53 protein-coding genes, 3 tRNA genes and 4 pseudogenes are annotated in these 55,991 nt (G+C 72.3%); 23 read left to right on the top strand and 37 right to left on the bottom strand.

All coding sequences use genetic code 11. The annotated features are described in order from the left end of the window. A partial coding sequence (locus tag ABD224_RS20690; protein ID WP_344052048.1) for a CHAT domain-containing protein occupies window positions 1-1,468 on the top strand: 1,468 nt, incomplete at its 5' end. 171 nt (window positions 1,469-1,639) lie between these two features. Here the strand turns inward: ABD224_RS20690 and ABD224_RS20695 are convergent. Both ABD224_RS20695 and ABD224_RS20700 read right to left on the bottom strand, forming a co-directional pair. Further along, window positions 1,640-1,713 (bottom strand) — tRNA-Pro (locus tag ABD224_RS20695). Window positions 1,714-1,887: 174 nt separating this feature from the next. Further along, a complete protein-coding gene (locus ABD224_RS20700; RefSeq protein WP_344052051.1) occupies window positions 1,888-2,400 on the bottom strand; it encodes a hypothetical protein in 513 nt (170 codons plus the stop codon). Between the two features lie 219 nt (window positions 2,401-2,619). On the opposite strand from ABD224_RS20700, the gene ABD224_RS29490 reads away from it, so the two are divergent. Continuing rightward, window positions 2,620-3,219, top strand: a complete 600-nt coding sequence (locus ABD224_RS29490; protein WP_425581024.1) for a transposase — start codon at window positions 2,620-2,622, stop codon at window positions 3,217-3,219. Window positions 3,220-3,338: 119 nt separating this feature from the next. Here the strand turns inward: ABD224_RS29490 and ABD224_RS20705 are convergent. Then, window positions 3,339-4,370 (bottom strand): annotated as a pseudogene (locus tag ABD224_RS20705) (LacI family DNA-binding transcriptional regulator). A 123-nt stretch (window positions 4,371-4,493) separates the two neighbouring features. On the opposite strand from ABD224_RS20705, the gene ABD224_RS20710 reads away from it, so the two are divergent. The 3 genes from ABD224_RS20710 to ABD224_RS20720 all read left to right on the top strand — a co-directional run bounded on the left by ABD224_RS20710 (window position 4,494) and on the right by ABD224_RS20720 (window position 7,630). Then, on the top strand, window positions 4,494-5,660 hold the full coding sequence (locus ABD224_RS20710) for a phytanoyl-CoA dioxygenase family protein (protein ID WP_344052053.1): 1,167 nt from the start codon (window positions 4,494-4,496) through the stop codon (window positions 5,658-5,660). Between the two features lie 24 nt (window positions 5,661-5,684). Then, the gene (locus ABD224_RS20715; protein ID WP_344052055.1) at window positions 5,685-6,485 is read left to right on the top strand and encodes an SDR family oxidoreductase; all 801 of its coding nucleotides are present in this window, start codon (window positions 5,685-5,687) and stop codon (window positions 6,483-6,485) included. A 140-nt stretch (window positions 6,486-6,625) separates the two neighbouring features. Further along, window positions 6,626-7,630 carry a Gfo/Idh/MocA family protein gene (locus ABD224_RS20720; RefSeq protein ID WP_344052058.1) on the top strand — a complete coding sequence of 335 codons (1,005 nt, stop codon included), beginning with the start codon at window positions 6,626-6,628 and terminating at the stop codon, window positions 7,628-7,630. An 18-nt stretch (window positions 7,631-7,648) separates the two neighbouring features. Here the strand turns inward: ABD224_RS20720 and nhaA are convergent, their stop codons facing one another. From nhaA to ABD224_RS20740, 4 genes are all read right to left on the bottom strand, one after another. Next, complete coding sequence (nhaA, locus tag ABD224_RS20725) at window positions 7,649-9,520, bottom strand: Na+/H+ antiporter NhaA (RefSeq protein ID WP_344052163.1); 1,872 nt, start codon at window positions 9,518-9,520, stop codon at window positions 7,649-7,651. Window positions 9,521-9,586: 66 nt separating this feature from the next. After that, the gene (locus ABD224_RS20730) at window positions 9,587-10,825 is read right to left on the bottom strand and encodes a serine hydrolase domain-containing protein (protein ID WP_344052060.1); all 1,239 of its coding nucleotides are present in this window, start codon (window positions 10,823-10,825) and stop codon (window positions 9,587-9,589) included. A 1,086-nt stretch (window positions 10,826-11,911) separates the two neighbouring features. Beyond that, window positions 11,912-12,328: a hypothetical protein gene (locus tag ABD224_RS20735; protein ID WP_344052062.1), complete on the bottom strand. Its 417-nt coding sequence runs from the start codon at window positions 12,326-12,328 to the stop codon at window positions 11,912-11,914. Between the two features lie 318 nt (window positions 12,329-12,646). Further along, a complete protein-coding gene (locus ABD224_RS20740; RefSeq protein ID WP_344052064.1) occupies window positions 12,647-13,042 on the bottom strand; it encodes a hypothetical protein in 396 nt (131 codons plus the stop codon). Window positions 13,043-13,248: 206 nt separating this feature from the next. On the opposite strand from ABD224_RS20740, the gene ABD224_RS20745 reads away from it, so the two are divergent. Continuing rightward, window positions 13,249-14,349 carry an ArsR/SmtB family transcription factor gene (locus ABD224_RS20745; RefSeq protein WP_344052066.1) on the top strand — a complete coding sequence of 367 codons (1,101 nt, stop codon included), beginning with the start codon at window positions 13,249-13,251 and terminating at the stop codon, window positions 14,347-14,349. A gap of 10 nt (window positions 14,350-14,359) precedes the next feature. Here ABD224_RS20745 and ABD224_RS20750 read toward each other — a convergent pair whose 3' ends face one another. The 6 genes from ABD224_RS20750 to ABD224_RS20775 form a co-directional block, all read right to left on the bottom strand. Beyond that, window positions 14,360-14,965, bottom strand: coding sequence for a GOLPH3/VPS74 family protein (locus ABD224_RS20750; protein WP_344052068.1), 606 nt, complete (start codon window positions 14,963-14,965; stop codon window positions 14,360-14,362). A 100-nt stretch (window positions 14,966-15,065) separates the two neighbouring features. Then, entirely contained in the window at window positions 15,066-16,067 is a 1,002-nt protein-coding gene (locus ABD224_RS20755; protein WP_344052165.1) for a Gfo/Idh/MocA family protein, read from the bottom strand. A gap of 109 nt (window positions 16,068-16,176) precedes the next feature. Next, window positions 16,177-17,079, bottom strand: a complete 903-nt coding sequence (locus tag ABD224_RS20760; RefSeq protein ID WP_344052070.1) for a sugar phosphate isomerase/epimerase family protein — start codon at window positions 17,077-17,079, stop codon at window positions 16,177-16,179. A gap of 1 nt (window position 17,080) precedes the next feature. Beyond that, a complete protein-coding gene (locus ABD224_RS20765) occupies window positions 17,081-18,013 on the bottom strand; it encodes an ATP-binding cassette domain-containing protein (RefSeq protein WP_344052072.1) in 933 nt (310 codons plus the stop codon). Window positions 18,014-18,018: 5 nt separating this feature from the next. Further along, window positions 18,019-19,095 (bottom strand): ABC transporter permease, encoded by a 1,077-nt coding sequence (locus ABD224_RS20770; protein ID WP_344052167.1) that lies wholly within the window; start codon window positions 19,093-19,095, stop codon window positions 18,019-18,021. After that, entirely contained in the window at window positions 19,095-20,108 is a 1,014-nt protein-coding gene (locus ABD224_RS20775) for a sugar ABC transporter substrate-binding protein (protein WP_344052074.1), read from the bottom strand. Before ABD224_RS20775 ends, ABD224_RS20770 begins: the two co-directional genes overlap by 1 nt. Before the next feature lie 325 nt (window positions 20,109-20,433). Between ABD224_RS20775 and iolC the strand changes: the two genes are divergently transcribed. From iolC to ABD224_RS20800, 5 genes are all read left to right on the top strand, one after another. After that, the gene (gene iolC / locus ABD224_RS20780; RefSeq protein WP_344052076.1) at window positions 20,434-21,396 is read left to right on the top strand and encodes a 5-dehydro-2-deoxygluconokinase; all 963 of its coding nucleotides are present in this window, start codon (window positions 20,434-20,436) and stop codon (window positions 21,394-21,396) included. Between the two features lie 13 nt (window positions 21,397-21,409). Further along, on the top strand, window positions 21,410-22,288 hold the full coding sequence (locus ABD224_RS20785; RefSeq protein ID WP_344052078.1) for a Cgl0159 family (beta/alpha)8-fold protein: 879 nt from the start codon (window positions 21,410-21,412) through the stop codon (window positions 22,286-22,288). 122 nt (window positions 22,289-22,410) lie between these two features. After that, entirely contained in the window at window positions 22,411-23,337 is a 927-nt protein-coding gene (iolB, locus tag ABD224_RS20790) for a 5-deoxy-glucuronate isomerase (protein WP_344052080.1), read from the top strand. Window positions 23,338-23,345: 8 nt separating this feature from the next. Then, window positions 23,346-25,229 (top strand): 3D-(3,5/4)-trihydroxycyclohexane-1,2-dione acylhydrolase (decyclizing), encoded by a 1,884-nt coding sequence (gene iolD, locus ABD224_RS20795; protein WP_344052082.1) that lies wholly within the window; start codon window positions 23,346-23,348, stop codon window positions 25,227-25,229. 65 nt (window positions 25,230-25,294) lie between these two features. Then, entirely contained in the window at window positions 25,295-26,080 is a 786-nt protein-coding gene (locus tag ABD224_RS20800; RefSeq protein ID WP_344052084.1) for a GntR family transcriptional regulator, read from the top strand. Window positions 26,081-26,479: 399 nt separating this feature from the next. Here the strand turns inward: ABD224_RS20800 and ABD224_RS20805 are convergent. Further along, window positions 26,480-26,553, bottom strand: a tRNA-Pro gene (locus ABD224_RS20805). 114 nt (window positions 26,554-26,667) lie between these two features. On the opposite strand from ABD224_RS20805, the gene ABD224_RS20810 reads away from it, so the two are divergent. Both ABD224_RS20810 and cobF read left to right on the top strand, forming a co-directional pair. After that, complete coding sequence (locus ABD224_RS20810; RefSeq protein ID WP_344052086.1) at window positions 26,668-27,216, top strand: DUF309 domain-containing protein; 549 nt, start codon at window positions 26,668-26,670, stop codon at window positions 27,214-27,216. Window positions 27,217-27,270: 54 nt separating this feature from the next. Further along, the gene (cobF, locus tag ABD224_RS20815; protein ID WP_344052088.1) at window positions 27,271-28,041 is read left to right on the top strand and encodes a precorrin-6A synthase (deacetylating); all 771 of its coding nucleotides are present in this window, start codon (window positions 27,271-27,273) and stop codon (window positions 28,039-28,041) included. Window positions 28,042-28,098: 57 nt separating this feature from the next. Here the strand turns inward: cobF and ABD224_RS20820 are convergent, their stop codons facing one another. The 4 genes from ABD224_RS20820 to ABD224_RS20835 all read right to left on the bottom strand — a co-directional run bounded on the left by ABD224_RS20820 (window position 28,099) and on the right by ABD224_RS20835 (window position 31,703). Then, complete coding sequence (locus tag ABD224_RS20820) at window positions 28,099-28,845, bottom strand: cobalt-precorrin-6A reductase (RefSeq protein ID WP_344052090.1); 747 nt, start codon at window positions 28,843-28,845, stop codon at window positions 28,099-28,101. A 214-nt stretch (window positions 28,846-29,059) separates the two neighbouring features. Then, the gene (locus tag ABD224_RS20825; protein WP_344052091.1) at window positions 29,060-29,821 is read right to left on the bottom strand and encodes a polysaccharide deacetylase family protein; all 762 of its coding nucleotides are present in this window, start codon (window positions 29,819-29,821) and stop codon (window positions 29,060-29,062) included. Then, entirely contained in the window at window positions 29,818-30,837 is a 1,020-nt protein-coding gene (locus ABD224_RS20830) for a DMT family transporter (protein ID WP_344052092.1), read from the bottom strand. Before ABD224_RS20830 ends, ABD224_RS20825 begins: the two co-directional genes overlap by 4 nt. A 17-nt stretch (window positions 30,838-30,854) precedes the next feature. Continuing rightward, window positions 30,855-31,703 (bottom strand): SDR family NAD(P)-dependent oxidoreductase, encoded by an 849-nt coding sequence (locus tag ABD224_RS20835; protein WP_344052094.1) that lies wholly within the window; start codon window positions 31,701-31,703, stop codon window positions 30,855-30,857. A gap of 169 nt (window positions 31,704-31,872) precedes the next feature. Between ABD224_RS20835 and ABD224_RS20840 the strand changes: the two genes are divergently transcribed. Beyond that, window positions 31,873-33,066: an MGDG synthase family glycosyltransferase gene (locus ABD224_RS20840; protein ID WP_425581025.1), complete on the top strand. Its 1,194-nt coding sequence runs from the start codon at window positions 31,873-31,875 to the stop codon at window positions 33,064-33,066. 306 nt (window positions 33,067-33,372) lie between these two features. Here ABD224_RS20840 and ABD224_RS20845 read toward each other — a convergent pair whose 3' ends face one another. Next, entirely contained in the window at window positions 33,373-34,527 is a 1,155-nt protein-coding gene (locus ABD224_RS20845) for a serine/threonine-protein kinase (RefSeq protein ID WP_344052097.1), read from the bottom strand. Window positions 34,528-34,944: 417 nt separating this feature from the next. Between ABD224_RS20845 and ABD224_RS20850 the strand changes: the two genes are divergently transcribed. Beyond that, complete coding sequence (locus ABD224_RS20850; protein WP_344052099.1) at window positions 34,945-35,100, top strand: hypothetical protein; 156 nt, start codon at window positions 34,945-34,947, stop codon at window positions 35,098-35,100. Between the two features lie 8 nt (window positions 35,101-35,108). Here the strand turns inward: ABD224_RS20850 and ABD224_RS20855 are convergent, their stop codons facing one another. Next, window positions 35,109-35,882 carry a sulfite exporter TauE/SafE family protein gene (locus tag ABD224_RS20855; protein ID WP_344052101.1) on the bottom strand — a complete coding sequence of 258 codons (774 nt, stop codon included), beginning with the start codon at window positions 35,880-35,882 and terminating at the stop codon, window positions 35,109-35,111. 79 nt (window positions 35,883-35,961) lie between these two features. Here ABD224_RS20855 and ABD224_RS20860 point away from each other — a divergent pair, with 79 nt between their 5' ends. From ABD224_RS20860 to ABD224_RS20870, 3 genes are all read left to right on the top strand, one after another. Further along, window positions 35,962-36,768 carry an alpha/beta hydrolase gene (locus ABD224_RS20860; RefSeq protein WP_344052103.1) on the top strand — a complete coding sequence of 269 codons (807 nt, stop codon included), beginning with the start codon at window positions 35,962-35,964 and terminating at the stop codon, window positions 36,766-36,768. Between the two features lie 326 nt (window positions 36,769-37,094). After that, window positions 37,095-37,577 carry a Dps family protein gene (locus tag ABD224_RS20865; protein WP_344052105.1) on the top strand — a complete coding sequence of 161 codons (483 nt, stop codon included), beginning with the start codon at window positions 37,095-37,097 and terminating at the stop codon, window positions 37,575-37,577. A 611-nt stretch (window positions 37,578-38,188) separates the two neighbouring features. Beyond that, on the top strand, window positions 38,189-38,797 hold the full coding sequence (locus ABD224_RS20870; protein ID WP_344052108.1) for a DUF3566 domain-containing protein: 609 nt from the start codon (window positions 38,189-38,191) through the stop codon (window positions 38,795-38,797). A gap of 20 nt (window positions 38,798-38,817) precedes the next feature. On the opposite strand, the gene ABD224_RS20875 is transcribed toward ABD224_RS20870, so the two are convergent. Next, window positions 38,818-39,690 carry a Cof-type HAD-IIB family hydrolase gene (locus ABD224_RS20875; RefSeq protein WP_344052110.1) on the bottom strand — a complete coding sequence of 291 codons (873 nt, stop codon included), beginning with the start codon at window positions 39,688-39,690 and terminating at the stop codon, window positions 38,818-38,820. On the opposite strand from ABD224_RS20875, the gene ABD224_RS20880 reads away from it, so the two are divergent. The 3 genes from ABD224_RS20880 to ABD224_RS20890 all read left to right on the top strand — a co-directional run bounded on the left by ABD224_RS20880 (window position 39,689) and on the right by ABD224_RS20890 (window position 41,534). Beyond that, entirely contained in the window at window positions 39,689-39,937 is a 249-nt protein-coding gene (locus ABD224_RS20880) for a hypothetical protein (protein ID WP_344052112.1), read from the top strand. The two genes, ABD224_RS20875 and ABD224_RS20880, sit on opposite strands and share 2 nt — an antisense overlap. A 56-nt stretch (window positions 39,938-39,993) precedes the next feature. Continuing rightward, the gene (locus ABD224_RS20885; RefSeq protein ID WP_344052114.1) at window positions 39,994-40,803 is read left to right on the top strand and encodes an SAM-dependent methyltransferase; all 810 of its coding nucleotides are present in this window, start codon (window positions 39,994-39,996) and stop codon (window positions 40,801-40,803) included. Between the two features lie 203 nt (window positions 40,804-41,006). Further along, on the top strand, window positions 41,007-41,534 hold the full coding sequence (locus ABD224_RS20890; RefSeq protein WP_344052171.1) for an NUDIX hydrolase family protein: 528 nt from the start codon (window positions 41,007-41,009) through the stop codon (window positions 41,532-41,534). Window positions 41,535-41,611: 77 nt separating this feature from the next. Here ABD224_RS20890 and ABD224_RS20895 read toward each other — a convergent pair whose 3' ends face one another. The 15 genes and pseudogenes from ABD224_RS20895 to ABD224_RS20965 all read right to left on the bottom strand — a co-directional run bounded on the left by ABD224_RS20895 (window position 41,612) and on the right by ABD224_RS20965 (window position 54,134). Beyond that, on the bottom strand, window positions 41,612-42,046 hold the full coding sequence (locus ABD224_RS20895; RefSeq protein WP_344052116.1) for a PaaI family thioesterase: 435 nt from the start codon (window positions 42,044-42,046) through the stop codon (window positions 41,612-41,614). A 251-nt stretch (window positions 42,047-42,297) separates the two neighbouring features. Next, window positions 42,298-42,371 (bottom strand) — tRNA-Pro (locus tag ABD224_RS20900). A gap of 114 nt (window positions 42,372-42,485) precedes the next feature. Next, window positions 42,486-42,845: an MmcQ/YjbR family DNA-binding protein gene (locus ABD224_RS20905; RefSeq protein WP_344052119.1), complete on the bottom strand. Its 360-nt coding sequence runs from the start codon at window positions 42,843-42,845 to the stop codon at window positions 42,486-42,488. Window positions 42,846-42,891: 46 nt separating this feature from the next. Then, window positions 42,892-43,113 (bottom strand): annotated as a pseudogene (locus tag ABD224_RS29495) (N-acetyltransferase); the annotation flags it as partial. A 188-nt stretch (window positions 43,114-43,301) separates the two neighbouring features. Continuing rightward, entirely contained in the window at window positions 43,302-44,204 is a 903-nt protein-coding gene (locus tag ABD224_RS20915) for a LysR family transcriptional regulator (protein WP_344052121.1), read from the bottom strand. Between the two features lie 36 nt (window positions 44,205-44,240). Further along, window positions 44,241-45,440 carry a glycine C-acetyltransferase gene (locus ABD224_RS20920; RefSeq protein WP_344052124.1) on the bottom strand — a complete coding sequence of 400 codons (1,200 nt, stop codon included), beginning with the start codon at window positions 45,438-45,440 and terminating at the stop codon, window positions 44,241-44,243. Window positions 45,441-45,511: 71 nt separating this feature from the next. Then, a complete protein-coding gene (gene tdh, locus ABD224_RS20925) occupies window positions 45,512-46,540 on the bottom strand; it encodes an L-threonine 3-dehydrogenase (RefSeq protein WP_344052126.1) in 1,029 nt (342 codons plus the stop codon). Window positions 46,541-46,727: 187 nt separating this feature from the next. Then, on the bottom strand, window positions 46,728-47,315 hold the full coding sequence (locus tag ABD224_RS20930) for a GAF domain-containing protein (protein WP_344052128.1): 588 nt from the start codon (window positions 47,313-47,315) through the stop codon (window positions 46,728-46,730). Continuing rightward, window positions 47,312-47,980, bottom strand: coding sequence for a GTP-binding protein (locus tag ABD224_RS20935; protein ID WP_344052130.1), 669 nt, complete (start codon window positions 47,978-47,980; stop codon window positions 47,312-47,314). Before ABD224_RS20935 ends, ABD224_RS20930 begins: the two co-directional genes overlap by 4 nt. Continuing rightward, window positions 47,958-48,335 (bottom strand): DUF742 domain-containing protein, encoded by a 378-nt coding sequence (locus tag ABD224_RS20940; RefSeq protein ID WP_344052132.1) that lies wholly within the window; start codon window positions 48,333-48,335, stop codon window positions 47,958-47,960. Before ABD224_RS20940 ends, ABD224_RS20935 begins: the two co-directional genes overlap by 23 nt. Next, window positions 48,332-48,766, bottom strand: coding sequence for a roadblock/LC7 domain-containing protein (locus ABD224_RS20945; protein WP_344052135.1), 435 nt, complete (start codon window positions 48,764-48,766; stop codon window positions 48,332-48,334). Before ABD224_RS20945 ends, ABD224_RS20940 begins: the two co-directional genes overlap by 4 nt. An 80-nt stretch (window positions 48,767-48,846) precedes the next feature. Then, a complete protein-coding gene (locus tag ABD224_RS20950) occupies window positions 48,847-50,811 on the bottom strand; it encodes an ATP-binding protein (RefSeq protein ID WP_344052137.1) in 1,965 nt (654 codons plus the stop codon). An 820-nt stretch (window positions 50,812-51,631) separates the two neighbouring features. After that, window positions 51,632-52,168: a hypothetical protein gene (locus ABD224_RS20955; RefSeq protein WP_344052139.1), complete on the bottom strand. Its 537-nt coding sequence runs from the start codon at window positions 52,166-52,168 to the stop codon at window positions 51,632-51,634. Window positions 52,169-52,431: 263 nt separating this feature from the next. Further along, window positions 52,432-52,890: pseudogene (locus tag ABD224_RS20960) on the bottom strand (MBL fold metallo-hydrolase); the annotation flags it as partial. After that, a complete protein-coding gene (locus ABD224_RS20965; RefSeq protein WP_344052142.1) occupies window positions 52,836-54,134 on the bottom strand; it encodes an RNA-guided endonuclease InsQ/TnpB family protein in 1,299 nt (432 codons plus the stop codon). The pseudogene ABD224_RS20960 and the gene ABD224_RS20965, both read right to left, overlap by 55 nt. Window positions 54,135-54,181: 47 nt before the next feature. On the opposite strand from ABD224_RS20965, the gene ABD224_RS20970 reads away from it, so the two are divergent. Then, on the top strand, window positions 54,182-54,355 hold the full coding sequence (locus ABD224_RS20970; protein ID WP_344052144.1) for a type II toxin-antitoxin system prevent-host-death family antitoxin: 174 nt from the start codon (window positions 54,182-54,184) through the stop codon (window positions 54,353-54,355). A 99-nt stretch (window positions 54,356-54,454) separates the two neighbouring features. Here ABD224_RS20970 and ABD224_RS20975 read toward each other — a convergent pair. After that, a pseudogene (locus tag ABD224_RS20975) lies at window positions 54,455-55,219 on the bottom strand (MBL fold metallo-hydrolase); the annotation flags it as partial. A 176-nt stretch (window positions 55,220-55,395) separates the two neighbouring features. Between ABD224_RS20975 and ABD224_RS20980 the strand changes: the two are divergent. Beyond that, the gene (locus ABD224_RS20980; protein ID WP_344052146.1) at window positions 55,396-55,986 is read left to right on the top strand and encodes a carboxymuconolactone decarboxylase family protein; all 591 of its coding nucleotides are present in this window, start codon (window positions 55,396-55,398) and stop codon (window positions 55,984-55,986) included. Window positions 55,987-55,991 lie beyond the last annotated feature (5 nt).

A 55,991-nucleotide genomic window follows, 5' to 3' on the forward strand; every position in this document is an offset into this window, starting at 1 on the left:
GGGCCCGCCGCCCGAGAAGGCCCGGATCAGGCTGGTCATGACCGGTGACGACCTGGTCGCGCAGGCGCTGCGGGCACGGGCGGCCGGCGCGGTGCGGGGTGCGCTGGAGGCGTGCCGGCGCGGACTGGAGGTGCTCGACGACCACCGGATGACGCTGGGCGCCTCGGAGCTGCGCGCCCGGGCCACCGCGCAGGGCACCGAACTGGGCGCGCTCGCCCAGGAGGCCGCCCTCGCCTCCGGCCGGCCGCGGCGGCTGCTGGTGTGGAGCGAGCGCTGGCGGGCCACCGTGCTGTCCGCCCCGCCCACCCGGCCGCCCGCCGACCACGCCCTGCTCAGCCGTCTGACCGCGTTCCGGGAGATCGCCGCCCGTGCCCAGGCCGCCCGCCAGGACGGGCACCTCGTGCCCGCGCTGGAGCGGGAGCAGCGGCGTCTGGAGCGGGCGATCCGCTGCCGCACCCTGCATCTGCGCGGCGAGGCGCCCGGCGGCGGTGACCGTTTCGACCCGGCCCGGCTGCTGGAACGGCTCGGGGACGCACGGCTGGTCGAACTGGCCGTGCTGAACGGGCGGGTGCATGTGCTGCTGTGCGGCGAGGGGCGGGTGCGGCGCTTCGAGGCCGGCCGGCTCGCCGACGCGGTGACCGAGGCCGAGTACGTGCAGGCGGGACTGCGCCGGCTGGCCCATCCGGGGGCGGCGGCCCGGCTGCCGCTGGTGGAGGCGGCGGGCCGCCGGCTGGAGGAGCTGCTGCTCGGACCCGCCGCCCGGCACCTGGGCTCCGGGCCGGTCGTGGTGGTGCCGCCGGGCTCGCTGCACCGGGTGCCCTGGGCGCTGCTGCCGTCGCTGCGGGAGCGGGTGCTGAGCGTGTCGCCGTCGGCGAGCAGCTGGCTGCGCGCCCGCGAGACCGAGCCGCCGTCGGGCGGCCGTCAGGTGCTGGTCCGCGGGCCGGGACTGGCGACCGGCGGTGCGGAGGTGCCCGAGCTGGCCGACCGGTACGGCACCCCGACCGTCCTGGAGGGACAGGACGCCCAGGTGCCGCGGGTGCTGCGGGAGCTGGACGGGGCCGCGCTCGCGCACATCGCCGCGCACGGCACCTTCCGTGCGGACAGCCCGCTGTTCTCGTCCCTGACGATGGCCGACGGGCCGCTCATCGTGCACGACTTCGAACGCCTGCGCCGCACCCCGTACCGGATCATCCTCTCCTGCTGCGACACCGCCCGGTTCGCCTCGGTGGGCGCCGACGAACTCCTCGGTCTGGTCACGGCGCTGCTGCCGCTCGGCACCGCCGGGGTGGTGGCCTGCAGCGCGCCCGTCAACGACGAGGCGGTGGTCCCCCTGATGCTCGCCCTGCACAAGGGTCTGGACGCCGGGCTCTGTCTGGCCGAGGCGCTGCGCGACGCACGGGCCGCGGTGGCGGGCGACGCCACGCACCAGGCGACGGGGTGGGCGTTCTCGGCGTTCGGAGCGGCCTGAGGGCGAGCGGCCCGAGGTGAGCGTCCAAGGGCGAGCGGCCCGAGGGCGAGGGCGTACCCGCCCGGCCGGGGTCCCGGAGCGGTCGCCCGGGGCCGGACGGTCACCCGGGAGGAGAGGCGAAGGGCCGCGCCGGACTGCTCCGGCACGGCCCTCGTCCTGTGCTCTCGTCTGTCGGGACGGCGGGATTTGAACCCACGACCCCTTGACCCCCAGTCAAGTGCGCTACCAAGCTGCGCCACGTCCCGGTGCGTCCGTGCGGTGACCCGCGTGAACGCGCGAACCAACCCTACCGCACAAAAACGTGTGGTCCGACCGCCTCCCCGAGCACGGCCCCGTGCGCCAGGGCCGGCGCCTCGTCCGGCTCGCTCCCCGCTGCCCGGACGGGCCCGGCGATACGCCGCCGTCATGTGACGACCACATCACTTGATGATCGCGTTGGCCACCACCACGACCAGCCCGATCAGGGCGTCCGCCGCCCCGGTCACCAGGGCGAGCGCCCATGTCCGTCCCGCCCGCCTGCCCGAGACCAGGCCCAGGGCGAAGAGCAGGACGATGTTGAGGACGAACGCCGGGTACTCGACATTGTCGGCGGGCCACCAGCCCCAGCCCGCCCCGGCGAGGATCAGCACGCTGGGCAGCATGGCGGCCACCAGCGGCCACTCGTCGGCCAGGGCCCGCAGGAGCGATGCACGCGAGCGGGGATCACGCTCGGCGATGTGGTGCGCGTAGCCGTGGGCGAAGGCGGAGGCGAACGCGGTCACCAGCAGCCAGGCGGCGTCGTAGCGGCGGTCGGCCGCCGAGTTGTGGCCGTACTCGGTGAGCGCGGCGACCATGGCACTGGCCACCACGGCACCGTAGACCCCGCCGAACAGCATCACGGACAAGGTGTCGTGTCCGGCCCGCCGGGGGACGGTCACCGCGCTGTCGGCCATGAGCGCTCCTCACGGACGTACGGGGACGGTCCTCTCAACGATCACCCGGGCCGCCCGCTCCTGCCACTTCGCCGCGGGCCGCGACAACGTGTCCGTGCACCGGCGGTGATCCCCCGCACTCTGCCGGCGTTCCCTGCGCTCAGCGGCTCGGCTGCCATCGAGGGCGAGGGCGGCCTGGGGTCTGTCGTCAAATGATCTTGGCTGGTGGATCATGGCGGTGTGATACGCCGCCACGAACTGCCCGAGGCCAAGCGGGAGTTCATACAACCGCTGCTGCCGGTCCCGTCACGCAGCCGGAAGCGACGGGACGACCGGACGATCCCCAACGGGACCGTGTGGAAGTTCCGTACCAAAGTGGCCTGGCCAGACCTGCCCGAGCGGTACGGGCCGTGGACCACCCCGCACACCCGCTTCCGCCGGTGGGCCAGGAACGGCACCTTCACCCGGACGCTCCAGGCAGCACAGGCCAGGGCGGACGCCACCGGGACACCGACCGGCCGGTGCCGGTCGACCCCACGCCCGTGCACGCCCACCACCACACCGCCGGAGCCCGAAAAGGAGGCGTCGGGCACTGGGACGGTCACGAGGCGGCCTGACCAGCAGGATTCACCTGGCCTGCGACGCAGCAGCCGCGGTGGCCGGCCCCCGGCGTTCGACCAGCAGCTCCACAAGCGGCGCAACGCGGTGAAACGGTGCTTCAACCAGCTGAAGCAGTGGCACGGCATCCCACCCGCTACGACAAGACGGCCGAGTCCTACCAGGCACCGTCACCCTCGCATCCCTGCTGATGCGGGCGTGACATTTGACGACGGCCCCTAACCCTGAGGGCCGGCCCCGGCGGCATGGCGGTGCCGCGCAAGGGCGACCGTACGGCGTGGACGGTGCACGAGACCCTGCGCGAGGTGTACGCGATCGACCTGTGGCCACCGCGCGAGAGGTCAACCCGTCGCCCCCGCCGGCATGTTGTACGGGGTCACCACCTGGATCGCCGACGGCAGCGTCGGCCCGGCGGGCGGCAGGGCGCCGTGGGCGCGCATCACCAGGTGGCACGCCTCCCGCATGTCCTGGCGCAGATCGTGGTGGAGCACGGCGGACAGCCGGTGCTCGCGCAGCAGGCGGGTGTTGTCCTCGTCGAGATCGTGCGCGATGAACACCGCGCACTCGCGTCCCAGGTCCTGGAACGCCCGCAGGGTGGCGTTGTTGCCGCCGCCGATCGAGTAGACCGCACAGATCTCCGGGTCCCGCTCCAGGGCGTCCCGGACCAGGTCGTACTGCGTGGCGTCCAGGCCCTGCCCCTCGGTGATCTCCACCAGCGTCCGCCGGGGATGGCCGGCCCGCATGACACTGCGGAAGCCCATCTCGCGCTCCTCCTCGTTGCGGAAGAAGCCGCTGCTGAGGCTGGTGAGCACATGGCCGGGCCGGTCGCCCAGCCACTGGCTCATCAGATACGCGGCCGTGGCGCCGGCCGCCCGGTTGTCGATGCCCACATAGGCGAGGCGGGCGCTGGCGGGCAGGTCGGTGACCAGGGTGACGACCGGGATACCGGCCGCCGCCAGCCGACCGACGGCCGCGGTGATCTCGGGGACGTCCGGAGCCTTGAGGATCACGCCCTGCGAGCCGCGCCGCGCGATCCGGTCGAGAACGGCGACCTACTCGCGCACCGGGCCGGTCTCGCGGAAGTGGAAGCGGGAGCGCACCACGGCCGGGTGCAGGGACGGCAGTTCGGCCTCCAGGGCGGCCCGTACGGCGCTGCTGAACCGCTCGGGCGCCTGCATCACGATGTCGATCATGAAGGTGCGGCCCGTCAGCCGGACCTGGGTGCGCTGCCGCTCGAGGTCGGCGATGGCCCGGTACACCTCCTGCGCCGTGCTCTCCCGCACTCCGCCGCGGCCGTTGAGCACCCGGTCGACGGTGGCCTCGCTCAGCCCTGCCTGACGTGCGATCTCACGGATCGGGAAGGGGTGCCCCATACGCACGCTCCTTGAGGGGTTTTTGAGGGCTCGTTGCTGGTTGTTCGACGGGTTTGTCCTGACAATAATGTCAGGACCGCGTCCCCTTCACGGCCACGTCACCCGATGCACGAAAGGACGACGATGTCCTTCACCCCCGCCCACCGCCGGTCCTGGCTGTCCGAGCAGGACTGCGACCTCGACTCCTTCCGCGCGCTCGTCGAGCGCACCACCGACCCCGCCGACTATCCGCACGCCTCCTCGGTGGAGCGGAACGTCCTCCTCTACGACGCCGGACGGCTGCGCGAGGCCGACGACCACCGTGCCGTGCAGGCCGAGCTGGCCCGCGCCCTGGAGGAGGGCCCCGGCGTCGTGGTGTTCCGGGGCGCCTTCCCCGACACCGCGGTGGTCGACCGGGCCACGGCCGTCTTCCAGGGCCTGATCGCCGAGCAGCGCACCTCGGGCGCCGGCGCCGGGGACCACTTCGCCAGGCCCGGCGCCAACGACCGGGTGTGGAACGCCCTGGAGAAGATGGCCCTGCGCGATCCGGAGACGTTCGCCGACTACTACGCCAACGACGTCCTGGCGCTGGTGAGCGAGGCCTGGCTCGGTCCCGGTTACCAGGTCACCTCGCAGGTCAACGTGGTCAACCCGGGCGGTGCGGCCCAGACCGTGCACCGCGACTACCACCTCGGCTTCCTGACCGACGAGGCCGTCGCCGCCTACCCGGCCCATGTCCACCGCCTCTCCCCCGCCCTGACCCTCCAGGGAGCGGTCGCCCACTGCGACATGCCGGTGGAGTCCGGGCCGACGATGTTCCTGCCGTACTCGCAGCGCTACGAGCCGGGCTACCTGGCCTGGCGGCTGCCCGCGTTCCGCGCCTACTTCGAGGCCCACCACGTGCAGCTGCCGCTGGCCAAGGGCGATGCCGTCTTCTTCAACCCGGCGCTCTTCCACGCCGCCGGGGCGAACCGGTCGGCGGACATCCGGCGCATGGCCAATCTGCTGCAGATCTCCTCCGCCTTCGGACGCGCGATGGAGACCGTGAACCGCGAGGCCGTGGTGAACGCGGTCTTCCCGGTGCTGCTCAAGCGCAAGGCCGAGGGCGTGGACGAGGCGTGGCTGCGGCGGGTCGTCGCCGCGAGCGCCGAGGGCTACCCCTTCCCCACCAACCTCGACAACGACCCGCCCGTCGACGGCATGGCCCCGCCCTCCCAGGCGGACGTCGTCCTGCGGGCGGTGCGCGAGGAGTGGACCCCGCAGGCTCTGCGCGACGAGCTGCGGGCGAGCGCCGAGCGACGCGAGAGCTGAGGATCTGAGGGAACGAGGCACCCCGTGGCACTTCTCAGGGAACAGCCCGGCGGGCTGCTCGAGGACAGGATCGTCCTGGTCAACGGCGGCACCCAGGGCGTGGGAGCCGCGATCGCGCGGGCCGCCGTCCGGGAGGGCGCCGTGGTGGCCGTGACGGGCCGGCGGCCGGAGCCGGGCGAGGCGCTGGTGGCGGAGCTGACGGCCGCCGGGGGCGAGGCGATGTTCCTGCGGGCCGACCTCGCCGACGCCGAGCAGGCCAAGGGCTCGGTGGCCCGGGTGGTCGCGGCGCACGGCCGGATCGACTGCCTGGTGAACTCCGCCGGGCTGACCGCCCGCGGCACCCTGCTGGACACCACCCCCGAGCTGTTCGACGCCCATGTCGCGGTCAACCTCAAGGGGCCGTTCTTCGCGATGCAGGCGGCGGTGGCCGACATGGTGGCCCGCAAGGCACCCGGCACGATCGTCAACATCATCACGTCCTCGGCGCACGGCGGGCAGCCCTTCCTCGCGCCCTACGTCGCCGCCAAGGCCGGCCTTGTCGGACTCACCCGCAACGCCGCGCACGCCCACCGTTTCGACCGGATCCGGATCAACGGCCTGAACATCGGCTGGACCGCCACCGAGGGCGAGGACGTCACCCAGCGCACCTTCCACGGCGCCGGCGACGACTGGCAGGAGCAGGCCGCGGCACGGCTGCCGATGGGCAGGCTCGGCCAACCGGACGAGATCGCCGACTTCGTCGTCTTCCTGTTGTCCGAGCGGTCGGGGGTGGTCACCGGTTCGGTGATCGACTGGGACCAGAACGTCCTCGGCGGGCTCGACTGAGCACACCGGACACCCCCCCTTTCCGAGCCCCTTCCCCTTCCCGGGCCCCTTCGACTCCATCCCTTCCGAGTCCTTCAAGGCACTCCTCCCGGCCCTCTCGGCAACGGAACAGCCACCACACACAAGGAGCAGCGGAGCACATGCGCATCGGAATCCTCGGCCTCGGCCGTATCGGCGCCTTCCACGCCGAGACCCTGTCCGGACTCGACTCGGTCACCTCCCTCGTCGTCTCCGACCCGTTCGCGGACGCCGCCAAGGCCGCCGCCGAACGGTTCGGGGCCCAGGTGGCCGACTCGCCCGAGGCCGTCCTGGCCTCCGGGGTGGACGGCATCGTCGTGGCCGCCGCGACCGACGCCCACCCGGCGCTGATCCGCGCCGCCGTGGAGGCGGGCGTGCCCGTCTTCTGCGAGAAGCCCGTGGCCCGCACCATGGCGGAGGGCGTCGAGGTGCTCAAGGTCGTCCAGGACAGCGACGTACCGGTGCAGATCGGCTACAACCGCCGTTTCGACGCCGGCTTCGTCGCCGCCCGCGCCGCCGTGCAGGCCGGTGAGCTGGGCAAGCTGCACACCGTACGGTCGACCACGCTCGACCCGGCGCCGCCCCCGGCCGCGTACGTCGCCGCCTCCGGGGGCATCTTCCGGGACTGCGCGGTGCACGATTTCGACATCATCCGCTGGGTGACCGGGCGGGAGGTGACCGAGGTGTACGCCGTCGGCGGCAACCGGGGCGCCGACTACATCAAGGAGGCCGGTGACGCCGACACCACCGGTGCCGTCCTCACCCTGGACGACGGCACGATCGCGCTGGTCTCCAACAGCCGCCACAACGTCCGCGGCTACGACGTCCGCATGGAGCTGCACGGCTTCAAGGACTCCATCGCGGTCGGCCTGGACGACAAGCTGCCGCTGCGGTCCGTCGAACCGGGCGTGACCTTCCCGGCCGGCACCCCGCACGACTTCTTCATGGACCGCTTCGCCGACGCCTACCGCGCCGAGCTCACCGCCTTCACCGAGGTCGTGGCCGGACGGATCCCCTCGCCGTGCACGGTGGCGGACGCGCTGGAGGCCGGGTGGATCGCGGAGGCGTGCACCCTGTCGCTGCGGGAACACCGGCCGGTGCGCGTCGAGGAGGTCCGGCTCGGCTGACCCCGCGGGCCCGTACGGTCAGCCGGACGGGCCCGCCCCCGCCAGCACCGCCCGCTCACGGGCGGTGCGTACGGCCGCCGAGAGGGTGGCGATGTCGTAGGCACCGTGGTGGCGGCGGCCGTTGACGAAGAAGGTCGGGGTGCCGGAGACCTCGCTGAGGTCGGCCGACTCCACGTCCTGGGCGACCCGTTCCGCTCCCGCCCGCTCGCGCAGGTCCCGGCGGAAGCGGTCGCCGTCGAGCCCGATCCGCTCGGCATGACGCAGGAGGTCGTCGGGGCGCAGATCCCCCTGGTGGCTGATCAGGACGTCGTGCATCTGCCAGTAGCGGCCCTGGCGGGCGGCGGCCTCCGCGGCCTCGGCGGCGAGCTGAGCCCTGGGGTGCACATCGGTCAGCGGCAGATGCCGCCAGACATAGCGCACGTCGTCACCGAACTCGGCGAGCAGCTCGCGCACGACCGGCTCCGCCAGGCCGCAGTACGGGCACTCGTAGTCGCCGTACTCCACCAGGGTCACCGGGGCGTCGCCCGGGCCGCGGACATGGTCGCGCTCGGGGTCGACGGGATCGGCGAGGTCGACGAGGACCTGCCCCTCGCCCAGCAGCGCGCGGGCCCGCCGGTGAGGGGGCAGCAGTGCGATCCCCCTCGTCATCAGCCAGGTGACGAAAAGGGAGCACGGCACGGTCGCCAGAACGCCGATCCTCGCCTCCTCCAGCCGGACGCCGTCGAAGGCGAGGGCGGCGATCAGCAGGGACACGGTGAAGCCCACCCCGGACAGCGTGCCGCCCACGGCGACCGCACCCCAGCCGATCGGCAGACGCAGCCGGCCCAGCCGTGCCGCGAGCCAGGCGGAACCGAGGACGCCGATCGGCTTGCCCAGCACGAAGCCGAGCAGGACGCCGAGGGTGACCGGCGAGGCGAAGGCGTCCGCGAGCCGGGCCGCGCCGAGCGGAACACCGGCGTTGGCCAGCGCGAACACCGGCACGATCAGATAGCTGGTCCAGGGGTGGAGCATCCGCTGCAGCCGTTCGTTGGGCGACAGCGTGGAGGCCAGCCCCTGGCGCAGCACGTGCTCCAGCTCGGGAGTCGGCTGCTCGCGGAAGCGGCGGAAGAGCCGGCTGACGCCCTCCAGGGCGCTCCGCCGGGCCGGGTGGGCGTAGGTCAGCAGGCCCATGACCAGTCCGCTGACCACCGGGTCCACGCCGGAGCGCAGCAGTGCGCCCCACAGGGCCACGGCGGGCAGCACGTACACGGCGGAGAACCGCAGACCGGCCACGCGCAGGGCGATCAGGACGGCGAGGATGCCGAGCGCGGTGAGCAGCGCGGGGACGGAGACGGTCCCGCTGTAGGCGAAGGCGATGACGGCGAGGGCGGCGAAGTCGTCGATCACCGTCACACCCAGGAGGAAGACACGCAGGCCGACGGGCAGCCGGGAGCCGAACACGGCGAGGAAGCCGAGCGCGAAGGCCGTGTCGGTGGACATGGCCGTACCCCAGCCCTGGGCGGTGCCATGACCCGCGTTGACGGTGAGGTAGATCACCACGGGTACGGCCATGCCGCCCATCCCGGCGATCGCCGAGAACGCCAGCCGCCGGCGCTCTCTGAGCTCCCCGATGTCGAGCTCCCGGCGGGCCTCCAGACCGACCACGAAGAAGAACAGCGCCATCAGCCCGCTGTTGACCCACTCCCGCAGCTCCAGGGACACCCCGGCCGAGCCGGCGCTGAGCGACACCCGGGTGCCCCAGAACGCCTCGTAGGTGTCGCCGGGGACATTGGCCCACACCAGCGCGGCGAGCACGGCGACGAACAGCACCGCGGCACTGCCGGTCTCGGTCCGCAGAAAGGCCCGCAACGGACTGCGGGATCCTGCGCCGCAGGTGGTCTGCCCGGTCATGGGGGGCTGCGGCGACGAGGTGGTGCGCTGCGTCCGGGACACGTCGTCAACCTGTGGGGTGGCCGGTCACCGGGCGGCGGGCTGGGCCGGCAGACGGTAGACGTGCCGCGGGGTGATGATCTTCGTGATCTCCTCGCCGAACAGGGTGCTGGGCTCGCTCCCCTCGTGATCGATGTCCGTGTTCAACACGACGACGAGGGTCGTCCGCGCGGAGGGCAGGTAGACGGTCAGGGACTCGTATCCCGGCAGGGAGCCGTTGTGGCCGATCCAGCCCTCCACGTCGAAGATGCCGAGGCCGTATCCGGCGCCGGGGACCGCGGTCGGGGGTGTGGCGAGCCGCTGCCTCTGCAGGGCGGGGCTGAGCAGCCTGCTGCCGTCCGGCAGGACACCGGTGGCGACGGTGCGTGCCCAGGTGCGCAGATCGTCGAGGGTGGAGATCATCGCACCGGCCGCCCAGCCCCAGGAGGGGTTCCAGCCGGCGGCGTCCTGGACCTTCCCGTTCGCGGTCTGGTCGGTGTAGCCCTGCGCATGGGGCTCGGGGAACTCCGCGCCGGCCGGGAAGAGGGTGTGGCGCAGCCCGGCCGGTTCCAGGATGCGGGTGCGTATGCAGTCGGCGAGGGACTGCCCGCTGACCTTCTCGACGACCAGGCCGAGCAGGACGAGGTTGGTGTTGCTGTAGGAGAACTTCTCCCCCGGCGGGAAGAGCACGGGGTGCCTGAAGGCGTAGTCGAGCAGCTGCCGCGGGGTGAAGGACCGGTGCGGACCGGAGGTCAGCGCCCGGTGGAAGTCCTCGTCGGCCGAGTAGTTGAACAGCCCGCTGCGCATTCCGGCGAGCTGGCGCAGGGTGATCCTGTCCCCGTTCGGCACCCCGTCGATATACCTGCCGATGGGGTTGTCCAGCCCCGCCTTGCCCTGGTCGACGAGGTGCAGCAGCGCCGTCACGGTGAAGGTCTTGGTCTCGCTGCCGATCCGCATGTACAGATCGGGCGACATCTTCCGCCCGGTGCGCTTGTCCGCGACGCCGAAGGACTTGACGTACTGCCCGCCGGGCGTCCACACGCCCACGGTCACCCCGGGCACATCGGCCTGCCGCATCACGCGCTGCACGGCCTGGTCGAGGCGGCGGGTCACCTCGGGGGTGAGGGGCTGCACGTCGGACGGCCCCGGGGACGGGGCGGCGGTGCCGGCCCCGGTCACGGCCGTGGGCGCGGCCGAGGCGGTCCCCGCACCGAACGGCGCCGCGAGCATCCCGACGGCGGTCGTGACGACGACGCCTCGGCACAGCCGTGAGCACACCTGCGTCATGGGCCGCCTCCCGACGCGTGAGAACGAAACCCGCGGCCGCCGCCGACGGACGCGGGACGAGATACGGCGTCCTTGTTCCCGCCGGGCGTCCGGCGAATCCCGGCGGAGACCCGACCGGGCCTCGACAGGCCCCGGGGACCCCGGTGGACCTCCGACGGACACACGCCGGACATCGACGTGACCGGCTGCGCACAGACGGCCGGCCCGCGACCTCAGCATAGGAGCGCTCGCACCGCACCGCCCGTCGGCGAGCCGAGACCGGGCGGTGCGGCGGCGCTGCCCGGCCGGCCCAGGCAGGGCTCCCGAGCCCGGGGCCACGAGGAAGGCAACGGGGCAGCCCTGGGTCAGCTCACGCACCAGCTCGTGGCTGGGACCGTCCCCGCGGGTGCGGGGACAACGCAGCCATGAGGCGGTCATGGGCCCGAGGCCGGGACCATCCCCGCGGTTGCAGAAAGCAGCAGCCGCCCCCGCTCGCGGCCGGGATCTCGACGCACCCGCGGGGATGACCCCTACCGCCGTTCGGGGAGTGTCCGATCAACGACGGCCCCAGTGCTGATGGTTGCCGCATGGATGCGACCGAGGCCGCACGCGCCGTCGCAGAAGAACATCGCCCCGACGCGCGCCGCGTTCTTGGGCGGCAGCGTCGTGACAGGTCCCCGCACGGCCACGTCGGACCTCGATGCCGTGGTACTGCTCCACGGAGCCCAGCCCCGCGCCGGGTGAGCCTCCCGTACACGGCTGACCTGTGGAGATGTTCGTGCACACCGATGCACGACGCCCACTTGCGGCAGGCCCGCCTGAACCTCGGGGAGCAGTATTCGCTGCCCCTGTCCGTGCGCATGATCACGCCACGGACGTCGCCGCCCCGGGGCAGCCGTGGCCATGGTGAGCGACGCCACCACCAACCTCGGCGTCGCGCCGGGCACCCGTCACGTAACCGAGCAGCCGACGGGAGAGCAGACCGACAGCCGGCCACCGGAAGGAGACGGCGCTGCCACCAGCCGGTCCGACAGCAGCGACCCGTTGCGCTGTCACGGCCCTCGACCACCAGCCGTCGTCACCCGCGAACCACAGGATGGGAAGGGTTCAGTAAGCCACCAGCCCAGCGCTCGGGCCGCTGAAGTTCAGGTAAAACTTGGTGCCATCGAGAACGTCGGTGGCCGCTGTGCCCCAGGTGTTGTTCTCGATGGTGCGCCAGCCGTTGCAGTAAGCGTTCCCCTTCGTGGGCAAGAAGCAAGTCCGCACCTGAATACGGCCGTTCGTCGGCTTGACATTGATGTCGTAGCAATTGGGCGTGGTGGTCGGGTATACGCTGCCGTACCAGAACCACCCGTTGTCGTACAGGCTGCTCTTGTAGCTCTTTGCGCTGCCATAACAGGTCGCCGCGCTGGCCGGCGTGCCGACCGCGACGGTCAGCGCGCCGGCCGCCAGGGCAGCGGCGGTCAGGATTCCGATGACGCGCGAACGCAGGCGTATGAATGTCCGGTCCCGATCGGTGCTCACCGCACTCCTCATCTCTTGGCCGCCCTTGGCGGCAACACTCGTCCTCACGCCGTAGCGGGCGAATCCGTCCCGGGACCCGCCAACTGTGGGCGGGTCCCGGGATGACCCGTGAAACCACACGCACTGTCGGCCGCAAAGCATCGGCGGACTCCATGTCACGGAGACCAGGCATTCGAGTCCGCAGCAGGCCGCGGCATGCGGTCGCAGAAATTTCTCACACGGCGATACCGTTACGGCCGCATAAACACTGCGATACCGTGGAGTTGTCTCCTGTCAACTTGTGCGCGCGTTCCACGCGTTCGTACTGCCTCGATCGTTTCAGCAGGTCGAGGAACTCGAAATGCGCACCGCGTTGAGTTGTCCGCCCGTGACGTCGAAGGCGCTCTCCGGCGGAAGGCAGGCGGTTGCGCCGTTCACCCAGCGGATGTACGCCACGTCGTCATGGCGCGTGTTGACCACGGTCAGAGGGGCCGAGGGCTTGGAGGGGAGCGGCTGCCACGTGGAGGTGACATCCTTGAAACGACCGATGATGGACCCGTTCTTGATGAAGCACACGTACGGGTACGGGCACGTGGCGGCAGCGGTGACTTCCCCTCTGAGCAGCGTCCCCTGTACCTGCGGCTGGGCACTTGCGGGTGCAGCGGATACCGCTGCCGCGATACCGGCCGCCGCGATTGCCACCGCACCGGCTTTGAGATGAGCACGAACCTTCACGATCTGTACAGCCCTTTCGTCGACAGCTCACGTTCCCAGCGCGCCGGCAATGTCTCGTCCATTCGCTTCTCGGATTTCGTCGACCACCGCGCTGGAGGCCACCAGCCTGCGCCAGCCAGGTCTGTCGTCGCGACGTTTTGTGCCACGATTTGATCAGGTTCGAATGCACGGTCGCTGAACCAGCGTGCCGGACAGGGGGGAGGAGCATGATCGAACTCACTGTGGACGCCGCCGGGCTCGCCCGCTCCCGCTTCGCCGTTTCGCCGCTGCACGAGGTCGTCGCGACGTTGCTGCCCTGGGGCCTGCAACCGGCCCCCGACGCCGATCCGTGGGTCGTTCACGCGCGGCGCGTGCTGCGCCGGGCCCGACTGCCGCTGCTGTCCGAATTGGCCCTGGACGCACCCGGATACGTGCCCGACTTCCTCAGCCCGTACCCGTCCGGGCCCTCACCCACCGTCGAGGAGGAGCTGGAGCAGGTCCGGTGCACTCCGCCCGAGCGCGTCCTGAGCGAGCTCAACGCGTTACACGACGGGCGGCCGTGCAACGGCCTCGCCGGTTCCGGGCTGCCGGAGGGGGTGCGGCGGGCCATGACGCGGGGTGGTGCGCACGTGGCCCGGCAAGTGGCGGACGAGCTGCGGCGCTATTGGGAACTGGCCTTCGCCCCGCACTGGGAGGCCGTCAAGGCTGTCCTCGACGCGGAGGTCGGCCGATGCGCCGGCGTGCTGGCCGGGTACGGAGCAGCGAGGCTCTTCAACTCCTTGCATCCCTGGATCGAGTGGGCTGACGGCACCCTGCGTGTCAAGAGTCGGTTGCGCATCGCTCTGTCCGTGCCCATGGTGGTCGTCGTGCCGTCGGTCGTCGCACCTCGGCCGGCCGTGGCCGTGGACCCCACGCACGAAGGAGACCGGCCCCCGATGCTCGTCTATCCCGTACGTGACAAGGCCATCGCCGACATCGTCCCTCCGGCAAGCCCCTCCACCGAAATGGCCCGGTTGCTCGGTCACACCCGAGCCAGCCTCCTCGCCGCACTGACACAACCGGCCTCCACCGCACAGCTGGCGGCACGTCACTTCCTCAGCCCCGCCACGGTCTCCTACCACCTCGGCGTCCTGCACCGGGCCGGCCTCGTCACTCGCGCCCGGTCCGGCCGGTCGGTGCTCTACCGCCGCACACCCGAAGGGTCCCGACTGGCGAGAAGCCGGGGAGACGGGCTGCGGACACGGTGGGATGGCGGTGATGTACGGAAGCGGCAGGAGCGACAGGAACAACCGCGACCGGTCGCCGTCTCAACCAAACGCGGTGGGTGAAACCGCCCGGCTACACCCCCCGCCAAAGGTTGGCGAATGCCGCGTCCTCGATGGCGCGGCGCTGGCGTACCGCCTCCAGTTCCATCACCGCGTCGTGGACGGCGGCGAGGACGGTGAGGGTCGCGTCGTCGGTGATGCCCGGTTCCGTGGCGGCCGGCTCGTCGAGGATGCCGACGGCCGCCGCCAGGGTGAGGAGCACGGGCTCGTCGGCCGCCCAGCGGCAGGCGGCGCGGCGTCGGGCCCGGGTGTCGGTGAGGACCGGGCGGCCACCGCGGACGGGCAGCCAGCGGCCGCGTTCCCAGGTGAGCTCGCCCTCCTGCTCCAGGGCGGTCAGGTAGGTCGACGTCAGGCCGTTGCCGCGTCGCCAGAGCCAGTCCTGGAGGGTCTCGTACGGCACCTGCCGTCTCAGCAGGGCGGCTGCCTCGTGCAGCAGACGGTCGTCGGGTTCCGGCTGCGGCCGCGGCACGATGCGGTCGCCGTCCAGGGTCAGGGTTCCGGCCCGCAGCAGGTCGTACGTCTCGGCGCCGGCCAGGGCCAGGGAGAGGTCTCCGCGTTCCAGCGGGCGGCTCGGCTTCACGTCCAGGGCCACGATCACCAGGTCACGCGCTGTGCTCATGATGATGCTCCTCGCCGAGGACGTGCCCGCATGCCGGCGTCCGTGTGTGCGTGTACGGGCCGACTGTAGCGCGGCCGGGTGGCGGGGCGCCGGGTGTCCGTCACCCGTACAGCGCCGGGCGTTCCGCCAGCTCCACCTCCACCCGGCCGCCCTCCGTCAGGGACCGTACGCCCGCCTCGCAGACGGCGGCGGCCACGTAGCCGTCCCAGGCGGTGGGGCCGGTGGTCTCGCCGCGGCGGGTGGCGTCGACCCAGGCCTGGACCTCGCGGTCGTAGGCGGCGTGGAAGCGTTCGAGGTAGTCCTGGGCGATGGTGCCGCCCCAGCGTCCGGCCGTGTGGGTGACCATGGCGTGGCCGTCGCCGACGCGGGCCGTGCCCCGTTCGCAGACGGCCTCGGCCTGGACCTGGTAGCCGAAGCCGCAGTTGACGAAGATCTCCACGTCGGCGATGGCGCCGTCGGCCGTTTCGAGGATCACGAACTGCGGGTCCTGGAGGCCGTCCGGGGCGTGGGCGGACGGGGTGGGGCGCAGGACCGTCACCGCTGTGATCTCCTGGTCGAGCAGCCAGCGGGTGATGTCCGCCTCGTGGGCGACCGAGTCCCTGATCAGCATGTCGCTGGTCCAGCCGGAGGGGCTGGCCGCATTGCGGTGACGGTGGTGCAGCAGCAGGGGGCGGCCCAGCCGGCCGGTCCGCAGCAGCCGGTGGAGTTCGATGTACTCGGTGTCGTAGCGCCGCATGAAGCCCACCTGGATGCGCCGCCGGCCCAGCTTCTGCTCGGCCTGAAGCACGCGCAGGGCGGAGGCGGTGTCCGGGGTGAGCGGTTTCTCGCACAGGACGGGCAGGTCGCGGTCGAGGGCCGCCAGCAGTGCCGCCTCGTGGGCGGCGCCCGGTGAGGCGATGAGCACCGCGTCGACATCGGCCGCCGCCATCGCCGCGGCCGGGTCGGTGTGGGCGGGGCAGCCCCCGACGCGGGCCGCGACGGCCTCGGCGCGTGCCGCGTCGACGTCGACGACGGCGCTCACCCGGGCTCCGCTGATGACCTCGTGGATGCGGCGTGCGTGGTCGGCGCCCATCCGGCCGGCGCCGATGACGGCGACGTTCAGGGGTGGTGACGTCGAGGGCGCCGGCGACGCCGGTGTTGCCGACGGTGTCGGTGACGTCCGTGGCGTCGGGGGCGTCGGCGGCCGGGCCATGGGGTCCCCTCTCGGGTGGTCAGGCTCCGCAGGACCTGAGGAACTTGCGGGTGCGCACCGCGATGGGCAGCGGCTTGTCCGGGTCGCACGGGTACATGTCCTGCTCGACGATCGCGAACAGGTCCACGCCGAGGTTCTGTGCGGCCTGGAGGACGGGTTCCAGGGCCGGTACGCCGCCGGGCGGTTCGCACATCACACCGCGCTGGACCGCAGGTCCGAAGGGCAGCTCGTTCGCCACCACCTCGGCGAGGATGTCCGGGTCGACCTGCTTGAGGTGCAGGTAGCCGATGCGCTCGCCGTAGGTCTCGATCAGCTTGACGCTGTCGCCGCCGCAGTAGGCGTAGTGCCCGGTGTCCAGGCACAGGTTGACCAGGCCGGAGTCGGTGGAGTCCAGGAAGCGTTCGACGTTGGCCTCGGTGTCGATGTGGGTGTCGGCGTGCGGGTGCACGACGATGTCGAGGCCGTACGTCTCCTTGACCTGGCGCCCGAGCCGTTCCATGCCCCGGGCCAGGTGGCCCCACTGCTCGGCGGTCAGCTCCGGCGGCTCCAGGATCTCGGCGGTCTTGTCGTCCCGCCAGAAGGAGGGGATGACCACGAGGTGCCTGGCGCCCATGGCCTGGGTGAGGGAGGCCACCTGGCTGACGTGCTCCCAGGTGGCCTCCCACACCGACGGGCCGCGGTGCAGGCCGGCGAAGACCGTGCCCGCCGAGACCTTGAGGTTGCGCCGGTTCACCTCCTCGGTGAGCCGGGCCGGGTCGGTCGGCAGGTAGCCGTAGGGGCCGAGCTCGATCCAGGAGTAGCCGGCCTCGGCGACCTCGTCGAGGAAGCGCTGCCAGGGCACCTGCTGGGGGTCGTCGGCGAACCAGACGCCCCAGGAGTCGGGGGCGGAACCGACCCGGATGCGGTCCAGCACAGGGGTCATGTCAGGACTTCCCTTCCGAAGGCGCCGCCGCGGGCGCGGCGGACGCTGAGAGGTCTTCCGCGTCGGGGAGTTCCTCGACGTCGACGCCTCGGACCTGTGCGAGTTCGTGCTTGAGGGCGGCGAGTTCGGCGCCGCCGGCCATGTGGTTGGTCAGCTCCTCGAGGGTGACCTCGTCGCGTGCGGCGGAGAGCTCGAGGGTGCCCAGGCGCAGCACGCTGAAGTGGTCGCCGACCATGTAGGCGTGGTGGGGGTTGTGGGTGATGAAGATGACGCCGAGGCCGCGGTCGCGGGCGGCGGCGATGTACTTGAGGACGACCCCGGACTGCTTGACGCCGAGGGCGGCGGTGGGCTCGTCCAGGATCAGGACGCGGGCGCCGAAGTAGACGGCGCGGGCGATGGCCACGCACTGGCGCTGGCCGCCGGAGAGGGTGCCGATGGGCTGTTCCAGGTCGTCCAGGACGATGCCCATGTTGCGCAGTTCCTCGTCCGCGGTCTTCTTCATGCGGGCGATGTCGAGGCGCCGGAAGGGCCAGGGGCCCTTGGTCATCTCGGAGCCGAGGAAGAAGTTGCGCCACACCGGCATGAGCGGGACGGTCGCGAGGTCCTGGTAGACGGTGGCGATGCCCCGGTCGAGGGCTTCGCGCGGGGTGGTGAAGCGGACCGGTTCGCCGTCGACGAGGAACTCGCCCTCGGTGTGCTGGTGCAGCCCGGAGATGATCTTGATGAGGGTGGACTTGCCGGCGCCGTTGTCGCCGAGGACGCAGGTGACCGTGCCGGGGTGGACGGCGAGGTCGACGCCGTGCAGGGCGCGGATGTTGCCGTAGGACTTGCCGGCGCCGCGGAGTTCGACGATGGGCCGGTCCCCCGTGGACGGGGTGTCCTTCGGGGCGTCCTTCGGGGTGGCGCCGCGGGCTGCGGTGTTGTCGGTGGTCATGGCGGTCACCTCCGGGTCGCCGTGCGGTGGACCCACAGATTGATGAGGACGGCGCCGAGCAGCATCACGCCGAGGAAGGTCTTGAACCAGTCGGGGTTCCAGCCGGCGTAGACGATGCCCTGCTGCACCATGCCGAACATGAAGGCGCCGAAGACCGGGCCGATGGCGGAGCCGTAGCCGCCGGTGAGCAAGCAGCCGCCGATGACGGCCGCGGCGATGTAGATGAGCTCCTGGCCGACGCCCTCGCCGGACTGCACGGCGTTGAAGGAGAACAGCTGGTGCATGCCGACGAACCAGGCGCCGAAGCCGACCAGCATGAACAGGCTGATCTTGGTGAAGGTGACGGGGACGCCGACCGCACGGGCGGAGTCCTTGTTGCCGCCCACCGCGAAGATCCAGTTGCCGTACTTGGTGCGCAGCAGCACCCAGGTGGCGAGGGCCGCGAAGAACAGCCACCACACGACGGTGATCTTCACCTGGATCCCGCCGACCTCGAAGGAGGAGGCGAAGATCGCCTTGGCCTGGTCGAAGCCGTCCATGTCGCTGATGTCGTCGGTGGCGACGTTGCCGGTGACCAGGCGGGTGACGGCGAGGTTCGTGCCCTGGAGGATCAGGAAGGTGCCCAGGGTGACGAGGAAGCTCGGCAGCCCGGTCCGCACCAGCATCCAGCCGTTGAACAGGCCGACCGCGAGCGACACGGCCAGGGCGACGATCACACCGACCCAGACGTTCAGCGTCAGCTGGTAGCTGAGCATGCTGGCGGTGAGCGCCGAGGTGATCACGGCGACGCCGGACGACAGGTCGAACTCGCCGCCGATCATCAGCAGGGCCACCGGGAGCGCCATGATCCCGATGGTCGAGGACTGGTACAGGATGTTCGCCATCGAGCTGCCGTCGCGCACCGGTGGTGCCATGACGAGGAAGAAGACGAACACGGCGACGGCGCCGAGGAAGACCCCCACCTCCGGGCGGGCGAGCAGCCGCAGCACCAGCGGACGCCGTATGGTGCGGCCGTCGGTCTGCCGGGAGCCGGGGGCCGGCGGTGTGGCCACCGCCGGCGCGGCTTGCTGGGTCATGTCGATCACCGAGTACCCTTCTCGGCGAATTCGGCGATCTTGTCGACGTTGGACTTGTCGACGAAAGCGGGGCCGGTCAGCACCGGCTGCTCGCCGCCGCCGCTGTAGTTGCCGTTGTTCTTGTACAGCCACAGGGAGTCGACCGCGAGGTAGCCCTGCAGGTAGGGCTGCTGGTCGACGGCGAACTGGATGGTGCCCTTCTTGATGGCGCCGGTCAGCTCCTTGTTGAGGTCGAAGGTGGCGACCTTCGCCTTGCTGCCGGCGTCGCCCACCGACTGCACCGCGGTCATGGCGATGGGGGCACCGAGGGTGGCCACGTAGTCGATGCTCTTGTCCTGCTTGAGCTTGGCGGTGATGGTCGACTTCACCGACGGCATGTCGGCGCCGTTGACGTACAGGATCTGGGTGGAGCCCTTGAATGTCTTCTTCAGGCCGTCGCAGCGCTGGGTCAGACCGACGTTGCCCTGCTCGTGGATCACGCAGACGGTCTTCTTGGCGCCGACCTCGTTGAGCTTCTTGCCGAAGGCCTCGCCCGAGATGGACTCGTCCTGGCCGAAGAACGACATCAGGCCGAGCTTCTGCCATTCGCCCATGCCGGAGTTGAGGCCGACCACGGGTATGCCGCTGCTCTCGGCCTTGGCCAGGACGCTCTTCATCGCGTCCGGCTTGGCGAGGGTGACGGCGATGCCGTCGACCTTCTGGTCGATGGCGTTCTGCACCAGGTTGGCCTGGTTTCCGGCGTTGGGGTCGGCGGTGTAGACGAGCTTGATGTTGTCCTTGGCGGCGGCGGCCTCGGCGCCCTTGCGGACGATGTCCCAGAAGGTGTCACCGGGGGCCTGGTGCGTGATCAGCGCGACCGTCATCCGGGGCGTGGTGGCCTTGCCGGCCGAGGCGGCGTTCCCGCCCTCCTCCGCCTTCTTCCCGCCCGAGCTGCTGGAGCAGCCGGCGAGGGTCAGGGCCGCTGCCGCGGCCATGGCCACGACGGAGGCGAGTCTGCGAGAGCGAGAAGAGCGGTCCATCTGTCCTGCACCTCACTGTGGTACGAGGGGGAAAAGGAAAGAGATCGGGACGATCCGGCGGTCCGGAGCCGCTGGGGGACGGTTCCGGGCCATGCGCCGCGTGCGCGGCCATCGCGTTGGGACCGGATCCAAACCGGTGACGCACCTGCTGTCAATACTTTGTTAAGACATCATTTCACTCGCTAGTCCGAATGTAAGTACAAACTATTGACAGTGCGGTCCCGGAGCCCTACATCTGGGAAACGGCAGGTCCCCGGACCCGCGTCTCCATTGTCGCGGGCTCGTCCGAGAGCCATGCCCCCGCCCAGCTCAAGGAGCTTTGCACATGGACGAGTCAGCCCAGCCTTTCGATTTGATCACGATGGGACGCATCGGCGTCGATCTCTATCCTCTGCAGTCCGGTGTGCCCCTGGCACAGGTGGAGACTTTCGGCAAGTTCCTGGGCGGTTCGGCCGCCAACGTGGCCGTCGCCGCGGCCCGGCTCGGCCGCTCCTCCGCGGTGATCACCCGCACCGGCGACGATCCCTTCGGTGTCTATCTGCACGAGGCCCTGAAGGAATTCGGTGTCGACGACCGCTGGGTCACACCGGTCGCGCAGTACCCGACCCCGGTGACCTTCTGCGAGATTTTCCCGCCGGACGATTTCCCTCTCTACTTCTACCGCCGGCCCAAGGCGCCGGACCTGGAGATCCGCACCGATGAGCTGGACCTTTCCGCCATCCGGGCCACCCGGATCTTCTGGATCACCGGCACCGGTCTGAGCGAGGAGCCCAGCCGCTCCGCCACGCTGGCCGCCCTCATGGCGCGCGACAAGGCGGGCATCACGGTGTTCGACCTCGACTGGCGGCCGATGTTCTGGCGTGATCCCGACCATGCCCGTCCGTACTACGCCGAGGCGCTGCGGCATGTCACCGTGGCCGTCGGCAACGTCGACGAGTGCGAGATCGCCACCGGTGTGCGCGCGCCCGAGGCCTGCGCCGAGGCGCTGCTGGAGGCCGGTGTGGAGCTGGCCGTCGTCAAGCAGGGCCCCAAGGGCGTCCTCGCGGTGCACCGGGACGGCACCCGCGCCGAGGTCCCGCCGGTGCCCGTCGAGGTCGTCAACGGCCTCGGCGCCGGCGACGCCTTCGGCGGTTCGCTCTGCCACGGACTGCTGGCCGGCTGGGACCTGGCGAGAATCATGCGGTACGCCAATGCGGCCGGCGCCCTTGTCGCCTCCCGTCTTGCCTGCTCCTCCGCGATGCCCACCGAGGCGGAGATCGACGACCTCCTCGCGCGAGCCACCCCCTGAACGGAGCTACCTGGTGACCTTCAGCATCCCCGACCTGACCGCGGTCCGGGCCCGGCATCCCGAGGCCGTCGCCGAGGCGGCCGCACGCCGGACGCGTCGCCCGCTGATCGGCGACAGCGGCCGGCTGATGATCGTGGCCGCCGACCACCCCGCACGCGGGGCGCTCGGCGTCGGCGACCGCAGACTCGCCATGGCCAACCGCGCCGACCTGCTCGAGCGCCTGTGCATCGCGCTGTCACGGCCCGGCGTCGACGGGGTGCTCGCCACCGCCGACATCCTGGAGGACCTGCTGCTCCTCGGGGTGCTCGACGGCAAGGTCGTCATGGGGTCGATGAACCGCGGCGGCCTCGCGGGCGCGTCCTTCGAGATGGACGACCGCTTCACCGGCCACCGGGCCCGTGACATCGCCCGGTTCCGCTTCGACGCGGGCAAGCTGCTGCTGCGCATCGACTACGACGACCCGGGGTCGCTGGCCACCATGGAGTCCGCCGCACGGGCCATCGACGAGATGGCCGAGCTGCGTCTGCCGGTGTTCGTCGAGCCGTTCGTCTCCCGCCGGATCGACGGCAAGGTCACCAACGACCTGTCCGCCGAGGCCGTCACCCGCTCCATCGCCATCGCCTCGGGCCTGGGCGGCACCTCCGCCTACACCTGGCTGAAACTGCCCGTCACCGAGAACCCGGACGACATGGCCGAGGTGCTGCAGACCTCCACCCTGCCGGTCGTCCTGCTCGGCGGCGAGGTCGGCCGCGACCAGGAGGGCGCCTATGAGCGCTGGCGCAAGGCCCTCCGGCTCCCCACCGTCCAGGGCATGGTCGTCGGCCGGTCGCTGCTGTACCCGGCCGAGGGCAGTGTGGAGACCGCGGTGGACACCGCCGTGAGCCTGCTGTGACCGGGTCCGCCGCGCCCGCGCCGTCCGACAGCACCGTGTCCGGGCGCGTCGTACCCGAACGCGTCGCACCGGAACGCGCCGCACCGGAACGCCCCGTGCCCGCCGTGACAAGGAGGCATCCCGTGACCAGCCCCTACCACCTCCCCGCCGGCAAGGCGCTCGGCGGCCCCTATGCCGTGGACGTCAGCCCCGAGTCCGCCGGCTGGGGCTACTCCAGTCTGCGTGTGCTGGAACTGCCGCCGGGCGGGTCGCACACCTTCGACACCGGCGACAGCGAGTGGATCGTGCTGCCGCTCAGCGGCGGCTGCGCGGTGGACGTCACCGACGACTCCGGCGCACAGACCTTCCACCTGACCGGCCGTGACAGCGTGTTCAGCGGCGTGAGCGACTTCGCGTACGCACCCCGCGACGCCCGTACGACCGTCTCGTCGGCCGACGGCGGGCGCTTCGCGCTCACCGGCGCCCGCTGCACCCGGCGCCTGCCCGCCCGCTACGGCCCGGCCTCCGGCGTCCCGGTGGAGCTGCGCGGCACCGGGAACTGCTCCCGCCAGGTCAACAACTTCGGCGCCGCCGGTGTCTTCGAGTGCGACAAGCTGATCGCCGTGGAGGTGCTCACCCCGAGCGGCAACTGGTCCTCCTTCCCGCCGCACAAGCACGACGAGCACCGGCCCGACGAGGAGTCGGTCCTGGAGGAGATCTACTACTTCGAGTTCGCCGCCCACGACGGCATCCCCGGCCTCGGCTACCAGCGGGTCTCCCCGTCCGGTCCGGACCGGGAGACGGATGTGCTGGCCGAGGTGCGCGACGGCGACGTGATCCTGATCCCGAACGGCTGGCACGGGCCGTCGATGGCCGTGCCCGGCCACCACATGTACTACCTCAACGTCATGGCCGGCCCCGGGGCCGAGCGTGCCTGGCTGATCTGCGACCACCCCGACCACGCCTGGGTCCGCGACACCTGGCCCGGGCAGCCGGTCGACCCCCGCCTTCCCCTCTACACCGCCCCCTCCTCTCCTTCTTCCGCCCCTTCCGCCCCGTCGTCCCAGTGAGGTCCACGATGAGTCACTCCGCGACCCGTCTCACCGTCGCCCAGGCGCTGGTGCGGTTCCTCGCCGCCCAGTACACCGAGCGGGACGGTGTACGGCACCGGCTGATCGCCGGCACCTGGGGCATCTTCGGCCACGGCAACGTGGCGGGCCTCGGGCAGGCGCTGGTGGAGGCCGGTGAGGACGTCATGCCGTTCCACCAGGGCCGCAACGAGCAGGCGATGGTGCACGCGGCGGTCGGCTACGCCCGTCAGCGCGACCGTCTGTCCACGCAGGCGGTGACGACGTCCATCGGGCCGGGCGCCACCAACCTCGTCACCGGCGCCGCCCTGGCCACCATCAACCGTCTGCCGGTGCTGCTGCTGCCCGGCGACTACTTCGCCGCGCACCCCGCCGACCCGCTGCTGCAGCAGCTGGAGCACCCGGTGGAGGCGGATGTGTCGGTCAACGACACCCTGCGCCCGGTCTCCCGCTACTTCGACCGGATCACCCGCCCCGAGGCGCTGATCCCCTCCGCGCTGAACGCGATGCGGGTCCTGACCGACCCGGCCGAGACGGGCGCGGTCACCCTCGCCCTGCCGCAGGACGTGCAGGCGGAGGCCTTCGACTGGCCCGAGGAGTTCTTCGCCGAGCGGGTGTGGCGGATCCGGCGTCCCGCGCCGGACCCGGCCGAACTCGCCGAGGCGGTGCGCGCCGTGCGGGCCGCCCGGCGCCCGCTGATCGTGGCCGGCGGCGGCGTCCACCACAGCGGGGCCGAGGAGGCGCTGAAGGCGTTCGTCGACGCCACCGGCATCCCGGTCGCCTCCACCCAGGCCGGCAAGGGCTCGCTGCGCCACGACCACCCGGCCGACCTCGGCGGCATCGGGCACACCGGCACGGCCGTCAGCGACGACCTCGCGCGCACCGCCGACCTGGTCATCGGCATCGGCACCCGCTACACCGACTTCACCACGGCCTCCGGCACCCTCTTCCAGAACCCGGACGTCCGCTTCCTCAACCTCAACATCACCGCGTTCGACGCCCACAAGCTGGCGGCCACGACCCTGGTCTGCGACGCGCGGGCCGGGCTCACGGCGCTCACCGAGGCACTGGCCGGCCACCGCGTGGACGCCGGGTACGAGGCCGAGTACCGGGCCGGCAAGGAGCGCTGGGAGCAGCTGGTCGAGGCGGCGTACCGCGCGGACGACGACAGCGCCGTACCGTCCCAGACGCAGGTGCTGGGCGCGCTGGACGCGGTCGTGGGCGACGAGGACGTGGTGATCAACGCGGCCGGTTCGCTCCCCGGCGACCTGCACAAGCTGTGGCGGGCCCGTTCGCCGCGCCAGTACCACCTGGAGTACGGCTACTCCTGCATGGGCTACGAGATCCCGGCCGCGATCGGTGTGCAGCAGGCCGCACCGGACGCTCCGGTGTGGGCGCTGGTCGGCGACGGCACCTATCTGATGATGCCGACGGAGATCGTCACGGCCGTCCAGGAGGGCCTGCCGATCAAGGTGGTCCTGGTCCAGAACCACGGGTACGCCTCCATCGGCGGCCTGTCGGAGTCGGTGGGCGCCGAGCGGTACGGCACCGCCTACCGCTACCGCGCCGCCGACGGCACCTTCACCGGGGCCCCGCTGCCCGTGGACCTCGCCGCCAACGCCGGCAGCCTCGGCATGGAGGTGCTACGTGCCAAGACGGTGGGCGAGCTGCGCCAGGCGCTGCGCACGGCCCGCGCCTCCGACCGGCCGATCTGCGTCTACATCGAGACGACCACGGACCCCCAGGCCCCGGCCGCTCCTCCGGCCGAGGCGTGGTGGGACGTGCCGGTGGCCGAGGTGGCCTCCCGGGAGGCCGCCGTGGCCGCCCGGGAACGCTACGACCGCGAGGTGGCCGCCCGCCGCCGTCACCTGTGATCTCCCCTCGCCGACAGGCCGCCCGAGGCCGCGCACCTTCCCACCCGACCCGAAGGGGGTACCCCGTGGCGACGACCGGTGACCGCTCCCGTGCCGGGACCGCCTCCGCGCTCGATTCCCTGGACTTCTCCCTGGACCGGAGCAGTCCGGTGCCGCTGTACTACCAGTTCGCCCAGCAACTGGAAGCGGCGATCGAGCGCGGTGCCCTCGCCCCGGGGGACCTCCTGGGCAACGAGATAGACCTGTCCGTACGTCTGGGGCTGTCCCGCCCCACGGTCCGCCAGGCCATCCAGTCCCTGGTCGACAAGGGGCTGCTGGTCCGGCGGCGCGGGGTGGGCACCCAGGTGGTGCACAGCAAGGTCAGACGCCCCCTGGAGCTCAGCAGCCTCTACGACGACCTGGAGACGGCCGGACAGATTCCCACCACGCGCGTGCTGCGCAACGAACGTGTGCCCGCGCCCGCCGACGTGGCCTCCGCGCTCGGCCTCGCCGAGGGCGGCGAGGTGACGGTGCTGGAGCGGCTGCGGTTCACCCATGGCCAGCCGGTGGCGTTCATGTGCAACTACCTGCCGGTCACCCTGCTCCAGCCGGACACCGCCCGGCTGGAGTCGACGGGCCTGTACCGGTTGATGCGCTCGGCGGGCATCACCCTGCACAGCGCCCGCCAGACCATCGGTGCCCGCGCGGCCGACGCCGAGGAGGCCGCCCTGCTCGACGAGAAGGAGGGCGCCGCCCTGCTCACCATGCAGCGCACGACGTACGACGACACGGGACGGGCGGTGGAGTACGCGCAGCACGTGTACCGCGCGTCCCGGTACGCGTTCGACTTCCAGCTGCTGGTGCGGCCCTGAGCGCACGGCGGCCGGCGGGGCGCCCGGACGGTCCGCGCCGACGGAACCCGCGGCGCCGACTCCACCGCCGGGCCGCGTTCCGGTGTCTTGTGTCCTCGTCCACCGCGTCCCGTCGGCGCGGTGGCTCCGCACGGTCGTCGGGCACGGCCGGCCACATGCTCGGGACGGAGGCCGCGGCCCGTGCTCATCGCCGCGCCTGGTCGTGGGTCCTGCGGCACGGTGGTCGGGGGCGGCGGTCCTGGCCGGTCCTGGCCGGTCCTGGCCGGTCCTGGCCGGCTCTCCCCGGTCCAGCCGGTCCAGCCGGTCCGACTGGTCCAACCGGCCCCGGCAGGTCCCTCACATGATCAAGGGGATGTCCCGAATCCTTCGGAACATCCCCTGAGCTGCGACTCACTCGAGTCGGGACGACAGGATTTGAACCTGCGACCCCTTGACCCCCAGTCAAGTGCGCTACCAAGCTGCGCCACGTCCCGGTGCGCTCCTCCGCGGTGGACCCGCGTGATCGCGCGAGCATCACTTTACCGCACCTCGAAGGCCGCGCCGAAGCGGGAGCGAAGACGAGCGCAGACAAGGGGGACAATCGGCCCATGAGCAGCGCATCCAGCAGCACGCCTTCCGGCACGCCCTCCGGCAGGCCGGCCGTCGTACGGGACCGGGACAGCGAGGGACGGGCGCGCAACGCGCGGCCGCGGGACGGGCTGGGGCGGCCCCTGTCGTACGGGGCCGACGGTGTGCCCCGGCAGCCCGAGGGCGTGGTACGCACCCCGCAGGAGACGGTCGCCGAGGCCCAGGCACTGCTGGACGCGGGCAGGCCCTTCCACGCACACGAGGTCTTCGAGGACGCCTGGAAGTCGGGGCCGCAGGAGGAGCGCACCCTGTGGCGCGGGCTGGCCCAGCTCGCGGTGGGGCTCACGCACGCGGCCCGCGGCAATGCCACCGGCGGTGCCCGGCTGCTGCGGCGCGGGGCGGGAGCCGTGGAGGAGTGGGTGGCGGACACCGGGGAGCAGGCTCCGTACGGCATGGACGTCCCGGGGCTTCTGGCGTGGGCGCGGGAGCTGGCGGACGCCGTGGAGAGCGGGGCGGCGGGTGCGGTGGACCCGGCGGAGCGGGCACCTCGGCTGCGGGGCGGGGCATAGCGCCGGGCGGGGGCGCGGTGCCGGGCCGCCGGTGCCGTACGGCACACTCGGGGCGTGCGAAGGATTCATGTCATCGGCATCGGCGCGGGCGATCCCGACCAGCTCACCCTGCAGGCGGTCAAGGCGCTGCGCGACACGGACGTGTTCTTCGTCCTCGACAAGGGCGAGGCCAAGTCGGATCTCGTCGAGCTGCGCCGGGACATGCTGCGCACCCACGTGCCCGAGGGGACGTACCGCGTGGTCCGGGCGCGGGACCCGGAGCGGGACCGGTCGGCGGGCGGCGCCGCCTACTCCCCCGCCGTCGAGGACTGGCGCAGGGCCCGTGCGGACATCTACGAGCGGCTGATCGCCGAGGAGCTGGGCGAGGACGAGACCGGCGCGTTCCTGGTGTGGGGGGATCCGGCGCTGTACGACAGCACGCTGGGCATCCTCGAGGAGGTGCTGGCGCGGGGCACGGTGGAGTTCACGTACGACGTGGTGCCCGGCATCAGCAGCGTCTCGGCGCTGGTGGCCCGGCACCGTACGGGGCTCAACCGGGTCGCCCGGCCGGTGCAGATCACCACGGGCCGGCGGCTCGCCGAGGGGTTCCCCGAGGGAGTGGACGACGTGGTGGTGATGCTGGACGCCCATCAGGTGTTCCGGCAGTACGCCGACCAGGACATCGACATCTACTGGGGCGCCTGCATCGGCACCCCGGACGAGGTCCTCGTCTCCGGCCCGCTCGCCGAGGCCGCGCCGCGCATCGAGCGGCTGCGGGCCGAGCTCCGTGAGCGCAAGGGCTGGGTCATGGACACCTATCTGCTGCGCCGGCATCCGAAGGAGTAGGGGCCGGCACCCGAAGGAGCAGGGAAGGAAGCGGGGAAGGAGCAGGCGGGGCGGGCGTCAGCCGAGCACGGGCCCCAGCCGTTCCAGTACGGCGGGCACGTCCGGCACCGCGGCCAGCCGTGACGGCAGCGGCGGGCGGCGTACGACGACGACCGGCAGTCCGAGGCGGCGTGCGGCGGAGAGTTTGGCCGCCGTGGCCGTGCCTCCGCTGTCCTTGGTCACCAGGACGTCGATGCGGTGCGTCCTGAGCAGTTCCGTCTCGTCGGCCTCGGTGAACGGGCCCCGGGCCAGGACGACCCGCAGGTCCGGCGGCATCGGCGGCTCGGGGGGTTCCACCGACCGCAGGACGAAGTGCAGGTCGGCCAGGTGGGCGAAGGCGGCGAGGCCGAGCCGTCCGGTGGTGAGGAAGACCCGGCGGCCCAGCCGGGGCAGCAGTTCCGCCGCCGCGGTCGGCGAGTCCACCATGTGCCAGCGGTCCCCGGGCCCCGGCCGCCAGCCGGGCCGGCGCAGCACCACCAGGGGCACGCCGGTCGCCGACGCGGCCCGCGCCGCGTTCCGTGTGATCGTCTCGGCGAAGGGGTGCGTGGCGTCGACGACGGCGTCCACGCGGTGCTCCCGCAGCCATGCGGCCAGCCCCTCGGCTCCGCCGAAGCCGCCGATGCGCACCTCCCCGTCCACCGCGCCGGGCCGTGTCACCCGTCCCGCCAGTGAACTGGTCACCCGCACGTCTTCGCGCGCCGCGAGCACCGCGGCCAGCTCACGTGCCTCGGCGGTGCCGCCGAGGATCAGGACGTGGGAGGGCATGGCGTCGAGAGTACGCGGGGGCGTGTGCCGGGCGGCACCCGAGGGCGTCCGGTCATCCATCCGGTCATTCGGCCGTCCAGCCACCCGCCCGTCCGGTCGGACAGGCGGACGGGCGGACGGGCGGACGGCCGGGTGCGGGGCCCGCTCGTGTCCGGGCGACCGGGACTCTCGTGCCCGGACGGCGGGGCGCTCATGCCCGGAGGCCGGGCCGGGCTCAGGGCCGCCGGTCCAGGCCGTGCTCGGCCAGGGGGCCCACGGTCCAGCCCCTGTCGTGGCAGATTCCGATCAGGACGGGGAGGGCGGCGAGGGTGACGCGCCAGGAGCCGGGGGACGAGGCGTGGTCGGAGTCGTGGAGGAGGACGGTGCCGCCGCCGCGCAGATCGGCGAGGACGGTGGTGCGGACGCTGGCGGGGGTGGCGTCGGGTGTCCAGTCCCGGCCCCAGGCGGTCCACAGCACCGGGCGCAGGCCGACGCGCCGGGCGGCGGCCCAGCGGCCGGAGGTGAGGATGCCGTAGGGCGGGCGGTACCAGTACGGCCGGCGGCCGGTCGTGTCGTACAGGACGCCGGCCGCCCGCGCCGTCTCCCGCAGGTCCCGGCCCGGGGTCGGCAGCCAGGGACGGCTGTGGGTCCAGCCGTGCACGGCCAGTTCATGGCCCCGCTGTGCGATGTGCCGGGTGAGCTCGGGGTGCCGGGCCACTCTCTCGCCGAGGACGAAGAAGGTGGCGTGCACGGCGAGCCGGTCCAGCTCGTCCAGGAAGTGCGGGGTGCAGACCGGGTCCGGGCCGTCGTCGAAGGTCAGTGCGATGTGGTCGGGGCGGCCGGTCCCCGCCAGGCGCGGGAAGCAGCGGACCCGGAAGCGGGGCAGCCAGGTGGCCGCCGGGACGATGTGCGCGGCCGCGACGGCGGCGACGGGCGCGAGGGCCGCCGCCGTGACCCGCCCGGCACGGCCGCCCGGTGCTCCCGTCCGCCTCCTCATGGGTGCTCCGCCTGTGCCCTTCCCCGGTCGGACGCCGTGCCGCGCGCCGGCTCGGTGTCCCACTGGCCGGACACGGCGGGAGAGCGGGCCAGGCCGATCGTGCCGGTCGCGATGAGGCCGATGCCGACGGCCTCGGGCAGCAGGTGGAAGCCCAGGGCGATGCGTTCCCCGAACAGGACCACTCCGAGCACCACGCTCGTCAGGGCGTCCCCGAGGGTGAGGGCGGGCTGGGAGGCGACCAGGGTGCCCGCCCGGAAGGCCAGCTGGAGCACCCCGAAGGCGGCCAGACCGGCGGCTGCCGTGGCGTAGGGCGTCCAGTGGGTCACCAGCGCGGCCGGGCCCTGCGGGAACACGCCCGTCGCCTCCTTCAGGAAGGCCGCCGTCGCCGAGAACAGCACGGCCGACGCCAGACCGAGGACGGCGGCCCGGGGCGGCCCCTTGAGCAGCCGTCCCACGACGAGCAGCCCGGTCACCAGGCACGCCAGGGCGATGCCGACCGGGATCCAGCGCCCGTTCTTGGCCACGGGGCTTCCGGGGGTCGGGTCGGCGGCACCGAGGAAGAGGGCCAGCCCGGCGGCCAGGGCCAGGAAGGACAGCCAGGTGATCCGGTCCGGGCGCCGGTGGAAGACGAGGCTGCCCAGCACCAGGGTGAACAGCAGTTCGGTGGCCAGCAGCGGCTGGACGAGTGCCAGGCTGCCGACGGCCAGCGCCGCGGCCTGCAGCAGCGCGGACACGCCCATCAGGGACGCCCCGGCCAGCCAGAACCGCCGTGCCCTCGCACGGGCGGGCCGGGAGCGCCGGCCCGCCGGCCCGCGTCCGCCGTCCGGTGCCCCGCCGGAGCCGTCCGGTGCCCCGCCGGAGCCGTCCGGTGCCCCCGTCCCCCGAGCGGCGCCGCCCCCGTCTCCCCCGCCGCCTCCGCCTCCGCCGTTCCCCCTCACCGTCGCCGCGCGCCTCATCAGCACCGAAGCCGCCGCATTGGAGCACGCGGAGAGCAGCGCGAGGACGATGGTGAGCACCGTTCACCCCCCGCCCGTCACCCGAACCGTGCGGCAAGACGCCGGTAGAGCGCGGGCGCCGCGCCGCGGACCCGGCCGGGCAGCCGGGTCCAGCCGGGGACGTACACCTCGTCACGGCCCCGGGACACCGCCTCCCACACCGCGTCGGCGACCCGGCCGGCCGGGACGGGCCTGGGCCAGGAGCGCCGGTAGGGCACTCCCCGGCGGTCGAAGAACGGCGTGTCGACCACTCCGGGCACCACATGGCTGATGCCGACCCCGGTGCCGCGCAGTTCGTGGCGCACGGCGTCGGCGAAGGTGGCCAGGGCGGCCTTGGCGGCGGAGTAGACCGCCTCGTCGCGGACGCCGACCGTGCCGGCCAGGGAGCCGATCAGGACCACGCGGCCGGTGCCCCGCCCGATCATCTGCGGCAGCAGCAGCCGGACCAGGCGCAAGGTGGCCAGCACATTGACGTCGAACACCTCGTCGATGGCGTGCTGCGGCATGGTGCTGAACGGACCGGCCCAGCCGATGCCCGCCCCGGCCACCAGGAGATCCACCTGGCCGACGCTGTCGAGGGCGAACTCGACCAGCCGCCGCTCGGCCCCCTGGTCGGACAGGTCCGCCGGGTAGACGACGGCGGAGGTGCCGCGGGCGACCTCCTCCAGCCGGGCGCGGTCGCGCCCGTTGAGCACCAGGCGCCAGCCGCCCTCCGCGGCGAGCCGCCGGGCGACGGCCGCGCCGATCCCGGACGAGGCGCCGGTCACCAGCGCACCTCCGCCCGGCACCGCCGCGCCGGTGGTCCGGCGGCGGACGGCGCCCGGGACCGCGGATGCCTCGACGGACGTACCGGAGTCGGACCGTGCGCGGGAAGGGGCGTGGGGCATCGGGACGCACCTCGGGGGTCGGACGGGACCGAGGGCCGCAGGTGCGGCCCCGGTGGTCCGGGACGGCCTGCGGGATGCCGAAGTATCCCGGGGACCGTGCCCGAAACCTGGGACGGGCGAGGGTGTGCCCGCCCGTTTGACTGCGGTGGGTGAGGGTTACTTACTTCCAGTGTCGTCCGATTCGTCCGTACCGCCACCGCTGTCCGCCGCTCGGGACCCCCGTGCCGGCCGCGCCCCCGTCCGCCCCGGCCCGGGGGTGCCCCGGGAGGCCGAGCGGCTGCTCATCGTCTCCGCGAGCATGGGGTCGGGTCATGACACGGTGGCCGCCGAGCTGGCCCGCCGTGCCCGCGCCGACGGCAGGCAGGCCCTGGTCGTCGATGTGCTGGCTCTTCTGCCGTACGGCCTGGGCGGTGGTCTGCGCGGCTTCTACCGGGCGGCCGTCCGGAAGGCCCCCTGGGTCTATGCCGGTATCTACGACTTCTTTCTGCGCCCCGGCCCCCGGCCCCGCCCGAGCGGCACCCCGCTGGCGCGGCTCGCGGGCGGCCGGCTGATGCGTCTGGTGCGGGAGTGGCGGCCCGATGTCGTGGTGTCCGTCTTCCATCTGGCGGCCCAGCTCACCGGCCATCTCCGCAACCGCGGGGTGCTCCGGGTCCCCGGTGCGGTGGTCGTCGTCGACTTCGCCGTGCACCGGCAGTGGCTGCATCCGGGCAACGACCTCTACCTGTGCGTCAGCGAGGAGGCCGCCCAGGAGGTCCGCCGGGGCATCGGCCGGCCGGCGGTGGCAACCGGTCCGGTGGTGGCGCCGGAGTTCTTCTCCGAGGGACCGGGAGCGGCCGGATGGCGGCGCCGGCTGGAGCGGTACGGCGGCGGCCGGCCCGCGGTGCTGGTCTCCGCGGGCGCCTGGGGAGCCGGCAGCCAACTGCCCGGCACCGCGCGGCTGCTCGCGGCGCACGGCTTCCTGCCGGTCGTCCTGTGCGGACGCAATGAGCGTCTGCGGCGCGCCCTGTCCGATGTGCCGGGTGTCCTCGCTCCCGGCTGGGTGAGCGACATGCCGGACCTGCTGCATGCCTGCGCCGCGCTGGTGGACAACGCGGCCGGTCAGACGGCCGTCCAGGCGCTCGCCGCCGGTCTGCCGGTCGTCGGCCACCGTCCCCTGCCCGGACACGGCGCGGAGGGGGTGCGCCGCATGGCGGGGCTGGGCCTTGCCGATCACGCCCCCGACACGTCCGCTCTCCTGCACTCCCTGACCCGGCTCACGGAACCGGGTCCGTGGCGCGAACGGCGGATCACGGCCGGCCGGGCCCTGTTCCGGGAGGACGCGCTGTCCCGGCTCGTACGGATCCGGGGGGCGGGCCACCCGTAGGGGGTGTCGTTTGGATCATGCCGCAGGTCGCGGGGTTCGGCACGCCCATCTGCCGCGTTGTCGTCACTCGCCGACGCTCCGCGTCGGCCCCTTCATCGGTCCCTCTCTCCGCCTTGCATCTGCACGCACCGAACCCCGCTCACCTCGGTCACCAGGCACCGCCCATCGGAGCCGGCCTGATCCAAACGACACCCCCTAGCACCGGCCGCCCGCCACGCCGGCCGCCCGCCACGCCGACCGTACGCCCCGCCGACCGGAGATCCGCACGCCCGGCAGCCTGCGCGGCCCGTCCGCCGAGCCCGTCTCTTAGAAGAACGCCATCCCGAGGAACAGCGCCAGGAGGAACAGGACGGTGCCGCCCACGGCGGCGGCCACACGGAAGTGGCGCCGCAGAAGGGGGCGCAGGCCGGGGCGCCGCGGAGGGACCCGGTGCACGCTGGTGTTCCAGCCGTCGTCCGTGGTGACCGGGACGGGGCGCGGGGCGATCGCGGCGTGGGCACCGCCGCTCCGGCGGTGCGTGGCACCGGTGCTCCGGTGCTCGGGTGCGCGGCGGCGTCCCTGGCCTGTGCTCCGGCTCCCGCTCCGCTGCTCCGGTCCGCGGCCGGAGGGGAGCACGGCGGAGGCCGGCTGCTCCGGCGGAAGCGGCTCGGGCGCGCCGCGCCAGGCGCCGCTGGCGAACCAGTCCGCCGCCTGCCGGGCCGTGGGCCGGTCCTCCGGCCGTTTGGCGAGCATGCTCAGCAGATACGCCTCGAAGGCGGGCGGCAGCGAGGCGCCCCGCTGGTGCGGCGGCACGGGCGGGGAGTCGACGTGCAGGTACAGCAGGGCGGTCGCGGTGGGGGCCTCGAAGGGCGGGGCTCCGACGGCCAGGTGGTAGAGCACGCAGCCCAGCGAGTACATGTCGGACGCCGCGCTCGCCGGGGTGCCGATGGCCCGTTCGGGCGCCAGGTACAGGCCGGTGCCGACGATCTGCCCGGTGGTGGTGAGCCCGCTGGAGGGGTCGTCGACGAAGCGGGCGATGCCGAAGTCGGCGATGCGGACGGTGCCGTTGCGGTCGCTGAGCAGGTTGCCGGGCTTGATGTCCCGGTGCACGATGCCCTGGGCGTGCGCCGCGGCCAGGCCCTCGGCCGAGTGCTGCGCCACCTGGGCCAGCCGCTCGGGTGAGAGCGGACCGCCGGTGGCCAGTTCGTCGGCCAGGCTGTCGCCGTCGACCAGCTCCATCACCAGGAAGCAGCGGTTCTCCCAGGTGCCGAAGTCGAGTGTCCCGACCACATGCGGGTGGTTCAGCCGTGCCGAGGTCTGTGCCTCCATCCGGAAGCGGGCCTCGGCCGAGGCGTCCGCCCCGTTGAGCAGCAGCTTGACCGCGACCGGCCGGCCGAGCACCTCGTCGAGGGCCTGCCAGACCTCGCCCATTCCGCCTCGTCCGATGACCGTCTGCAGCCGGTACCGACCTGCTACCAGCACGTGTAGCCCGCCTCGATCCCCTGGAGTCCCACCCGCGCACACCCGCTCTCCGCAGCGGGCGCGGCAGCAGCCGGGCGGCGCGTGCGGGTAGCGGCAACCCGGCTCATCTTAACGATCAGTTGAGGTGCTCCTGACCGATGCATGACCCAGGGACTTCCCCTCCGGACCGTTTCCTCCGGGTCATTCGGACCGCTCGGCCCGTTCGAACCGTTCAGGTCGTCCGGACCGTTCGGGTCGCCCGGACCGTTCGGGTCATGCCGGATTCCCGGGAGGGAAGCCCCTGCCCCTGAACCTGTCCGGGTGAAAAGCAGGGAGTCGCCTCGTCGTACAAAATGCAGAGCTGATCATGTGTGCCATCGTCGCCCTACCCGCTGATCCACTCGGGAAAGTGATCCGCTCGGGAAAGGAAGGACGATCTTGGACCCTTTGACGTGGCTGCTCATTCCGTTGGCGACGATCTTCATGGCGAGTATCTGGGGCATGGTCGCGGGACGCCCGCGACGCGCCCATGATGTGACGGATGTGGAGCGCTACGACCGCTTCCGCTCCACGCTGGCGCGCATGACCTCCTGACCGGCCGGCTACCGAAGCAGCAGCTGCAGACCGCCCACGACCGTCGCCCCGATCACCAGCTGTTCGAACAGCCGCTGGTTGATGCGGTGCACGGCCCATGTGCCCAGCAGCGCACCGGGGACGACGAAGAGCACGAGGGCGGCGTCGAGGAGCAGGGAGCGGGTGTCGATGAGACCGAGGCCCACGCTGAAGGGCACCTTGGAGACATTGACGACGAGGAAGAAGAAGGCCGAGGTGCCGAGGAAGCCGAGCTTGCGGAAGCCCGCGGAGAGCAGATAGAGCGACATCACCGGGCCGCCCGCATTGGCGACCATCGTGGTGAAACCGCCGAGGACACCATAGGAACGGGCCTTGAGGCGGCCCGCGCGGGTGGTGACCGCGTCCGGTGCCGCCTCCCGCTCGGCGGTGCGGCGCCGCCACACGGTCACGGCCACCATCAGCAGCAGGATCGCGCCGATCGAGGTCCGTACGGCCCCGTCGTCGGCCCGCATCAGGAACAGGGTGCCGACGACCACCCCGGCCGCGACCGCCGGGAACAGCCGCCACAGCGTGGGCCAGTGGGCGTGCCGCCGGTAGGTGAGGACGGCCAGCACATCGCCGGCGATCAGGATCGGCAGCAGCACCCCGGTGGAGGCGCGGGCGGGCAGCACGGCCGCGAAGACGGCGAGACTGACCGTGCCGGCCCCGCTGACGGCGGTCTTGGAGAAGCCGACGAGCAGGGCCGCGAGGGCGAGCGCCGTGAATTCCCAGCCGGACAGGTGCCAGAGTGTCATCGTGTTCATGCGGTGACCGATGCTATGTCCGGACAAGCGCGGGGCTGGAATCCGTCCCGCCACCCGGTCCCGCCACCTGGGAGGAACCATGGCCGACCCCCGCGAGCACGTGCTCACCGGCACCCGGGGCACGCTCGCCGTCCGTGAGTGGCCGCATCCGCGACCGCGGTACATCGCCCTCGTGGTGCACGGATACGGCGAGCACTCCGGCCGCTACCAGGAGCTGTCCGGTGTCCTTGGCGCGCACGGCGCGGTCGTCTACGGCCCCGACCACATGGGCCACGGCAGGTCGGCGGGCGAGCGCGTGGTCGTGGAGGACTTCGAGGACGTGGTGACCGATGTGCACGCCGTGGCCGGTCTCGCCCGTGCCGCGCACCCCGGGCTGCCGCTCGTGCTGATCGGCCACTCCATGGGCGGGCTGATCTCCGCCCGCTACGCCCAGCGGTACGGCGGCGAGCTCACCGCGCTCGTCCTGTCCGGGCCGGTCATCGGCGCCTGGGAGCTGCCGCGCCAGCTGCTCGCCCTGGACGAGATCCCCGACACGCCGGTCAGCCCGGCCGCGCTCTCCCGGGACCCGGCGGTCGGCGCGGCGTACGCGGCGGACCCGCTGGTCTGGCACGGCCCGATGAAGCGGCCGACGGTGGAGGCGTTCGCGCGGGCCCTGGACACCGTCGACAAGGGCGGCGGCCTCGGCACGCTGCCGGTGCTGTGGCTGCACGGCGACGACGACCGGCTGGTCCCGCTCGACGGGAGCCGTGCCGGCATCGAGCGGCTCGGCGGCACCCTGACCGAGCGGATCTACCCGGGCGCCCGGCACGAGGTGTTCCTGGAGACGAACCGGGCCGAGGTCTTCGCGGACCTGACGGACTTCCTGGACGGGGTGCTCACGCACTGAGCGGCACGCTCACGCGCCGAGCGGCACCGGCGCGGTTGTTTGCCCCGGTACGTCAAGGGCACCCGCGCCTGCATGGAGTGGTTGTGCGGCGCCGTCCGCGTGGGTGAGGACCCCGGGCCCTCCCTTCCGGCAGGCACGGGCGAGCCGGCCCCGCGGAACGACGCGGACGCCGAAGCCGTCCGCGCCCGCCGTCCGGCGATCACCCGGGGTCCGTCCCGCATCCACGGCGGCGGACGGACCCTCGGCGCGGGAGGCGGGACCGGCGAGGAGGAACGCACCGCACTGCTCCGTACCGCCAGAGACGACTTCCCAAGGAGAACCGCCGTATGACTGTCGTGAAGAGCGTCATTCCCGACTCGGCCCGTCAGATCACCGGAGAAGCGCTGCAGAGCACCCTCGTGGACCTTCTCGGGCTCTCCCTGATCGGGAAGCAGGCGCACTGGAACATCGTGGGACCGCGGTTCCGCTCCATCCATCTGCAGCTCGACGAGGTGGTGTCGGCCGCCCGCTCGTTCGCCGACACGGTCGCCGAACGCGCCGCGGCGCTCGGCGTGCCGCCGGACGGGCGCCCGGAGACCATCGCCTCGGCCTTCACGCTGCCCGGCCCCAAGGACGGCTGGGTCCGCGACGCGGAGGTCGTCGAGATCATGGTCGAGTCCCTGGAGGCGGCCGTCCAGCGGCTGCGCGAGCGCATCGACGCGACCGAGAAGCCGGACCCGGTCACCCAGGACCTGCTGATCGCGGTCACGGCCGAACTGGAGAAGCAGCGCTGGATGTTCGCCGCCGAGAACGTGGGCGGAGAGGACTGAACGGCGGCGCGCCCGCCGCCCGTCCGCACATCCCCCGGCGCCCGGATCCGCGGATCCGGGCGCCGTTGTCGCGTCGTACGCCTGTCGCGTAGTACGCCGTACGCCGTGCGCCTCGGGGCTCTGCGCTCTGCGCGATCCGCGCCGCACGGCCACGGCGGCCCGCGACCGTCACGTCCGTCACGACTGTCACGGCCGTCGCACCCGCCGCCGTCACCCGAGCGGCCCCGCCACACGGCGGCGGGCATGCGCGCCGGGGCCCGCGCGCCTAACGTCGAACGCGCACCCCCGTAGGGGTGCCCGGGACGCCCGGCGCCGTCCGTGGGCACCGGTTCGGCGTGGAAGGCCGGTCGGCCATGGGACTCACCGCAGTGCGCCGCCGCGATCACGCCGGTCCGCCGCCCGTCCGCACCCGCACCGGACGGCGGACCGGCGCCCGGCCCCCGTACGGCGGTCGCCGCCGGCCGGCTGCGTCCCGCGCGGGGCGGGCCTCGGCTCCGTCCGCCTCGTCACGCACGGACCCCGGCCGACGCGGCCACCCACGGCGCCACCACTCGACGGACCGCCGATGTGCGCACCGCGCGGGCGGTCGTACCCCTCACGAGGAGCACGGCATGACCTCAGCCGACCGGCCGCACCGGGGCCGCCGCACAATACGCCTGCGCATAGCGAGAGCCGACCCCTGGTCGGTGATGACCACGAGCTGTCTGCTGCTGGTGGGACTGGGGATCTGCGTGCTCCTCACCATGACGGCGGTCTGGGTCGTGCTGAGCCTGCTGGACCCGGACGCCTGGCCCTCCTTCGGCTCGACGCTCACCATCGCCGCGGGGGTCGTGACACTGGAAGTGATCCTGGGTACGGCGCTGGCGACTCTCGGCGCGTTCCTCTACAACCTGTCGTCGCAGTACGCCGGAGGCGTCCATCTGACGCTGGCCGACGACATCGCGGCGGCGGAGGCCGCGGGTGCCGCACTGCTGCCGGACGTCGGCCGTCTGTACCGCCGTCTCCAGGCCCGCCTGGGCTTTCCGCCCCCGGGCTGGGGCGCCCGGTACGTCGACTTCGCCGACCGCTGCGCCGCGACGGGCCGGCGACTGCGCCGCACCCGGCGGCCCGGCTCCCTCCGCCCCGACGAGCGGAGCTGCCCCACCGGCCGTACCGACCGCGATCACCAAAGCGGCCGGGACGACCCGGACAGCCGGGTGAAGGGGACCGTGTCCGGCTGACGGCCGACCGGTGCCGGCGGTCAGCCGCCGAGGCCGTCCGGGAGGTGCAGCAGCCGGGCGATCGTCCGCAGGACGCCGTTGTCGTTGTTGGAGGGCGCGAGGTGGCGGGCCCGCCCGATGACCTCGGGGTGGGCGTTGGCCATGGCGAACGACCACTCGGCGGCGTCCAGCATCTCCAGGTCGTTGAGGTAGTCGCCGAACACCACGGTCTGGGCGGGTGTGATCCCCAGGTCCTGCTGGAGCCGGCGCAGGGCGGCCCCCTTGCCGGCGGTGAGGTTCATGACGTCCACCCAGTGCTCGCCGGAGACGACGACCTGGTGGGTGCCGTCGAACGGCGCCAGTGCCGGCGCGACGGTCCGCTCGGCCGGCCCGAAGTCGAAGAAGGCCACCTTGATGATGTCGTCGTCGACGGCCGAGGCGTCCGCCACGACCTGGTGCCGTACGTAGTACTTGCGGACCTCGGCCAGGAAGGCCTCGTCGGTCCGCTCCACATAGGCCGCCCGCTTGCCGCAGACCACGGCGCCCACGTCCGCTCCCCGCGCCGCGAGTTCCCGTGCGGCCGCGACGAGACGGGTCACGGCGGACGGCTCCAGCGGGTCGGAGCTCAGCTCCACGCCGTCCCGGACGACATAGGTGCCGTTCTCCGCGATGAACACCATGCCCTCGTCGTTGCCGGCGAACTGCTCGGCCAGCGTCGCGTACTGGCGGCCGCTGGCGGGGCTGAAGAGCACGTCGCGTCGGCGCAGCTCGGCCAGGACGGGCCACAGCCCGGCGGGAACGCGCTTGGCGTCGTCGAGGAGCGTGCCGTCCATGTCGGTGACGACCAGCCGTATGCCGGCGGGTTCCGCGGGCCGGTCGGAGGCGGTGCGCAGGGGCGAGGGTGTGCTGGGCATGTCCGCTTTTCTGCTGGTGTTTCTGCTGGTGTTTCTGCTGGTGTTTCTGCTGGTGTTTCTGCTGGTGTTTCTGCCAGTGGCGCGGCGGGGCGCCCGGATGCGGTGCGGGGTGTCGTACGGCAGGGCCCCACCCTACCGGGTCTTGGTAAGGACTCCTTCCTTGACCCTGGCGGGCCGGTTCCGGCCGCTGCGCACCGACCGGTTCCACCGTTTCCCGGGACGGAGTGATCATCGGGCGGCACAATGACGGCGACGGCCGCGGGGCCGCTGTCAGCGGCATTCCACACAGGCAGGAGCGCAGACGTGAGCGAGAGCCACAGCCCGTCGAACGGGTCGCCGAGACCGGACACCACGGTGGCGCACAACGCGCGCGTGTGGAACTACTGGCTCGGCGGCAAGGACAACTACGAGGTCGACCAGCGGGTCGGCGATCACGTCGCCGGAATGTTCCCGGTGGTCCGGGACGTGGCCCGCGCCGACCGCGAGTTCCTCGGGCGGGCGGTGCGCTGGCTGACCGCCGAGCGCGGGGTGCGGCAGTTCCTGGACATCGGCACCGGGCTGCCCACGGTCGACAACACCCACGAGATCGCACAGCGCATCGCTCCCGACGCGCGGATCGTGTACGTCGACAACGACCCGGTCGTTCTCGCCCACGCCCGCACCCTGCTGACCAGCACCCCCGAGGGCGCCACCGCCTACCTCGACGCCGATGTGCACGACCCGGAGACCATCGCCGAACGCGCCGCCGAGACCCTCGACTTCGGCCGGCCCGTCGCGGTGATGATGCTCGGCATCCTGAACTTCGTCCTGGACACCGACAAGGCGCGCGACATCGTCCGCCGGATCATGGCCGCGGTGCCCTCCGGCAGCTTCCTGGTCCTGACCCATCCGACCTTCGACGCCGATCTCGGCGGCGAGGGCAACGTGGCCGCCATGGAGTTCTGGAACCAGAACGCCACCCCGCCGATCACCGCCCGCTCCCGCGCCGAGGTCGCCTCCTTCCTCGAGGGCCTGGACCTGGTCGAGCCGGGGCTGGTGCCGTGCTCGCGGTGGCGGGCCGACGGCTCCCCCGCCGTGGTGCCGCAGTTCGGCGCGGTGGCCGTGAAACCCTGACGCGGGCGGTTCGGCCGGGCGGCGGGCGATGATGCGGGAGCCGTACGGGGCCGTGGGCCGGCGGCCGCGGCGGTCGCGTCGCCCTCGCCGCCGGCGCCGGGATGTGCGACCGGTCACGCGCCGGGACGTGGGGCCGGTCACAGTCCCGGAAGCAGCAGGTCCGAAGCACGCATCCTTGAAAGTATGATCAAGCAATGTCTGACATGACCGAGACCACGCCCGGTTGGCTGACCACCGAGGAACTGGAGTCGGCGCGCGCCCGGATGCCGATCCTGTACGTCGAGGCGGTACCGGTGCGTGTCGACGACAGCGGCGAAGTGACCAGCATCGGCCTGCTGTTGCGCATCGGCCCGGACGGAACGGTCAGCCGGACCCTGGTGTCCGGCCGGGTGCTGCACCACGAGCGCGTGCGGGACGCCCTGCTGCGCCATCTGGAGAAGGACCTCGGCCCGGTGGCGCTGCCCCGTGTGCCGGCCTCCCTGCAGCCCTTCACCGTCGCCGAGTACTTCCCCACGGCCGGTATCACGCCGTTCCACGACCCGCGTCAGCACGCCGTGTCACTGGCCTACATCGTCCCGGTCGCCGGTGACTGCCGTCCCCGCCAGGACGCCCTGGACCTGGTCTGGTTCACTCCCCAGGAGGCCCTCTCCCCCGCGGTGCAGAGCGAGATGCCGGGCGGGCACGGGGTACTGCTCAAGCAGGCACTGGCGCACGTCGGTCACATCTCCTGACCGCCGCCCGCCGCAGGGCCCCGGCCCGGACGTCCGCACCCGGCGGGGCGGACCGGCATCCGGCCCCGTGGGCGGGATCAGCCCGCGGCGCCGTTCTTCGCGGCGAGCACGATCTGGGTCTGGGTGGTCTGTCCCACGAGCCGGTCCTTGTCGTCCCGCAGGTCGGTCTGCACGACGATGAGGGTGCCGCCGACGTGCAGGGGGCGGGCCGTGGCGTGGACCCGTCCGGAGGTCACCGGCCGCAGGAAGTTGGTCTTGGACTCCACCGTGGACGTCCCGGCGCCCTGCGGAAGGTTGAGATAGGCGCAGACGGCGCCGACGGAGTCGGCCAGCGCCATCAGGGCTCCGCCGTGCAGGACTCCGCCCGCGGTGCAGGCCTCCGGGGACCAGGGCAGGCTTCCCACGGTCCGGTCGGGAGCGGCCTCGTGGAGTTCGACGCCCAGTCGTGCCGCGAAGGGCATGGCCGCCAGAAGGGCGGCGGGATCGGGGGCTGCCGTCTCGGAAGGGGGCATGGTGTGCTGCCTTTCGGGGTCGGGTACATGCTCCCGGACACACGACGGTGATCGTCCGGTGCGCCAACCGCCAGTGTGACAGCCTTCGTTGGGAGAGTCCCGGCCAACGGGCGGAAGAGGTTCACCCGTCGAGCGGTGCGCTCGCCTCGAGGCCGAGGACGTTCCACGCAACGAAGAGGGAAGTCCCACGCAAAGAGGGGAAAAGGGAAAGGGTCTTCACGGGCTCTCGCCCGCGAAGACCCTTCGCGCTGTCGGGACGGCGGGATTTGAACCCACGACCCCTTGACCCCCAGTCAAGTGCGCTACCAAGCTGCGCCACGTCCCGTTGCCTGCTTGACCTGGGGTTTCCCCCGGCCGAACGTGCAGCAAAACCATACCGTACTCGGGCCGGTGGTCGCGCACCCGTTTCCCGGTCGTCCCTTCGGTGTCCGGCGGCGCGTCAGTGCGCGGTGAACACTCCCAGCCGGGGATGGGCCTCCTGCAGGCGGGGCGGGGCCGCCTGGCGCCAGGAGTCGGCAAGGATGTCCCGCAGCTCCTCCTCGTCGTCCAGCGCGGCGAGCCGGACCCGGATCCAGGCGAACTGCGCCTCGTGGCCGGCGACCCAGAACTTCTCCGGCTCGGCCAGGACCAGTTCGTCGCGTTCCTCCCTGGGGCAGCGCACGGCCATGGACGTCTCGTCCTCCGGCAGGGTGGCGAACATCTTCCCCGCGACCCGGAACGTGGGCATGCCCCAGGCGAGCTTCTCGGTGGTGTCCGGCAGGGACAGGGCGATTCGGCGTACGTCTTCTGCGTCCGGCATGCACCGCACCGTAGCCGCTGCCACCGACAAGCAGGAGGAGCGTCCGTCACCCGGTGGCCGCGGCGGCGCCCAGGCGCTTGTAGTAGAGCGTGGTGGGCCGCAGCGCGCCGGCCGGGTCGGCGGCGTAGTCCGGGATCACGCCGGCCTGGATCCGGCCGGCCGAACGGTAGAGGTGCTCGGCGGGGCTGCCGGTCTCGGTGTCCAGGTGCAGCAGGGTGATGCCGGCCGCGGCGGCCGCGTCCTCGGCGGTGGCCAGCAGGCGGCGGCCGCGGCGGGGGCGAGCGGGGCGAGGAAGCCGACCGAGGCGCCGCCCGCCACGGCGTCGGTCAGCAGCACGGCCAGGTCCTCGGCGCGTGCGGTGAGCTCGTCGGCGTTCAGCGGATGCACGGCCACGGACACGGCCGTCTGCTCGTTTCTCATGATCCGGAACGCTGTCCCCGGCTGATGACGGGCGTGTTACGTGCCAGCCGCCTCGGCGAGCGCGTCGAGCACCGGACGGATCAGCGGGTGCTCCTCCGCCCCGCGGCGCACGGCGGCGAAGACCCGGCGGGTGGGGGCCACGCCGTCGACGGGGCGTACGACCACACCCGTGAGATCCATGTCACGCAGGGCGGAGCGCGGGACGAGGGCCACGCCCGCGTCGGCCGCGGCGAGCGCCACGACGGCGCGGAAGTCGTCGGAGGAGTGTTCCAGACGCGGCTGGAATCCGGCGTTCTCGCAGGCCAGGACGACCACGTCATGGCAGGGGTTGCCGGAGTAGGGGCCGATCCAGGGGTCCTTGGCCAGCTCGGCGAGCGGGATCCTGGCGGCCTCGGCCAGCCGGTGGGTCACGGGCAGGACCGCGTCGAACGGCTCGGCGTACAGCGGTACATGGGTCAGCCGGGGGTCGTCGGCGGGCGGCGCGCCCCGGTACTCGACGGCGACCGCCACATCGACCTGCCGGTCCATCACCATCGGCAGGCTGGCGTCGCCCTCCGCGTCCAGGACACGGATGCGGATGCCGGGCGCCGTATCCGCCAGGCGGGCCACCGCGGGGGCGACGACCTGGGCGATGCCGGTGGCGAAGGCGGCCACGGTGACGGTCCCGGCCTTGCCGGAGCCGTACGCGGCGAGCTCGGCCTCCGCCCGCTCCAGCTGGGCGAAGACCGCGTGGGCGTGGCTGAGCAGGATCTCGCCGGCCTGGGTGAGCCGTACCCCTTTGGCGCTCCGTTCGACCAGCCGGTGGCCGGTCTCCTGTTCCAGGGCCGTGAGCTGCTGCGAGACGGCGGAGGGGGTGAGGTAGAGCGCGGCGGCCGCGGCCGTCAGCGTGCGGTGGTCGGCCACCGCACGGAGGATGTGCAGCCGCCGCGCTTCAATCATGCGAGTGATTATCGCAAGGTGTCCGACAGGCCGGACTCAGTCCTCCAGGCCGGCGCGGGCGGCGGCGAAGGCCTCCACGGCGCGGTTGACGTCGTCGGTGGAGTGCGCGGCGGACAGCTGCACCCGGATGCGTGCCTCTCCTCGCGGCACGACCGGGTAGGAGAAGCCGATCACGTACACGCCGCGCTCCAGCAGCAGTTCCGCCATCCGGCCCGCCTTGGCCGCGTCGCCGATCATCACCGGCACGATGGGGTGGTCGCCGGGGAGGATGTCGAAGCCCTCCTCGGTCATCCGGCGGCGGAACAGGGCGGTGTTCTCGGTGAGCCGGACCCTCAGGTCGTCCGCGGACTCCAGCAGGTCGAGCACCTTCAGGGAGGCCGCCGCGATCACCGGGGCGAGCGTGTTGGAGAACAGATACGGCCGGGAGCGCTGCCGCAGCAGGGCCACGATCTCGGCGCGGGCGGCGACATAGCCGCCGGAGGCGCCGCCGAGCGCCTTGCCGAGGGTGCCGGTGACGATGTCCACGCGGTCCATGACGCCGTGCAGTTCGGGGGTGCCGCGTCCCTGGGGGCCGACGAAGCCGACGGCGTGCGAGTCGTCGACCATGACCATGGCGTCGTAGCGGTCGGCGAGGTCGCAGATCTCCCGCAGCGGCGCCACATAGCCGTCCATCGAGAACACACCGTCGGTGACGATCAGCTTCCGGCGTGCCCCGCCCTCGGTCGCCTCCTTCAGCTGCCGTTCCAGGTCCGCGAGGTCGCGGTTGGCGTAGCGGAAGCGGCGGGCCTTGGACAGACGGATGCCGTCGATGATGGAGGCGTGGTTGAGGGCGTCGGAGACGACCGCGTCCTCGGGTCCGAGCAGCGTCTCGAACACGCCGCCGTTGGCGTCGAAGCAGGAGGAGTACAGGATGGTGTCCTCCTGGCCGAGGAAGGCCGACAGCCGGGCCTCGAGTTCCTTGTGCACCTCCTGCGTCCCGCAGATGAAGCGGACGGAGGCCATGCCGTAGCCCCAGCGGTCCAGGGCCTCGTGGGCGGCGGCGATCACCTCGGGGTGGTCGGCCAGGCCGAGGTAGTTGTTGGCGCAGAAGTTGAGGACCGGGCCGGGGCGTCCGCCGGCGGTCACCTCGACGGTCGCGGACTGCGGGGTGCCGATGACGCGTTCGGGCTTGTGCAGACCGGCGGCACGGATCTCGTCGAGGGTGGCGCGCAGGTCGTCGCGGACTGAGGTGAACATCGAGGACTCCGTCAGGGGTGAGGGGCGAAGGGGCCGGAAAAAGGGGCGCCGGAGGCGGGCCAGGCGGGGAATCAGACGGTCCAGTCGAGGATGATCTTTCCGCCCTTGCCGCTCGCGGCGTCGGCGAAGGCCGCCTCGAACTCGTCGTAGCCGTACCGTCCGGTGATCACGGGCGTGAGGTCGAGGCCGCCCTCCAGCAGCACCGACATCGCGTACCAGGTCTCGAACATCTCACGGCCGTAGATGCCCTTGATGGTGATCATCGAGGTGACGATCCGGGCCCAGTCGACCGGGAACTCCTGGGAGGGCAGGCCGAGCAGGGCGATCCGGCCGCCGTGCGTCATGTTGGCGATCATGTCGCGCAGGGCCTCGGGGCGGCCGGACATCTCCAGGCCGATGTCGAACCCCTCGCGCAGACCGAGCGTGCGCTGACCCTCGGCGATGGTGGTCCGGGAGACGTCGAGCGCGAGGCTCGCACCGATCGTGCGGGCCAGTTCCAGCCGTTCCTCGCGCACATCGGTGATGACGACGTTGCGCGCGCCCGCGTGCCGTGCGACGGCCGCGGCCATCAGGCCGATCGGGCCCGCACCGGTGATCAGCACGTCCTCGCCGACCAGGGGGAACGACAGGGCGGTGTGCACGGCGTTGCCGAACGGGTCGAAGATCGCGGCGACATCGAGGTCGACGGGGACACGGTGCACCCAGACGTTGCCGGCGGGCAGGGCGACGTACTCGGCGAACGCGCCGTCGCGGCCCACGCCCAGCCCGATCGTGGCCCGGCACAGATGACGGCGCCCGGCCAGGCAGTTGCGGCACTTGCCGCACACCAGGTGGCCCTCGCCGCTGACCAGGTCGCCGGTCTTGATGTCGGTGACGTCACGGCCGACGTCGACGACCTCGCCGACGAACTCGTGCCCGACCACGAGCGGGGTGCGCACGGCCTGCTGCGCCCAGCCGTCCCAGGCCTGGATGTGCAGGTCGGTGCCGCAGATGCCGGTCCGCAGGACCTTGATCAGCACATCACCGGGTCCTATGGCGGGCTCGGGGACGTCCACGAGCCACAGCCCGGGCTCCGCCTTCTGCTTGACCAGCGCCTTCACTGCTACGACTCCTGTGGGTCGGGTCCCGGATCCGGGCATGCCGAAAGAGACCCGCGTCCGGGGAGAGGAGTGGATTCGCACAGCAATCTGCCGCACGGCGCCGCCCGTGGTCCATCGAGGATTTCTTAAGCGCGGCCACAGTTCCGCTTCACGCCGTGTCCCTGGCCGTCCGGCAGCCGTCCGGCGCTCAGAGCAGGAAGCCGTCCTCCTCCAGCCGGGGGGCGAGTTCCGCCGCGGCCGCCTTGATGGTGCGCAGCCCCTCCCGGCCCCACGGCCGCGGTACGACGTCGACGACGCACACCGTGCCCAGCACCATCTGGGTGCTGTCGATGAGCGGGGCGCCGAGGTAGGAGCGGATGCCGAACTCGTCGACGACGGGGTTGCCCGCGAAACGCGGGTAGTCGCAGACCTCCTCCAGCACCAGCGCCTTGCGCCGCACCACGACATGCGGGCAGAAGCCGTGGTCGCGGGGGAGGCGTCGGCCCACTTCGCGCCGGGTTCCGCCGCCACCGGTGTCCGGGTCGGTGTCGACGGTCAGGACGTCGCGCTCGGGCCGGTGCAGCCCGGCGAAGAACTGCCCTTGCTCGTCGAGGAAGTTGACCATCGCATACGGCGCCCGGGTGAGTCCGGCGAGCCGGTCGGCGAAGGCGTCCAGGGCGGGTATGGGACGCTCCCCGAGGCCCAGTTTGCGCAGTCGCCGGGTGCGGGCGGGGGCGTCCTTGTCCTCGGGGGTCAGCAGCAGGCGACCGGCCGGACGCGGCGGGTCGTAGCTCATGACCGGGCTCCGTCGCTGTCGGCGTATGTCATGTGCGGGCTCCGTGGCGGGTAGGCGTGGGCGAGGAGATACCGGACGAGGGCGAGCAGCGTCTGAACGCCCGAGCTGGAGATACGGGCGTCGCAGGTGACGATGGGGATCTCCGGGGCGAGGTCGAGGGCGGCCCGCACCTCCTCGGGGTCGTAGCGGTAGGCGCCGTCGAACTCGTTGATGGCGACGATGAAGGCGAGACCGCGCTGCTCGAAGAAGTCGACGGCCGCGAAGCAGTCCTGCAGCCGCCGGGTGTCGGCGAGGACCACCGCGCCCAGGGCGCCTTCGCACAGCTCGTCCCACATGAACCAGAACCGTTCCTGCCCGGGCGTGCCGAACAGGTAGAGCACATGCCGCGGGTCCAGGGTGATGCGGCCGAAGTCCATCGCCACGGTGGTCTCGACCTTGTTCTCGACACCGTCGAGGCTGTCCGTGGCCGCGCTGGCCGTGGTGAGCAGTTCCTCCGTGCTGAGCGGGGCTATCTCGCTGACTGCGCCGACGAAGGTCGTCTTGCCGACTCCGAACCCGCCCGCCACCAGGATCTTCAGCGCGGTGGGAAAGGGGTCGGAGCCGTCCTGGCCGCTGCCCCGGCCACCCCCGTGGCCTCCGTACTCAGAGCTGTCGTCGTAGTCCATCGAGCACTGCCTCCAGAAGGGCCCTGTCGGTGAGGTGTTGGTGGTACGCGGGGGGCTTGGTGGTGAGCGCCCCGCAGTCGACGAGGTCGGACAGCAGCACCTTGGTCACCGCGGCCGGCAGTTTCAGATGGGCGGCGACCTCGGCGACCGGGACGGGGACGCGGCACAGGTCGAGCGCCTGGCTGTGCTCGGGGCCGAGATAGCCCAGTGGCGTCACCCCGGTGGCCATCACCTGCGACATCAGGTCGAGCGCGATGCTGGGCCGGGTGCGCCCGTCGCTGATCGTGAAGGGGCGCACCAGCCGTCCGGCCGCGTCGTCGAGCCAGGGCCCGTCACCGGCCGTCGCCGCGCTCAAGACCGCAGCGCCGGACGCTCGGCGGACTGCTGCCGGGGGGCGGTGACGAGATAGGGGCGGACGCTCTTGACCAGCATCGCCATCTCGTAGCCCAGGACCGCCGCGTCGGCCTCGCGTCCGGCGAGCACGGCGAGGCAGGTGCCGGAACCGGCGGTGGTGACGAACAGCAGGGTCGAGTCGAGTTCGACGACGACCTGCCGTACGTCGCCGCCGTCACCGAAGCGGACGCCGGCGCTGCGGCCGAGGGAGTACAGGCCGGAGGCCAGGGCGGCCATGTGGTCGGCGCTGTCGTGGTCGAGGCCGTGGACGGCCTTCACCAGCCCGTCGCAGGACAGCAGGACCGCGCTGGTGGTGTGCGGCACACGCTGCACGAGACCGCTCATCAGCCAGTCGAGGTCGGAGACCTGACGGGTCGGCGCATCGCTCGCCATGGTGGATCGACTCCTTGGGGTACGAAGGTCTGCGGAGGCGCTGGGGACGGGAGGCGGGGTGAGGACGGACGACAGTCCGGTCATCCGGCTGGGGCACTCCCGTCGTACCGGGCAGAGGGCCGCGCCTCGGTGGTCGGGTGCGGTGCGTCCAGCGGTCCGTCCAGGGACGGCGGGAGCACCGGGGGCGCCGGGCGCACTGCCTCGCCGGAGAAGTGCGGCTCGTGCGAGCGGGCGGACTCCTCGGCGGCCGACTCCCGGTGGTGCTGGGCCTCGGCGAGTCCGATGCCGCGCCGGAAGGCGGCCATCAGCCCGGGGTCGTGGCCGGCCGTGTGCTCGGAGCCCTGGCGCGGCACCGGGCCGTCGCGCAGCTGCGGCACGATGTGCTCCTGGGCGCGCCGCCGGGGCAGTCGCGGTTTGTCCATGGTCCCCCGGGGCTCTTGCACCGCGCCCGCACGCGGCACGGGCGGCACACCTTCGTGTGCGGCCAGGGCGGCCCGGTCCTCGGCACGGATCCCCGGTACGGCCTTGGCGGGATTGGCCCGCTGCTCCCGTGCCCCGCGGCGGGGCAGGGGGGCCGGGCCGCCCTCGGTGGCGCGCGGGACCGGTACGAGCGGTCCCGGCGGGGCATCACCTCCGGTCGGGGTCGCCCGTGGTGTGGAGGCCGACGCCGCCGGAGCCTGGTAGGGCGGGAGCGGATGCGGGGCGGCGGGGGCGGGGGCGGACGGTCCGGGTGCGCTCGGGATGCCGCTCGGTGGCTGCGGCGACACGACCGGAGGACGTCGTCCGGCGTCCGGTGACGCCCCCTGCGTGTCCTCCGGTACGTCACCGGGTTCGTCCGGGGCGGGCCCCAGAAGGGTCTGCGGCACGACGAGGACGGCCTGGACACCGCCGTAGATGTTGGTCTGCAGCCGGACGGTGATGCCGTGCCGTTTGGCGAGCTGGGAGACCACGAACAGCCCGATACGGCCGTCGGCGAGCAGGCCGGCGACATCGGCCTGCTCGGGGTCGGCCAGCAGGGCGTTCATCCTGGCCTGCTCGTCGACCGGCATGCCCAGGCCCCGGTCCTCGACCTCCACGGCGAGTCCGGAGGTGACGAGGTTGGCGCGCAGCAGCACCTGGGTGTGCGGGGCGGAGAACACCGTGGCGTTCTCGATGAGTTCGGCCAGCAGATGGATGACGTCGGCGACGGCGTGGCCGCGCAGCCGACCGTCGATCGGCGGGACGAGCTTGACCCGCGAGTACTGCTCGACCTCGGCGATGGCGGAGCGCAGCACCTCGGTCATGGAGACGGGGTTGCTCCACTGACGGCGGGAGACGGCGCCGCCGAGGACGGCGAGGTTCTCGGCGTGGCGGCGGATCCGGGTGGCGAGGTGGTCGACGTGGAAGAGGCCCTTGAGCAGGTCGGGGTCCTCGATCTCGTTCTCCAGCTCGTCGAGGATGGAGATCTCGCGGTGCACCAGGGACTGCAGACGCCGGGCGAGGTTGACGAAGACCTCGAGCTTCTGTTCGCTGCCGGCGCGGCTGGACAGCCGGGCCGCCTCGACGACGGCGGCGACGGCACCGTCGTGGGCGCGGGCCAGGTCGGCCGCGAGCAGTTCGAACTCGTCGGCGTCGTCCGGCGGTCCGCCGCGCGTCCTGCGCTGGGCCGGGGTCTCGCCCTGGCGCAGCGCGTCAACGAGGGTGCGCAGGGCGGCCTCGCGGCGCGCGGTGGCGCGGCGCAGCGCGTCGATCCGGTCGTGGACGGACCGGGCGGCCCGGTCGGCGGCGACGGCGGCGGTGGCGACGCCCGCGAGCGTCACACAGAGCGCCCCGGCGAGCACGCCCCAGAGGGTGGGTCCGGGGTGTGTCCCGGTGGAGCGCACGGTGAAGAGCACGGCGGCACCGGCGCTCAGGGCGACCGCGGTCGGCGGCAGCACCGCCAGACGCAGCAACTGGGGCCGTAAGGGGGTCTCGGGCAGCGAGGGGACGGTGCGGGCGACCGGCCGCCCGTGCCGTCCGCCTTCACGGCGGTCGGTGCGGGCGACCGGTGCACGGAGGTGAGACATCTGTTCCTCGTACTGGTCCGTCGGGCCTGTGTGCTCGCGCGTGGGGCACGAGCGGGCATGCGCCATCGCTGTGCCGGCCGACGGAGACATGCGTACGGCCCCGCGTCGCCCGGCGGACACTCACAGTAGTCACGGATGCCTCATGTGCGGCGGGCTGTTGAAAAATCACCCGGCGATCGTCCTGCTCTGGTATGAGAGCCCGTACGGCAGTCCAAGCCCTCCATGACCCTTCATACCACCGACCCGAAAGAAGCCGATCCCTCCTGGTCAGAACCGGTCACGAACGGACGGCGAGGCCCAGGGGCCCTCTGCTCCCCGATGCCTTCGCCCGTCCGCCGACCACCCGTTCTCGCCTTCGCCGGAACGGTCCCGGGTCCGTCGCTGCCCTTCCCGGTGCCCTCCGGACCGTCACCCGCTGTATCGATCCTGCGCCACCCCCACGCCACCCCACGCCACCCCGCGCCACCTCACGCACCACCACGGCTCGGCCGCCCCGTTCGCGGCGGCAGGCGTGTGTGCTGCCATGCGCTTGTACGAAGAGGAACTTGTACGAAGAGAAGCCTGTCTCCCGCCTCAACAGCTCGTTTCCGGTACACCGGCCGACATCGCCGGGCCCCTTTCCTCGGACACGGCGGACACGGCTGACACAGCCGGGAGCACATCGGCGTGTTGATTCCCGGCAGCCCTCAAGCAGGGCACGCACGCGAAAGGTTCCGGCCCGCCTCAGGGCTTCGGCGCGAAACACGAACAGACGAACAGGCGAACGAACAGGAGGAAGCCGCCGCTGCCCGAGAAGGCTCTCGTACAGGATGCGGGCAGGTCAGGCCTCGTCCGTCTCGGACAGGACCTCAGCGATCACGCGGGTGGCGAAATTGCGGTCGTCGGTGAGGCGATTGATGTGCTCCGCGAGCAGGAAGGCGGTGGCCTCCAGGGGAGTCATCTCGTCCCTGGTCCAGTCTCCGTACTGCTTGCGCCACAGGCTGGGGCTCAGACCGGTGCCCGCGGCGATGACCAGGCCGGCCATGGTGGGAATGGTCTCGGGGCGGACGCTCCTGGGCATCATGCGCATCGTGGCCACGAGGTCGGGCACCACGTACTCGATGACGTCCTTGCCGTGGTCCTCGTAGGCCGCCCGCAGCCACTGCATGAACATGAAGATGAGGGTGCACGTGCCGTCCAGCATCTCGTCGACCCCCTCGGGGCCCAGGGACGCGGCGAAGTGGTCGAGCAGCGCCTGCTGGTCGGGATCGGGCTCGGTCCTGCCGTCGTAGACGGCTTTGAGCCGGGAGTCGATCATCATGAGCGCTGCGCTCACATCCCCGACGGGAGCATGCCGGGGGTCGCAGGTCGATGACACAGGAGCCTCCTCGTCTGACCGCGACGGGCAGCGCGGCGTACCCGTACCTTAGACCGCCAAGGAGGCAGGAATCCGGCGAATCCGTGAAAGGCTTCCCGGACAAAAGCCGGACAGAGCGGCGGGCACGAGGAGAGGGCCGCTCACCTGTTCCCCTGTTCCCCGGAGTCGGTCAGGAGCCCTCTTCGAGCGCGGACCGAAGAGCGGTGCACGGCTCAGCGCCTCGGTGCCGCAGCTCCTCCGCGCTCCCCCATGTCCACGGACGATCAGTCCTCGCCGGCCGGCTCGAGGCCGTGTGCCGTCTGCAGAGCAGGCTCCGGCACCGGCCACCTGCGGGTCACCGGTTGCGACACGTCCCGCCACCACGGTCGCGAGGGGATCTCACCGGCGGGCTCGAACGGCCGGCCCGGAGCCGGCAGGGCGACCGTCTGGCCGACCGCCTCGGCCGCGGCCAGCGTCCACTCCCCCGGCTCCGCCCAGGGGTGGAAGGAGAGGTTGAACGTCGCCCAGTGGATCGGCAGCATGACCCCGCTCGGCCGGCCCTGTTGCAGGTCGAGGTGACTCTGGACGCCTTGTGAGGGATTCATGTGGATGTCCGGCCACGCGCCCGGCAGCGGCGCGGAATCCGTGCGGTCCTTGGGCCACCAGTCGGAGTACGCGCCGATCTGGATCATCGTCGCGTCGAACGGACCGTGCTCCGCGCCGATGTCCTTGAAGCCGTCGAATTGACATCCTCCCCGGCCTGAAGGCCGGGGATTCCCGCCTGCTCCCACCGGATGGGTGAGGGCTTCGGGTGGGTTCCTGCTTCACGGCGCTGTGCGGGCAGGAGTGCCCGTCTTACCTGCGCTCCACAGGCTGTCACCGCCAGTCCGGCGGCCCTGGCGACGTTGACCGCCGCGTTGATGTCCCGGTCCAGGACGGCCCCGCACGCCCGGCACGTCCAGGTGCGGACGTGCAGCGGCTTGGGGCCGTCCTTCACCCCGCACACGGAGCACACCTGAGACGTGGGCTCGAAGCGGCCGATCCGGATGAAGGTGCGCCCGTACCGGGCGGCCTTGTACTCCAGCATGCTCACGAACGCCGACCATCCGGCGTCGTGCACGGCTTTCGCGAGCCGCGTGCGGGCCAGGCCCTTGACCGCCAGGTCTTCCACGGCGATCGCTTGGTTGTCGCGGATCAGCTTCGTGGAGAGCTGGTGGTGGAACTCGCGGCGTGCGTCGGCGACACGGGCGTGCGCCCGTGCGAGGCGGATCCTGGCCTTGTCCCGGTTGCGGGAGCCCTTCTGCTTGCGGGACACATCCCGCTGGGCCTTCTTCAGGCGCTCGGCCCGGCGCACAAAGCGCGGGCTGTCGATCTTCGTGCCGTCGGAGAGGACGGCGAAGTGCCCAAGCCCCAGGTCGATACCCACCTCGGGCGTCGTCTGCGGCAGCGGTTTTTCGGGACCGGTCTCGACGACGAAGCTCGCGAAGTACCGGCCCGCCGCGTCCTTCACGACCGTGACCGAGGACGGAGTGGACGGCAGCGTGCGGGACCACTTCACCCGCACGTCGCCGATCTTCGGCAGGCGCAGCTTCCCGCCCGGCGTGATCGACCAGCGGGCGTTGGCGGTGAACCGGACCGCCTGCCGGCTGTCCCGCTTCGACTTGTACCGGGGCGGCCCCGTCTTCGGGCGCTTGCCTTTCAGGCCGTCGAAGAAGTTCCGGTACGCGGCATCCAGGTCCCGCAGCGACTGCTGCAGCACGACGGCCGACACCTCGCCGAGCCACGCGCGCTGCGGAGCTTTCTTCGCCTCGGTGATGAGCTGCTGGGACAGGTCCCCGGTCTTCGGCAGCGGCAGCCCCTGGCTGCGGGCGGTCTCCCGGGCGCGGAGCGCATCGTTGTAGACCACCCGCGCACACCCGAACGCCTTGGCCAGCGCCGTGCGCTGACCGGCGCTCGGGTACAGGCGGAAGCCGTACCGAAGCTGCATGTACATCAGCGTACATCAAGTGATCGCTTGCGTGTACCTTGGCGTACATGAGCGAAGAACCGATCGACCTGTCCGTGGCCGACGCCCGACGCCGGTTCGCCGACGTCCTGAACGCCGCTTCCGCACGAGGCCGCATCACCTACATCACCTCCCGGGGGCGCCGCGTCGCGGCGGTCGTCCCCCTGCCCGTGGCCGAGGCCGCCGAGCGCAGCAAGGAGTGACCGGGAGCCCTCAAGCCAGAAGCCGCGGCGCTCCGCGCCGCAACGATCTGGTCGGCTTCACCCCCCGGGCTGAAGCCCGCAGCACTGCCGACGATTCCGGTAGCCGGTGTCGCCGCTGTGGTAGATCCGGTGTTCCTCGCCCGCGACGACCCAGGAGGCCCAGAGGGTGTGCTGGGGGTTATGCAGGGCGCGTCCGCAGAAGTGGCGGGCCGGGGTGGCGGTGAGGGTGAGACCGCCGACCCTGGTGGACTCGTGCCAGTCCAGTTCGCGTATACGGGTGGTGCGGACGCCCCAGTGCTCCAGGTGGGCGCCGACGCCGAGCGGTACCGCGAAGACGGTGTCCGTGCCGGCCAGCGCCTTGACGGCGGGCATGTCCAGGTGGTCGTAGTGGTCGTGGGAGATGACGACGACGTCGACCGGGCCGAGCGCGGCCGGCGGCAGGGGCAGCGGGTGCAGCCGCCGGGGGCCGGCGAAGGGGAAGGGGGAACAGCGCTCGCCCCACACGGGATCGAAGAGCACCCGTTGTCCGTCCAGTTCCGCGAGCACGCTGGAGTGCCCCAGCCAGGTCAGCCGCAGCCCGGTGGCCGCGGGGCGGGCCAGGTCGGCGAGCGTGGTGGCGTGCACGGGAATGGTGCCTCGCGGGGTGCGGAGGGCACGCTGCTCCTTGTCGAGCCAGAGCTTCACGAGATCGAGCATCGAGCCGGAGGGCCGGGTCCGTGCGGGGCCTCCGGGATTCTGGAAGGCTCCGTCCTTGAAGTGGGGCGACCGGCGGATGCGCGCCATGCGCTCTCCGTCGGGGTCCGCTCCGAATGCCGCGGGCCGCAGGGCGCGAAGCCCGGAGCTCAGAGGACGGAATCCTGCCAACGATGCCTCCGGTGGAGTCGGTCGGACCGTCCATTATGCGGGGCTCCCCAGGATGGAGGATCCCCTCGGCAGGCCGATGTCACATGAGCGCCGCCTCGTCCGTCGTACCGGTGAGGGCACCCGCGCGGTGCCGACGAAAGCCGGTGTACCGACCGATGGACTGGAGGTGGCCGTCCATGGCCCGCATCTCGCTCACTCCGCCCCGCACCCGTTTCTTCCGTGGTGTGGAGTGGTACAGCAGGCGCGTCTACGGCAAGGTCCTCGACCCGCTCCGGGCGCTCGCGCACAACACGCGGGTGTTGTGGACCTATGTGCGCCTGGAGCAGTCGGTGGCGAAGTGGAACAGGCTCGACACCGATCTGAAGGCGCTCGCCGAGATGACCTCGGCCGCCGCGATCGGGTGCTCGTGGTGCATGGACTTCGGCTACTGGGTCAACCGGGAGCGCGGCATGGATCCCCGCAAGGTGCAGGACGTTCCCGTGTGGCGGGACAGTGACGCCTATACGCCGCTGGAGCGCGACGTCATGGAGTACGCCGAGGCCATGACGGCCACGCCGCCCACCGTGGACGACGCCTTGGTCGCCCGGCTGCGCGACCGGCTGGGCGAGCCGGCCCTGGTGGAGCTGACGGCGATGGTGGCACTGGAGAATCTGCGCTCGCGCATCAACTCCTCCCTCGGCCTGACCAGTCAGGGCTTCAAGGATGCGTGCGAGGTGCCGGGAGCCGTACCGGGCGCGAATGCGAACGGGGTTGCCGTGCGGGAGTGACGCGT

It is taken from the genome of Streptomyces thermoalcalitolerans, assembly GCF_039525155.1.
Lineage (GTDB): Bacteria > Actinomycetota > Actinomycetes > Streptomycetales > Streptomycetaceae > Streptomyces > Streptomyces thermovulgaris.

Coding starts and splice junctions, on each gene's coding strand:
- ABD224_RS20700 (WP_344052051.1), bottom strand. CDS start 2,400: ATGGCCGACAGCGCGGTGACCGTCCCCCGGCGGGCCGGACACGACACC.
- ABD224_RS20710 (WP_344052053.1), top strand. CDS start 4,494: ATGTCCTTCACCCCCGCCCACCGCCGGTCCTGGCTGTCCGAGCAGGAC.
- ABD224_RS20720 (WP_344052058.1), top strand. CDS start 6,626: ATGCGCATCGGAATCCTCGGCCTCGGCCGTATCGGCGCCTTCCACGCC.
- nhaA (WP_344052163.1), bottom strand. CDS start 9,520: ATGACCGGGCAGACCACCTGCGGCGCAGGATCCCGCAGTCCGTTGCGG.
- ABD224_RS20730 (WP_344052060.1), bottom strand. CDS start 10,825: ATGACGCAGGTGTGCTCACGGCTGTGCCGAGGCGTCGTCGTCACGACC.
- ABD224_RS20745 (WP_344052066.1), top strand. CDS start 13,249: ATGATCGAACTCACTGTGGACGCCGCCGGGCTCGCCCGCTCCCGCTTC.
- ABD224_RS20750 (WP_344052068.1), bottom strand. CDS start 14,965: ATGAGCACAGCGCGTGACCTGGTGATCGTGGCCCTGGACGTGAAGCCG.
- ABD224_RS20760 (WP_344052070.1), bottom strand. CDS start 17,079: ATGACCCCTGTGCTGGACCGCATCCGGGTCGGTTCCGCCCCCGACTCC.
- ABD224_RS20765 (WP_344052072.1), bottom strand. CDS start 18,013: ATGACCACCGACAACACCGCAGCCCGCGGCGCCACCCCGAAGGACGCC.
- ABD224_RS20775 (WP_344052074.1), bottom strand. CDS start 20,108: ATGGACCGCTCTTCTCGCTCTCGCAGACTCGCCTCCGTCGTGGCCATG.
- iolC (WP_344052076.1), top strand. CDS start 20,434: ATGGACGAGTCAGCCCAGCCTTTCGATTTGATCACGATGGGACGCATC.
- iolD (WP_344052082.1), top strand. CDS start 23,346: ATGAGTCACTCCGCGACCCGTCTCACCGTCGCCCAGGCGCTGGTGCGG.
- ABD224_RS20810 (WP_344052086.1), top strand. CDS start 26,668: ATGAGCAGCGCATCCAGCAGCACGCCTTCCGGCACGCCCTCCGGCAGG.
- ABD224_RS20820 (WP_344052090.1), bottom strand. CDS start 28,845: ATGCCCTCCCACGTCCTGATCCTCGGCGGCACCGCCGAGGCACGTGAG.
- ABD224_RS20825 (WP_344052091.1), bottom strand. CDS start 29,821: ATGAGGAGGCGGACGGGAGCACCGGGCGGCCGTGCCGGGCGGGTCACG.
- ABD224_RS20835 (WP_344052094.1), bottom strand. CDS start 31,703: ATGCCCCACGCCCCTTCCCGCGCACGGTCCGACTCCGGTACGTCCGTC.
- ABD224_RS20855 (WP_344052101.1), bottom strand. CDS start 35,882: ATGAACACGATGACACTCTGGCACCTGTCCGGCTGGGAATTCACGGCG.
- ABD224_RS20860 (WP_344052103.1), top strand. CDS start 35,962: ATGGCCGACCCCCGCGAGCACGTGCTCACCGGCACCCGGGGCACGCTC.
- ABD224_RS20865 (WP_344052105.1), top strand. CDS start 37,095: ATGACTGTCGTGAAGAGCGTCATTCCCGACTCGGCCCGTCAGATCACC.
- ABD224_RS20870 (WP_344052108.1), top strand. CDS start 38,189: ATGACCTCAGCCGACCGGCCGCACCGGGGCCGCCGCACAATACGCCTG.
- ABD224_RS20880 (WP_344052112.1), top strand. CDS start 39,689: ATGTCCGCTTTTCTGCTGGTGTTTCTGCTGGTGTTTCTGCTGGTGTTT.
- ABD224_RS20875 (WP_344052110.1), bottom strand. CDS start 39,690: ATGCCCAGCACACCCTCGCCCCTGCGCACCGCCTCCGACCGGCCCGCG.
- ABD224_RS20890 (WP_344052171.1), top strand. CDS start 41,007: ATGACCGAGACCACGCCCGGTTGGCTGACCACCGAGGAACTGGAGTCG.
- ABD224_RS20895 (WP_344052116.1), bottom strand. CDS start 42,046: ATGCCCCCTTCCGAGACGGCAGCCCCCGATCCCGCCGCCCTTCTGGCG.
- ABD224_RS20905 (WP_344052119.1), bottom strand. CDS start 42,845: ATGCCGGACGCAGAAGACGTACGCCGAATCGCCCTGTCCCTGCCGGAC.
- ABD224_RS20915 (WP_344052121.1), bottom strand. CDS start 44,204: ATGATTGAAGCGCGGCGGCTGCACATCCTCCGTGCGGTGGCCGACCAC.
- ABD224_RS20920 (WP_344052124.1), bottom strand. CDS start 45,440: ATGTTCACCTCAGTCCGCGACGACCTGCGCGCCACCCTCGACGAGATC.
- ABD224_RS20930 (WP_344052128.1), bottom strand. CDS start 47,315: ATGAGCTACGACCCGCCGCGTCCGGCCGGTCGCCTGCTGCTGACCCCC.
- ABD224_RS20935 (WP_344052130.1), bottom strand. CDS start 47,980: ATGGACTACGACGACAGCTCTGAGTACGGAGGCCACGGGGGTGGCCGG.
- ABD224_RS20945 (WP_344052135.1), bottom strand. CDS start 48,766: ATGGCGAGCGATGCGCCGACCCGTCAGGTCTCCGACCTCGACTGGCTG.
- ABD224_RS20950 (WP_344052137.1), bottom strand. CDS start 50,811: ATGTCTCACCTCCGTGCACCGGTCGCCCGCACCGACCGCCGTGAAGGC.
- ABD224_RS20965 (WP_344052142.1), bottom strand. CDS start 54,134: ATGCAGCTTCGGTACGGCTTCCGCCTGTACCCGAGCGCCGGTCAGCGC.
- ABD224_RS20970 (WP_344052144.1), top strand. CDS start 54,182: ATGAGCGAAGAACCGATCGACCTGTCCGTGGCCGACGCCCGACGCCGG.
- ABD224_RS20980 (WP_344052146.1), top strand. CDS start 55,396: ATGGCCCGCATCTCGCTCACTCCGCCCCGCACCCGTTTCTTCCGTGGT.